51 protein-coding genes and 1 tRNA gene (2 of these 52 cut by a window edge) are annotated in these 57133 nt (G+C 60.2%); 30 read left to right on the top strand and 22 right to left on the bottom strand.

The annotated features are described in order from the left end of the window. From secA to HBO12_RS08100, 3 genes are all read left to right on the top strand, one after another. Positions 1-2386: the 3' portion of a preprotein translocase subunit SecA gene (gene secA, locus HBO12_RS08090; RefSeq protein ID WP_170041891.1), read on the top strand. Its footprint begins 350 nt before the window's first position; 2386 of the gene's 2736 nt are visible here — the last part of the coding sequence; its start codon lies off the left edge, out of view; the stop codon is at positions 2384-2386. Positions 2387-2506: 120 nt separating this feature from the next. Beyond that, positions 2507-3724 (top strand): bifunctional glutamate N-acetyltransferase/amino-acid acetyltransferase ArgJ, encoded by a 1218-nt coding sequence (argJ, locus tag HBO12_RS08095; protein WP_170041892.1) that lies wholly within the window; start codon positions 2507-2509, stop codon positions 3722-3724. A 58-nt stretch (positions 3725-3782) separates the two neighbouring features. Next, positions 3783-4727 (top strand): Nudix family hydrolase, encoded by a 945-nt coding sequence (locus HBO12_RS08100; protein WP_170041893.1) that lies wholly within the window; start codon positions 3783-3785, stop codon positions 4725-4727. A 250-nt stretch (positions 4728-4977) separates the two neighbouring features. On the opposite strand, the gene HBO12_RS08105 is transcribed toward HBO12_RS08100, so the two are convergent. From HBO12_RS08105 to HBO12_RS08115, 3 genes are read right to left on the bottom strand one after another with little or no spacing between them, the layout of a single operon-like run. Then, entirely contained in the window at positions 4978-5556 is a 579-nt protein-coding gene (locus tag HBO12_RS08105) for a cob(I)yrinic acid a,c-diamide adenosyltransferase (RefSeq protein ID WP_170041894.1), read from the bottom strand. A gap of 2 nt (positions 5557-5558) precedes the next feature. After that, complete coding sequence (locus HBO12_RS08110; protein WP_169954703.1) at positions 5559-7595, bottom strand: sensor histidine kinase; 2037 nt, start codon at positions 7593-7595, stop codon at positions 5559-5561. Between the two features lie 46 nt (positions 7596-7641). Beyond that, the gene (locus HBO12_RS08115; protein WP_170041895.1) at positions 7642-8559 is read right to left on the bottom strand and encodes a putative 2-dehydropantoate 2-reductase; all 918 of its coding nucleotides are present in this window, start codon (positions 8557-8559) and stop codon (positions 7642-7644) included. A 137-nt stretch (positions 8560-8696) separates the two neighbouring features. On the opposite strand from HBO12_RS08115, the gene HBO12_RS08120 reads away from it, so the two are divergent. After that, positions 8697-9182 (top strand): YajQ family cyclic di-GMP-binding protein, encoded by a 486-nt coding sequence (locus HBO12_RS08120; protein WP_007933288.1) that lies wholly within the window; start codon positions 8697-8699, stop codon positions 9180-9182. A 127-nt stretch (positions 9183-9309) separates the two neighbouring features. Then, a complete protein-coding gene (locus HBO12_RS08125) occupies positions 9310-10152 on the top strand; it encodes a mechanosensitive ion channel family protein (protein ID WP_170041896.1) in 843 nt (280 codons plus the stop codon). A 176-nt stretch (positions 10153-10328) separates the two neighbouring features. On the opposite strand, the gene HBO12_RS08130 is transcribed toward HBO12_RS08125, so the two are convergent. After that, the gene (locus HBO12_RS08130) at positions 10329-11624 is read right to left on the bottom strand and encodes an OprD family porin (protein WP_169954661.1); all 1296 of its coding nucleotides are present in this window, start codon (positions 11622-11624) and stop codon (positions 10329-10331) included. A 727-nt stretch (positions 11625-12351) separates the two neighbouring features. Between HBO12_RS08130 and HBO12_RS08135 the strand changes: the two genes are divergently transcribed. Next, positions 12352-12777 carry an HIT domain-containing protein gene (locus HBO12_RS08135; RefSeq protein ID WP_170041897.1) on the top strand — a complete coding sequence of 142 codons (426 nt, stop codon included), beginning with the start codon at positions 12352-12354 and terminating at the stop codon, positions 12775-12777. 3 nt (positions 12778-12780) lie between these two features. Next, positions 12781-12987 carry a SlyX family protein gene (locus tag HBO12_RS08140; protein WP_057441383.1) on the top strand — a complete coding sequence of 69 codons (207 nt, stop codon included), beginning with the start codon at positions 12781-12783 and terminating at the stop codon, positions 12985-12987. Positions 12988-13070: 83 nt separating this feature from the next. Here HBO12_RS08140 and HBO12_RS28565 read toward each other — a convergent pair whose 3' ends face one another. Further along, complete coding sequence (locus HBO12_RS28565; RefSeq protein WP_169954663.1) at positions 13071-13673, bottom strand: cold-shock protein; 603 nt, start codon at positions 13671-13673, stop codon at positions 13071-13073. 407 nt (positions 13674-14080) lie between these two features. Here HBO12_RS28565 and HBO12_RS08150 point away from each other — a divergent pair, with 407 nt between their 5' ends. The 18 genes from HBO12_RS08150 (at position 14081) to HBO12_RS08235 (ending at position 27835) form a co-directional block, all read left to right on the top strand. Beyond that, positions 14081-14554 (top strand): Dps family protein, encoded by a 474-nt coding sequence (locus HBO12_RS08150; protein ID WP_029300319.1) that lies wholly within the window; start codon positions 14081-14083, stop codon positions 14552-14554. Positions 14555-14746: 192 nt separating this feature from the next. Continuing rightward, positions 14747-15097, top strand: a complete 351-nt coding sequence (locus HBO12_RS08155) for a ribbon-helix-helix domain-containing protein (protein WP_169954664.1) — start codon at positions 14747-14749, stop codon at positions 15095-15097. 162 nt (positions 15098-15259) lie between these two features. After that, positions 15260-15481 (top strand): FmdB family zinc ribbon protein, encoded by a 222-nt coding sequence (locus HBO12_RS08160; RefSeq protein WP_057441377.1) that lies wholly within the window; start codon positions 15260-15262, stop codon positions 15479-15481. 110 nt (positions 15482-15591) lie between these two features. Further along, positions 15592-17367, top strand: a complete 1776-nt coding sequence (gene aspS, locus HBO12_RS08165) for an aspartate--tRNA ligase (RefSeq protein ID WP_170041898.1) — start codon at positions 15592-15594, stop codon at positions 17365-17367. Between the two features lie 135 nt (positions 17368-17502). Then, a complete protein-coding gene (locus tag HBO12_RS08170; protein WP_038442836.1) occupies positions 17503-18249 on the top strand; it encodes a YebC/PmpR family DNA-binding transcriptional regulator in 747 nt (248 codons plus the stop codon). Positions 18250-18407: 158 nt separating this feature from the next. Further along, positions 18408-18932 carry a crossover junction endodeoxyribonuclease RuvC gene (gene ruvC, locus HBO12_RS08175; RefSeq protein WP_005790910.1) on the top strand — a complete coding sequence of 175 codons (525 nt, stop codon included), beginning with the start codon at positions 18408-18410 and terminating at the stop codon, positions 18930-18932. 63 nt (positions 18933-18995) lie between these two features. Further along, positions 18996-19607, top strand: a complete 612-nt coding sequence (ruvA, locus tag HBO12_RS08180; RefSeq protein WP_003193868.1) for a Holliday junction branch migration protein RuvA — start codon at positions 18996-18998, stop codon at positions 19605-19607. Further along, a complete protein-coding gene (ruvB, locus tag HBO12_RS08185) occupies positions 19608-20666 on the top strand; it encodes a Holliday junction branch migration DNA helicase RuvB (RefSeq protein ID WP_029300308.1) in 1059 nt (352 codons plus the stop codon). A 139-nt stretch (positions 20667-20805) separates the two neighbouring features. Further along, positions 20806-21261 carry a tol-pal system-associated acyl-CoA thioesterase gene (ybgC, locus tag HBO12_RS08190; protein ID WP_169954666.1) on the top strand — a complete coding sequence of 152 codons (456 nt, stop codon included), beginning with the start codon at positions 20806-20808 and terminating at the stop codon, positions 21259-21261. Position 21262: 1 nt separating this feature from the next. Continuing rightward, the gene (tolQ, locus tag HBO12_RS08195) at positions 21263-21958 is read left to right on the top strand and encodes a protein TolQ (RefSeq protein ID WP_029300305.1); all 696 of its coding nucleotides are present in this window, start codon (positions 21263-21265) and stop codon (positions 21956-21958) included. Between the two features lie 23 nt (positions 21959-21981). Further along, positions 21982-22434: a protein TolR gene (gene tolR, locus HBO12_RS08200; protein WP_162473200.1), complete on the top strand. Its 453-nt coding sequence runs from the start codon at positions 21982-21984 to the stop codon at positions 22432-22434. Next, positions 22434-23507 carry a cell envelope integrity protein TolA gene (tolA, locus tag HBO12_RS08205; protein WP_029300302.1) on the top strand — a complete coding sequence of 358 codons (1074 nt, stop codon included), beginning with the start codon at positions 22434-22436 and terminating at the stop codon, positions 23505-23507. The genes tolR and tolA overlap by 1 nt, the downstream gene beginning before the upstream one ends. A gap of 17 nt (positions 23508-23524) precedes the next feature. Next, positions 23525-24805, top strand: coding sequence for a Tol-Pal system beta propeller repeat protein TolB (tolB, locus tag HBO12_RS08210; RefSeq protein WP_169851059.1), 1281 nt, complete (start codon positions 23525-23527; stop codon positions 24803-24805). Between the two features lie 55 nt (positions 24806-24860). Beyond that, positions 24861-25361, top strand: a complete 501-nt coding sequence (gene pal, locus HBO12_RS08215; protein WP_029300299.1) for a peptidoglycan-associated lipoprotein Pal — start codon at positions 24861-24863, stop codon at positions 25359-25361. 6 nt (positions 25362-25367) lie between these two features. Then, a complete protein-coding gene (ybgF, locus tag HBO12_RS08220) occupies positions 25368-26192 on the top strand; it encodes a tol-pal system protein YbgF (RefSeq protein WP_169954667.1) in 825 nt (274 codons plus the stop codon). Between the two features lie 165 nt (positions 26193-26357). After that, positions 26358-27005, top strand: coding sequence for a 7-carboxy-7-deazaguanine synthase QueE (gene queE / locus HBO12_RS08225; RefSeq protein WP_057441364.1), 648 nt, complete (start codon positions 26358-26360; stop codon positions 27003-27005). 1 nt (position 27006) lies between these two features. Next, positions 27007-27696, top strand: coding sequence for a 7-cyano-7-deazaguanine synthase QueC (gene queC / locus HBO12_RS08230; RefSeq protein WP_169954669.1), 690 nt, complete (start codon positions 27007-27009; stop codon positions 27694-27696). Between the two features lie 63 nt (positions 27697-27759). After that, positions 27760-27835: transfer RNA gene (locus tag HBO12_RS08235), tRNA-Lys, on the top strand. Between the two features lie 848 nt (positions 27836-28683). On the opposite strand, the gene HBO12_RS08240 is transcribed toward HBO12_RS08235, so the two are convergent. Next, positions 28684-29505 carry a hypothetical protein gene (locus HBO12_RS08240; protein ID WP_170041899.1) on the bottom strand — a complete coding sequence of 274 codons (822 nt, stop codon included), beginning with the start codon at positions 29503-29505 and terminating at the stop codon, positions 28684-28686. A gap of 186 nt (positions 29506-29691) precedes the next feature. Between HBO12_RS08240 and HBO12_RS08245 the strand changes: the two genes are divergently transcribed. Together HBO12_RS08245 and HBO12_RS08250 are read left to right on the top strand one after the other, a co-directional pair. Then, the gene (locus HBO12_RS08245) at positions 29692-30096 is read left to right on the top strand and encodes an antitoxin Xre-like helix-turn-helix domain-containing protein (protein ID WP_169954672.1); all 405 of its coding nucleotides are present in this window, start codon (positions 29692-29694) and stop codon (positions 30094-30096) included. Then, a complete protein-coding gene (locus HBO12_RS08250; RefSeq protein ID WP_169954673.1) occupies positions 30090-30782 on the top strand; it encodes an RES family NAD+ phosphorylase in 693 nt (230 codons plus the stop codon). Before HBO12_RS08245 ends, HBO12_RS08250 begins: the two co-directional genes overlap by 7 nt. A 10-nt stretch (positions 30783-30792) precedes the next feature. Here HBO12_RS08250 and lldD read toward each other — a convergent pair whose 3' ends face one another. Then, positions 30793-31935, bottom strand: coding sequence for an FMN-dependent L-lactate dehydrogenase LldD (gene lldD / locus HBO12_RS08255; protein ID WP_169954674.1), 1143 nt, complete (start codon positions 31933-31935; stop codon positions 30793-30795). A gap of 108 nt (positions 31936-32043) precedes the next feature. On the opposite strand from lldD, the gene HBO12_RS08260 reads away from it, so the two are divergent. After that, on the top strand, positions 32044-32934 hold the full coding sequence (locus HBO12_RS08260) for a LysR family transcriptional regulator (RefSeq protein WP_169954675.1): 891 nt from the start codon (positions 32044-32046) through the stop codon (positions 32932-32934). 11 nt (positions 32935-32945) lie between these two features. Here the strand turns inward: HBO12_RS08260 and HBO12_RS08265 are convergent, their stop codons facing one another. From HBO12_RS08265 to HBO12_RS08275, 3 genes are all read right to left on the bottom strand, one after another. Continuing rightward, positions 32946-35315, bottom strand: a complete 2370-nt coding sequence (locus HBO12_RS08265; RefSeq protein ID WP_170041900.1) for a TonB-dependent siderophore receptor — start codon at positions 35313-35315, stop codon at positions 32946-32948. Positions 35316-35404: 89 nt separating this feature from the next. After that, a complete protein-coding gene (locus HBO12_RS08270) occupies positions 35405-36373 on the bottom strand; it encodes a FecR domain-containing protein (protein WP_170041901.1) in 969 nt (322 codons plus the stop codon). A gap of 3 nt (positions 36374-36376) precedes the next feature. Continuing rightward, positions 36377-36901, bottom strand: a complete 525-nt coding sequence (locus HBO12_RS08275) for a sigma-70 family RNA polymerase sigma factor (protein ID WP_170041902.1) — start codon at positions 36899-36901, stop codon at positions 36377-36379. A gap of 291 nt (positions 36902-37192) precedes the next feature. On the opposite strand from HBO12_RS08275, the gene nadA reads away from it, so the two are divergent. Next, positions 37193-38251 (top strand): quinolinate synthase NadA, encoded by a 1059-nt coding sequence (nadA, locus tag HBO12_RS08280; RefSeq protein WP_029300280.1) that lies wholly within the window; start codon positions 37193-37195, stop codon positions 38249-38251. Between the two features lie 150 nt (positions 38252-38401). On the opposite strand, the gene HBO12_RS08285 is transcribed toward nadA, so the two are convergent. The 6 genes from HBO12_RS08285 to gcvH form a co-directional block, all read right to left on the bottom strand. Further along, on the bottom strand, positions 38402-38890 hold the full coding sequence (locus tag HBO12_RS08285) for an RDD family protein (protein WP_029300279.1): 489 nt from the start codon (positions 38888-38890) through the stop codon (positions 38402-38404). Positions 38891-38986: 96 nt separating this feature from the next. Continuing rightward, positions 38987-39199, bottom strand: coding sequence for a cold-shock protein (locus HBO12_RS08290; protein ID WP_004887993.1), 213 nt, complete (start codon positions 39197-39199; stop codon positions 38987-38989). Positions 39200-39588: 389 nt separating this feature from the next. Beyond that, positions 39589-40713 (bottom strand): glycine cleavage system aminomethyltransferase GcvT, encoded by a 1125-nt coding sequence (gene gcvT / locus HBO12_RS08295; protein WP_170041903.1) that lies wholly within the window; start codon positions 40711-40713, stop codon positions 39589-39591. 39 nt (positions 40714-40752) lie between these two features. Next, complete coding sequence (locus HBO12_RS08300; RefSeq protein ID WP_170041904.1) at positions 40753-42129, bottom strand: L-serine ammonia-lyase; 1377 nt, start codon at positions 42127-42129, stop codon at positions 40753-40755. A 199-nt stretch (positions 42130-42328) separates the two neighbouring features. Continuing rightward, entirely contained in the window at positions 42329-45178 is a 2850-nt protein-coding gene (gcvP, locus tag HBO12_RS08305) for an aminomethyl-transferring glycine dehydrogenase (RefSeq protein WP_170041905.1), read from the bottom strand. A 10-nt stretch (positions 45179-45188) separates the two neighbouring features. Further along, positions 45189-45572 (bottom strand): glycine cleavage system protein GcvH, encoded by a 384-nt coding sequence (gcvH, locus tag HBO12_RS08310; RefSeq protein ID WP_170041906.1) that lies wholly within the window; start codon positions 45570-45572, stop codon positions 45189-45191. Positions 45573-45927: 355 nt separating this feature from the next. Between gcvH and HBO12_RS08315 the strand changes: the two genes are divergently transcribed. Next, a complete protein-coding gene (locus HBO12_RS08315; RefSeq protein WP_170041907.1) occupies positions 45928-50598 on the top strand; it encodes a hypothetical protein in 4671 nt (1556 codons plus the stop codon). Here the strand turns inward: HBO12_RS08315 and HBO12_RS08320 are convergent, their stop codons facing one another. From HBO12_RS08320 to arcD, 6 genes are all read right to left on the bottom strand, one after another. Further along, on the bottom strand, positions 50599-52107 hold the full coding sequence (locus HBO12_RS08320) for a sigma-54-dependent transcriptional regulator (protein WP_169954684.1): 1509 nt from the start codon (positions 52105-52107) through the stop codon (positions 50599-50601). A gap of 185 nt (positions 52108-52292) precedes the next feature. Continuing rightward, complete coding sequence (locus tag HBO12_RS08325) at positions 52293-52655, bottom strand: DUF5064 family protein (RefSeq protein ID WP_169954685.1); 363 nt, start codon at positions 52653-52655, stop codon at positions 52293-52295. A 60-nt stretch (positions 52656-52715) separates the two neighbouring features. Next, a complete protein-coding gene (arcC, locus tag HBO12_RS08330) occupies positions 52716-53645 on the bottom strand; it encodes a carbamate kinase (RefSeq protein WP_170041908.1) in 930 nt (309 codons plus the stop codon). 200 nt (positions 53646-53845) lie between these two features. Further along, on the bottom strand, positions 53846-54856 hold the full coding sequence (locus tag HBO12_RS08335) for an ornithine carbamoyltransferase (RefSeq protein ID WP_038442811.1): 1011 nt from the start codon (positions 54854-54856) through the stop codon (positions 53846-53848). 69 nt (positions 54857-54925) lie between these two features. Continuing rightward, positions 54926-56182, bottom strand: coding sequence for an arginine deiminase (arcA, locus tag HBO12_RS08340; RefSeq protein ID WP_169954687.1), 1257 nt, complete (start codon positions 56180-56182; stop codon positions 54926-54928). Between the two features lie 34 nt (positions 56183-56216). Further along, positions 56217-57133 carry the 3' portion of an arginine-ornithine antiporter gene (gene arcD, locus HBO12_RS08345; RefSeq protein ID WP_169954688.1) on the bottom strand. The gene runs 511 nt beyond the window's last position, so only the last 917 of its 1428 coding nucleotides appear in the window; its start codon lies off the right edge, out of view; its stop codon occupies positions 56217-56219.

The raw sequence follows: 57133 nt of genomic DNA on the forward strand, positions 1-57133 counted from the left end.
CCTCAACGCACTGTCCGGCAAGGGCGTGCACGTTGTGACGGTGAACGACTACCTGGCCCGCCGGGACGCCAACTGGATGCGCCCGCTGTATGAATTCCTCGGCCTGACCGTCGGCGTGGTAACGCCGTTCCAGCCGCCGGAAGAGAAGCGCGCCGCCTACGCCGCCGACATCACCTACGGCACCAACAACGAATTCGGTTTCGACTACCTGCGCGACAACATGGCGTTCAGCATGGAAGAAAAATTCCAGCGCGAACTCAACTTTGCCGTGATCGACGAAGTCGACTCCATCCTCATCGACGAAGCCCGTACCCCGCTGATCATCTCCGGCCAGGCCGAGGACAGCTCGCGCCTGTACACCGAGATCAACAAGCTGATCCCGCGCCTTGAGCAACATATCGAGGAAGTGGAAGGCGTGGTGACCAAAGAAGGTCATTACTCCATCGACGAGAAGACCCGCCAGGTCGAGCTCAACGAAGCCGGTCACCAGTTCGTCGAAGAGATGCTGACCCAGATCGGCCTGCTGGCGGAAGGCGAAAGCCTGTACTCGGCACACAACCTGGGCCTGCTGACCCACGTGTATGCCGGCCTGCGCGCCCACAAGCTGTTCCACCGCAACGTTGAATACATCGTCCAGGACGGCCAGGTGGTACTGGTCGACGAACACACCGGCCGTACCATGCCCGGTCGTCGTTTGTCCGAAGGCCTGCACCAGGCCATCGAAGCCAAGGAAGTGCTCAATATCCAGGCCGAGAGCCAGACATTGGCCTCGACCACCTTCCAGAACTACTTCCGCCTGTACAACAAGCTGTCCGGCATGACCGGTACCGCTGATACCGAAGCGTTCGAATTCCACCAGATCTACGGTCTGTCGGTGATGGTCATCCCGCCGAACAAACCGCTGGCGCGTAAAGACTACAACGACCTGGTGTTCCTGACCGCTGACGAGAAATACGCGGCCATCGTCGCCGATATCAAGGAGTGCATGACCCACGGCCGTCCGGTCCTGGTGGGTACTGCCACTATCGAAACTTCCGAGCACATGTCGAGCCTGCTCAACAAGGAAGGCATCGAGCACAAGGTCCTCAACGCCAAGTTCCACGAAAAAGAAGCCGAGATCATTGCCCAGGCCGGTCGCCCGGGCGCACTGACCATCGCCACCAACATGGCCGGTCGTGGTACCGACATTCTGTTGGGCGGCAACTGGGAAGTGGAAGTGGCTTCCCTGGACAACCCGACCCCTGAGCAGATCGCCCAGATCAAGGCCGACTGGCAGAAACGCCACCAGGCGGTGCTGGAATCCGGTGGTTTGCAGGTGATCGCGTCCGAGCGCCATGAATCGCGCCGTATCGACAACCAGCTGCGTGGCCGTGCCGGTCGCCAGGGCGACGCCGGTTCCAGCCGCTTCTATCTGTCCCTGGAAGACAGCCTGATGCGTATCTTCGCCTCGGATCGGGTGAAGAACTTCATGAAGGCCCTGGGCATGCAGTCCGGTGAAGCGATCGAGCACCGCATGGTGACCAACGCCATCGAAAAGGCCCAGCGCAAGGTCGAAGGCCGCAACTTCGACATTCGTAAGCAATTGCTGGAGTTCGATGACGTCAACAACGAACAGCGTAAAGTGATTTATCACATGCGTAACACGTTGCTGGCCGCCGACAACATTGGCGAAACCATCGCCGACTTCCGTCAGGACGTGCTCAACGCCACTGTCAGCGCCCATATCCCGCCACAGTCCCTGCCTGAACAGTGGGATGTTGCCGGCCTGGAAGCGGCGTTGAAGAGCGACTTCGGTGTCGATCTGCCGGTCCAGCAATGGCTCGACGAAGACGACCACCTGTACGAAGAAACCCTGCGCGAAAAACTGATGGCCGAACTGCTGGCCGCGTACAACGAGAAAGAAGAGCAAGCCAGCGCCGAAGCACTGCGCACCTTCGAGAAGCAAATCGTTCTGCGCGTGCTGGACGACCTGTGGAAAGACCACTTGTCGACCATGGACCACCTGCGTCACGGCATCCACCTGCGTGGCTACGCGCAGAAGAACCCGAAGCAGGAGTACAAGCGCGAGTCGTTCACGCTGTTCTCCGAGTTGCTGGATTCGATCAAGCGCGATTCGATTCGTGTGCTGTCCCATGTTCAGGTGCGTCGCGAAGACCCGATCGAGGAAGAAGCCCGTCTGCGTCAGGAAGCCGAAGCCCTTGCCGCGCGCATGCAGTTCCAGCATGACGAAGCACCAGGCCTTGAGTCGCCGCAAGTGTTGGGCGAAGAGGTCGATGTGGCCCTGGCCCAGGCGCCGGTACGCAATGAGCAGAAGCTGGGCCGCAACGAGCCGTGCTGGTGCGGTTCGGGCAAGAAGTTCAAACACTGCCACGGCGAAATCAATTAAGATTTTTGCCTGAAGCTGCAATACCCCGCGCCGCGACCGGCATCAGCCGTCGCGGCGTTTTGCCATTTAATCACCGTCGACGACGACGGTGCAGACATCACATCGTTAAGGAGCGCATTCATGGCTGTTGGTCTTGGTCCTTTGCCCACGTTGCACCCGGTTGCCGGTTTTGAACTCGGTATCGCTTCGGCCGGTATCAAGCGCCCCGGGCGCAAAGACGTGGTAGTGATGCGCTGTGCCGAAGGTTCGACCATCGCCGGCGTGTTCACCCTGAACGCGTTTTGCGCGGCGCCCGTGATCCTCGCCAAGCAACGTGTCGAAGGCCCGGTGCGCTACCTGTTGACCAACACCGGCAATGCCAACGCCGGCACCGGCGAGCCTGGCCTGGCTGCGGCTGCGCGCACCTGCGCCAAGCTGGCGGAGTTGACCGGCGTGGACGCCAGCCAGGTACTGCCGTACTCCACCGGGGTGATCGGCGAGCCGTTGCCCGTGGAAAAAATCGAAGGCGCATTGCAAGCCGCGCTGGACGACCTGTCCGTGGATAACTGGGCGGCAGCGGCCACCGGGATCATGACCACCGACACCTTGCCCAAGGGCGCCAGCCGCCAGTTCGTGCATGAGGGCGTGACCGTCACCGTGACCGGCATCAGCAAAGGCGCGGGCATGATTCGCCCGAACATGGCGACCATGCTCGGCTACATCGCCACCGACGCCAACGTCTCCCGGGACGTGCTGCAGAACCTGCTGCTCGATGGCGCCAACAAGTCGTTCAACCGCATCACCATCGACGGCGATACCTCGACCAACGACTGCTGCATGTTGATTGCCACCGGCAAAGCCAACCTGCCGCAAATCACCTCGTCCAACGGTCCGCTGTTCGCGGCGTTGAAGCAGGCAGTATTTGAAGTGTGCATGGACGTGGCCCAGGCCATCGTGCGTGACGGCGAAGGCGCGACCAAGTTCGTCACCGTTGAAGTCAACGGCGGCGGCAACCACCAGGAATGCCTGGACGTCGGCTACACCGTGGCCCACTCGCCGCTGATCAAGACCGCGCTGTTTGCGTCCGACCCGAACTGGGGCCGGATCCTCGCCGCGGTTGGCCGTGCCGGCGTGCCGAACCTGGATGTGAGCAAGATCGACGTGTTCCTCGGCGATGTGTGCATCGCCAGCCGTGGCGCCCGTGCCCAAACCTACACCGAAGCCCAGGGCTCGGCGGTGATGCAACAGGAAGAAATCACCATCCGTATCGAACTGGGGCGCGGTGAGTGCAGCGAAACGATCTGGACCACCGACCTGTCCCACGAGTACGTGAAGATCAACGCCGAATACCGCACCTGATACCTGTTCGGGGCATTGGCAATGCCCCGGCAGGCGCCGGCTTAGAGGACGTAATACCGTGAAACGAGTTCATGTAGCAGCCGCAGTCATTCGCGGTACCGATGGCCGGATTTTGCTCGCGCGTCGTGCAGACACCCAGCACCAGGGCGGCCTATGGGAGTTTCCAGGAGGCAAGGTGGAGGCCGATGAATCGGTTTTTGCCGCACTGGGCCGAGAACTGCAGGAGGAACTGGGTATCCAGGTCACTACCGCACGACCGTTGATCCAGGTTCAGCATGATTACCCGGACAAGCAGGTGCTGCTGGATGTCTGGGAGGTTTCGGCGTTTACCGGCGAGCCCCATGGCGCAGAAGGGCAGCCTCTTGAATGGGTGGCGCCACGGGACTTGCAGAGCTACGAGTTTCCAGCGGCCAACGCACCAATCGTCGCTGCTGCCCGCCTGCCCGCCGACTACCTGATCACCCCAGGCGAACTGGAAACCCCGGTGCTGTTGCGCGGTATCCAGAAAGCCATTGCCGGTGGCACCAAGCTGATTCAGTTGCGCGCGCCCAATGGCTACGACCCCAAGTACCGCGACCTGGCGGTGGATGCAGTGGGGTTGTGTGCCGGCAAGGCGCAGTTGATGCTCAAGGGGCCATTCGAATGGCTCGGCGACTTCCCTGCGGCGGGATGGCACATGACTTCGGCGCAACTGCGCAAATACGCCAGCAAAGGCCGGCCGTTGCCCAAGGACCGCTGGTTGGCGGCGTCTTGCCACAATGCCGAAGAACTGGCATTGGCCGAATTGATGGACGTGGACTTCGTCACTCTGTCACCGGTGCAGCCGACCCAGACTCACCCTGATGCGCAACCTCTGGGTTGGGAGCAGGCGGCGCAGTTGATCAAAGGCTTCAGCAAGCCCGTGTTCCTGTTGGGTGGGGTTGGGCCTGACGAGCGGGAGAAGGCCTGGGAGAGCGGGGCGCAGGGTGTTGCGGGGATTCGGGCGTTCTGGCCTGAGGTGTGAGTCGTCAGTGCTGGCCCCATCGCAGGCAAGCCAGCTCCCACATTGAAATGTATTCACAAATCAAAATGTGGGAGCGGGCTTGCCCGCGATGAGGCCCGCTCAAGCAATACAAAATCCAGCATTAACCTCGGTGCGGCCTAGCCGCTTGCCACAAAATCCCCCACATTGGAGTGTATTCACAAATCAAAATGTGGGAGCGGGCTTGCCCGCGATGAGGCCCGCTCAAGCAACACAAAATCCAGCAATAACCTCAGTGCGGCTTAGCCGCCGCCTGCCACAAAATCTCTGCAACCCCTTGCCGCCTGGCAATCACCCTTGCTGCCACAAACAGCAAATCCGATAGCCGGTTGATGTACGCCAAACCTACCCCCTCCAACGGCTCCAGTGCATTCAATTGCTGGCAGCGCCGCTCGGCGCTGCGGGCCAGGCTACGGCACACATGGGCCTGGGCAATCAGCGCCGAACCACCGGGCAGGATGAAGTTTTCCAACGGCCCCACTTCTTCATTCCAGCGATCAATCGCCGCTTCCAGCCGGTCCACCTCGCCCGCATTGAGCGCCTTATAGACCGGCATTGCCAATTCGCCACCCAGGTCAAACAGTCGATGCTGGCAGGGTGTCAGTACCTCGATCACATCCTTCAACGCCGGATGCTGGCAGCTTTGCTCCTCAAGCCCGGCCAGCAGCAGGCCCAATTGGCTGTTGAGGCTGTCCACCTCTCCGATCGCCTCCACCCGGGGGTGATCCTTGGGCACGCGGCGGCCGTCACCCAGGCCGGTTTCGCCTTTGTCGCCGGTACGGGTGTAAATTTTCGACAGGCGAAAGCCCATGGTCAGTGCTCCAGTTGAGTCAGTTCGTGGGGGGCAAGCTGGCTGCCGGCCAACGGCAGGCGCAAGGTGAAACAGGTGCCCTGGCCCAGGGTGGAGTGAACCTCCATCTGGCCCTTGTGATTGTTGGTGATGATGAAGTACGAGACCGACAGGCCCAGCCCCGTGCCTTGGCCGATTTCCTTGGTGGTGAAGAAGGGCTCGAAGGTGCGCTTGCGCACGTTCTCACTCATGCCGATGCCATTGTCCTCCACCTGGATCTCGGCCCATGGTGGGTTGAGCCGGGTGCGCAGGATGATGCGCCCCGGCTCGCTGTCGTCTTCGCGCAGGTGGATGGCCTGGGCGGCGTTTTTCAGCAGGTTGAGCAGCACCTGCTCCAGCTCGTTGGCGGTGCCAGGCACCGGGCCCAGCAAAGGATCGAACTGGCGGATGATTGCCTGGCCCTTGAAGTCGAAGCCGATGGCCAGGTCGAAATCGTTACCGGCAATTTCTACCGCTTGGTCGATCAACGCCGGCAGGTCGCAAGGTGCCATCTGGCGGTTGCTGCGGCGGCTGAAACTGAGCATATGGGTGACGATTTTTGCCGCACGGGCCCCGGCTTGCTGGATGCCGTCGAGCAGTTGCGGTACTTCGCGGCTTTGCAGGTAGCGGTTGACCGTCTCCAGTTCCACGCCCACCTGTTCGGCGTGCTCCTGGTTTTTCGGGAGGTCCGCCGACAGCCGCCGCCGGATGTTTTGCACGTTATGCAGGATCGCCCCCAGGGGGTTGTTGATCTCGTGGGCCATGCCCGCTGCCAGCCCGCCGACCGACAGCATTTTTTCCGACTGCACCATCATCTCTTCCAGGGACAGACGCTGGGTGATGTCATCGATGCGGATCACCACCCCGCGCCCGGCGCCGCCCATCAGCGGGTAAAAGGTCAGGGCATAGTGCTTGGGCTCGTCGTCCTTGATCCAGGTGACACGCTCGATGCGCTCCACCGTGTGCTGTTCCACCGCGGCCTTGAGCTGCGGCAGGTAGGGCTTGAGCGGCTCGAAGGCAAGGAAGATCGGCTGGTTCAGGGCTTCGCCCAGGCGTGTGCCGGACAGGGCACTGGCTTCCTGGTTCCATTGGGTGACATAGAGCTGCTCGTCCAGGGCGATCAAGGCAGATGGCATGGAGTCGATGATGCTGTTCAGATAATTCTGGAAACCGGTGAGTTTTTTCTCGATTTTGCTGCGAACCTGGACTTCCAGCTCCAGCTTGCGGTTGGTATGCCGTGTTTCCTCGGCCAGGCCCTGGGCCTGGTCATAGGCGGCCTGGGAGTCGTCGCGCGCACGCTTGAGCTGCTGCTCGCGGGCTTCGATGCGTGACAGCATGGTATTGAACGCTTCGGCCAGGCTGCCGATTTCGTCATGGTTTCCGCGCCCGGCCCGCAGGGCGTAGTTCTCCTCGCGGGTGACCTGGCGCGACAATTCTTCCAGCTCATGGATGGGCCGGGTAATCAGGCGCTTGATCTGTCGGGCGATCACCAGCCACAGCAGGATGCTGAAAATCAGGATGCCGAGGCTGGCGGTCAGGGTGCCGGTGTAGAAGGCGACCGGCAGTTCGCTACTGGCCACCAGCAGCAAATGCCCCGAGGGCAAGCCGGGGCGGGGCAGGGTGATGATTTGATTGCTGCGAAATTCGGTGACCCGCCAGGCTTCAATGTCGCGGTAGTGTGCCGGCAGTTGCAGGCGGTCGCCGTGTTGCAGCTGCGCCAGGCGACTGCCTTCACCGTCATACAGGGCCGCCGCCCGCAGTGGCGAATAGCTGGTCAGCTCGTTGAGCAGGGCGTCGGCCTTGGCGGGAGAATCCAGGGCTTGCGCGGCGAGGGCCGGGTTGGAGACCAGCCGGCCAATAGCCTGCAAGGCTTGCGGGGCCATGCTTTCCTGGGAGATCCAGTAGGCGGCGCTGATAAAGGTCAGGTTGGCCACCAGCAGCACGGTGGTCAGCAGTACCAGCAGGGCCGCCAGCAGTTTCTGCCCAACGGGGAGATTTTCGAGACGCTGGCGCAGTGGCATCAGGTTGTTCGCAGGCAAGGATCAAGTCGGCAGGGTAGCGCGTGCCTCAGTCGCGGGGCAATCCGCGTGCGTCCAGGTAACCGGCCAGGCGCACCTGCAGTTGTTGCAGGTGTGGCAAGCTCAGGCGATGGCGCAAGGCCGCCTGGCAGGCATGGCCGAGCAGATAGCTGATCTCGGTGCGCCGCCCGTTGGCCACATCCTGGTACATCGACGAGAAGTTCGCCGCCGTCGCCTGGATCACCCGCTCCACTTCGGTTTGCAAATCCTGGGCTGCCGCCGGCTGGCCGCAGCACTCCAGCAGCTCGGCGAGTTCGGCGCACAAGGTCGATACTTCGCATTGATGCGCCTGTAGTCCGCCATTGCGGCATTGATAGAGCACAGTCAGAGGATTGATCGCACAGTTGAGTGCCAGTTTTCGCCACAGGCGCGTGAGGATATCGGTGCTCCACTGGTGGGGAATGCCGGCAGCGTGCAAATCGTCCAGCCACATCGGCGCCGTGGGATGGGTGGCGTCACCCAGCCAGGTAAAGCCATGGCCGGCGAACACTACGCTGCCATCGTTCTGGCGAAACGCACCCTCGGTGCTGGAGGCGAAGATGCAACGCGCCTGGGGCAGTTGCGCGGCAACCGCGTCCTGGCTGCCCAGGCCGTTCTGCAGCAGGATCACCTCGGCGTTGGGTGTCAGGCGTTGGGCCAACTGAGCGACGGCACCAGGTGCGTCGTAGGCTTTACACGCGACCAGTAGGCGATCAATCGGCTCGGGGCTGTCGGATGTTTGTGCCGTCACCGGATAAGTCTGGGCATGCCCTTGCTCGACCAGGGTCAGCCCCGGCGCTGCCCGGTAGCGGGCCAGGCGCGCCTGGTCTCGCAGGATCAGCGTAACGGGCAGGCCTGCGCGGGCCAGGCGTGTGGCCCATAATGTGCCGAGACTGCCTGCGCCGAGGACATGCCAGGTGGTGGACATCAATTTTGCTCCGTAAGCCGCTGGGTGAGCCAAGCAGCTCAGGGTAAAGAGTCGTTATAATGCCCCGGCATTTTACCCGCAAGCCAGGCGTGCTCCATCTCTACTGAGCCGCGCCCCTTTTTTATTGGAGAAACTACATGCCGTCGTTCGACGTGGTATCTGAACTGGACAAGCACGAAGTCACCAACGCCGTCGAGAACGCCGTCAAGGAGCTGGACCGTCGTTATGACTTGAAAGGCAAGGGCAGCTTCGAGTTCAAGGAAAAGGAACTGACGGTCAACCTGACCGCTGAAGCCGATTTCCAGCTCGAAGCGATGATCGAGATCCTCAAGCTGGCCCTGGTCAAGCGCAAAATCGACGTGCAATGCCTTGAAGTCAAGGATGCCTATGCGTCGGGCAAGTTGATGAAGCAGGAGGCCGTGCTCAAGGAAGGTATCGACAAGGAGCTGGCGAAGAAGATCGTCGCTCACGTCAAGGATGCCAAGCTCAAGGTCCAGGCCGCAATCCAGGGCGAGCAGGTGCGTATCACTGGCAAGAAGCGCGACGACTTGCAGGAGGCGATTGCCGCCCTGCGCGCCAAGACCTTCGATATGCCGCTGCAGTTCAATAACTTCCGCGACTGATCCGGTTTTGGGGAACCCGCGGGGCTTTTCGACGTCCCACGCCCCAGAACCTGCAGAAACGATTGAGCCCTTCGGGGCTCAATTGCTGTGGCGACCTTTATTTGCAGTGCTAGACAGGAGAATCTAGATGGATTTGAACGCTGAAGTGGACCAATTGATCAAGGCTTCCCAAGCCTGGGTCCCGATGATCATGGAATACGGCAGCCGCGTATTGCTGGCGGTATTGACCCTGGCCATTGGCTGGTGGCTGATCAACAAGCTGACCCACAAGGTAGGGCGCCTGCTGGCCCTGCGCAATGCGGACCTGGCGTTGCAGGGCTTTGTGACCAGCCTTGCGAACATCGTGCTCAAGGTGATGCTGATCGTCAGCGTAGCCTCGATGATCGGAGTCGAAACCACCTCGTTTGTCGCCGCGATCGGTGCCGCGACCCTGGCCATTGGCCTGGCGTTGCAAGGTAGCCTGGCCAACTTTGCCGGTGGCGTGCTGATTCTGCTGTTCCGCCCGTTCCGTATCGGTGACTGGATCGAAGCCCAGGGCACGGCGGGTACCGTCGATAGCATCCAGATCTTCCACACGGTGATCCGTACCGGCGATAACAAGACGGTCATTGTGCCTAACGGCATCTTGTCCAACGGCATCATCACCAACACCAATCGCCAGCCAACCCGCAAGGTGGTGTTTGACGTGGGTGTCGACTACGAAGCCGATTTGCAGAAAGCCCGTCAAGTGCTGCTGGAATTGGCCAAGGATCCACGGGTTCTGGCGGATCCCGAGCCTGTCGCAGTGGTTTCGACCCTGGGCGACAGTTCGATCACCGTTTCCCTGCGTGTATGGACCAAGACTGCGGATTATTGGGACGTGATGTTCATGTTCAATGAACTGGCGCGGGACCGTTTGAAAGCGGCCGGAATTGATATCCCGTTCCCGCAGCGCGTTATTCGCGTGATGCAAGAAGCGCCTGCCAAATAAGAACGGGTGCAGGGATTTAACTTGGCTGAAGAGTCAGGTTTTGTCTCGATAATAAACTTGATAGTTAGCTTGCTAGTTATCAAGGTCGCAGAAATAAAAGTGCAATAAAAAAGCCGCTCACTGGTTAAAAGTGAGCGGCTTTTTCATTAAGGGCCGAAGCCCTCGGGCATCTTTGATTACAAGATGTTCAACGGGTATTGCGCAATCAGACGCAGTTCATCGATGGACGAAGAACCGTAGTAAACGCCATCAGACGAACGATAAGTCGCTTGGCGAATACGCAGGCTCAGGTCTTTGGCCGGGCCGCTCTGGATCACGTACTTGGCTTCAAGATCGCGTTCCCATTCTTTGCCGTTCGAGGTCAGGGCGGTGTTGGCGCCGCTACCGGTGACGTACGCAGCCAGGAAGCTCAGGCCAGGTACACCGAAGGTGGCCATGTCGAGGTCGTAACGGGCCTTGAAGGATTTCTCGCCTTCGGCGTTGAAGTCGGAACGTGCAATGGAGTTGGCCAGGAACACTGTGCCGCCGCCGTCGATGCCGTAGCCGTAGTCGCCGTCACCAGTAACCTTCTGGGCCGCCAGGGTGAAGGTGTGTGCACCGATGGTGTAGGCACCCTGCAAGCTGAACGCGCGGTTGTCGAGTTTGGTAACGTCGTCTTTGTAGGCGCGTTGCAGGCCGGCACCGTCGCTCTTGGTGTCGTAGATGTTGAAGTCTACGGCCACCGACTGGTCATCGCTCAGGGCGTGGGTCCAGTTGACGTTGGCGTAGTATTTGCGCCAGTAGTCTTCGACTTTCGAGTAGTAGAGGCTGGTGGTGAACTCAGGCGTCCAACCGTAGGTGCCGCCTACGAAATTGGCTTGCTTGATGCCTCGGGAGGTTTCAGGGAAGTCGAGAATACTGTCCTTGAAGGTCTGCGCCTGGGCCACGCTGGAAGTGAAGTGACCGGCTTCCAGCTTGAGGTCCTTGATCTCGTTACTGACGATCGAGATACCTTGTGGCAGCTCTGGCAGCAAGCGACTGTCGTCGGATGCGAATACCGGTGCGGTGGTGTACTGGTCGCCGACTTTCAGCACGGTATTGGAGAGGCGGAACTTGATGGCGCCGCCGCCCTTGGAGTATTCATCCTCTGAGCGGCCATCCGAACCTTCCGGGAACAAGCCAGTGCCATTACGGCCTCTGCCGCTGTCCAGTTTCACGCCGAGCAGGCCGATAACGTCAACACCCACACCGATGGTGCCCTGGGTGAAGCCCGACTGGTACAAACCGTTGAAGCCCAGGCCGGTTTCCCGGGTGTAGCTTGTGCCCGACTTGTTGTTGCGGTTATCTCGGCTGAAGTACAGGGTGCGGGTATTGATGCTGAAGGTACTGTCTTCGACAAAGCCCTTGGCATCGTCTTGGGCGGACGCCATTGCGAACTGTGAGGTGCCTGCTGAAACAGCGAGGGCGATCATGCTCCACTTCATCACGCGCATCGTGATTTGCTCCTTTGGTTTTAGGAAGAGTACTGCCGTCCCACCTATATTTTTGTCTGGGCGGCTCTTTCTTTTTTGTGACAGCGCAAACTTATAGCACGCTGGCAATAATTGGCGATACTTGCACATCTGTCCTTTCAGCTTCTTTACGAGGCTGTCGTAAATTGCTAGATCCATGTCGCAAATCTACAGTCTGCTTGTAACCAGACTGACAACTTCAATACTGTTTTTAATACCCTGGACAGAGGTGCAAAGTACCCTGTTCAAAGTTTAAAACTTCCTGTTTTTGTATTGACTCACTGTTGTTTTTATCGTGAAGCACTGCCTTCCTGGCAGGTGCCGTTGTCGACGATAGGGGAGTGAATGCAACAAGCGTGCTCAAACCGTCGGGCAGATGTCATTTTTTCGTGAAAAATGTGCTGGGTCTGTGAAAACCGCCTGGGCACGGGGCTTTTGCGTGGTTTTTTTTGGAATTCAGGGCCTCGGCTGTGCGGGATTTCGAACGGATAAAAATGTGTTTCTGTCAGAAATGTTACCGGTTCACCCTACACGGTGAGTAATCGGCGGATAGGCCCTGCCCGATGCGGGGCATAAAAGACTCATTTTGGTGCGTCGGTGCCCGGTCGTGAGATTGCCCATGGCGCGCGCGCGGATTGCCCCGTGAAGCAGCCGCCATTCGCAGGTATGCTGGGCGCCTGAAACTGACTAGCCGAACGGAGTGCCTGCGGTGTTCGCCTTGGATCCACGTCTGCAAAACGACACCTTGCCCATCGGGGAATTCCCCCTGTGCCGGCTGCTGCTGTCCAATGACTCTAACTACCTCTGGCTTATCCTGGTGCCGCGCATTGCCGGTATCAGCGAAGTGTTCCAGCTCGACGCGGGCGACCAGTCCCGCCTGTGGCAAGAAACCACGACGTTGGCGCAGCTGCTCAATGACGGGTTTGGCGCGGATAAAATGAACATTGGCGCCCTGGGTAACGTGGTCAACCAGCTGCATGTGCACGTGATTGTGCGCAAACGCGACGATGCGGCTTGGCCTGCCCCCGTCTGGGGCAGGCACCCGGCGGTGCCTTATACCGACGCTCAGGTCGCGCTGATTCGTACCCGCCTGCGCGAGTTGTTGCCGCCCGAATTCACTTTTGCCCAGGACTGAGCCATGGACCTGCAAGACCGCGTGATGGACCTTGAGAGCCGCCTGGCTTTCCAGGACGACACCATCGAGACCTTGAATGACATCCTGGTTGCCCAGCAACGAGCGGTAGAACGCCTGCAATTGCAGATGACGGCCTTACTCAAGCGTCAGGAAGAAATGGGCGGGCAGTTCGAATCCTCCGAGGAAGAAGCGCCGCCGCCTCATTATTAAGGGGGCGGGTAAACTCCCGGCGATAAAAAAACCGCGATGCAGTATCAACTGCATCGCGGTTTTTTTTCGGGCCTGTTCTGGGATCAGCGACGCGGCAGGGCGGCGATCACGTCTTCAGCTTGCAGGCCTTTGTCACGGTTCATCACGGAGAACTCCACGCGCTGGCCTTCCACCAGGACACGATGGCCTTCGCCGCGAATGGCTCGGAAGTGGACGAAGATATCGTCGCCCGAATCCCGGGAAATAAAACCGAAGCCTTTGGAGGTGTTGAACCACTTGACGGTCCCGGTATCCCGGTTGGTCATATCGTAGTTTTGCGAGGAGGCCGGGGCAGACGAACGGTAGAAGCTGATGGCCAGGTGAAGAACGATAGCGACTACGGCAATGGCCAGGCTGAGCAGGATGGCTGGATGGCCACCGACTTCAGGCATGGGGGCCAGGAGGGTGAGGGTTTGTACGACGACAGTCAGCACCAGCAGTGCGCTGACCAGGTTTTGCAGTTGATGGCGTGTGCCTTTGTTCCAGTAGGGGATCACTGGCGCCAGCGTCAGGTTGAGAAGGCCGAACAGAGCCAGGTACAGCGCGTCGTGTTGTTGCAGGTACGGCAGGCTTTCTGGTTGCAGGCTCGGGATAAAGGACAGCAGCAAAGCTGCAGCGCCCGTTAGCAGGTGGACGATTTTCAACATTTTGATTAACTCACGTTAAGACGGATCACGAAGGAAGAGCTGACTGGCACGGTTCGCTTCTGAACAATGGGAGGCGTTGGACACGTGCGCGATTATTCAGCCTATGCCGCTTGCCGCAGGAAATAGCGGTGGCGACACGCTGCCTATTTAACAGCAAAGCCTGTGCCTTCTCAAATCAAGCGTTTCAAGGCGTTGCGAAGATCATGGCATTTATGCGGCAAACCCTTGTCCTAGACAGGTGCGGGTGTTTTTCACCGTGCCAGGCCTTGCCGTTCGTGGTCGAGCGCGTTGCAAAGGGGCGATTTGCCGCAGGCCGAGTGCGGCGGCAGGGCTGCGCAAGGCGAGCACTCTTGCTAGAGTGGGTAAGCACCTGATCAATGAATATTCATCAATTGAAGGGAATAGACATGGCAATCGATATCGGTATCAGTGAAGAAGATCGTAAATCCATTGTTGACGGACTTTCACGGCTGCTTTCAGATACCTATGTACTGTATTTGAAAACCCATAACTTCCATTGGAACGTTACCGGGCCGCAATTTCGCACATTGCACTTGATGTTTGAAGAGCAATATAACGAACTGGCGCTGGCAGTTGACTCCATTGCCGAACGTATTCGTGCCCTGGGCTTTCCAGCGCCGGGTGCTTACTCTATCTATGCCCGTCTGTCTTCGATTAAGGAAGAAGAAGGCGTACCCAGCGCTGAAAACATGATCAAGCAACTTGTCGATGGGCAGGAAGCGGTTACCCGCACTGCACGCGGGATCTTCCCGTTGCTGGATAAAGTCAGCGACGAGCCGACCGCGGACCTGCTGACCCAGCGCATGCAGATCCACGAAAAAACCGCCTGGATGCTGCGCTCGCTGCTCGAAGGCAAGTAAGCCCTGCAGGCCAGTGGTGCCCGGCAGGCGCCGCTGGCTGCACCTGATTGCTTCCTGATATATGCGTTGGCTTGTCCTACGAGCCGCGACTCTCCGTCTTCTGGCTGCACTTGCCTGCTTGATGTTTTATAGGCTCAACGGCCAATAACAGCCGTGTATTCAAGAGCCGTTTGGCAAGGGAGTGTCAAGTGTATGTCGCGTAGTATGAGTAAAGGTGTGCTGGAAACTTCCGGGGTCTACAAGACAAAGATCGATCCCTTCGTCAAAGGGTTCGATATGGCGTTGGCCCGGCCATTATCACGTTCTGTCCGGTTGAATGGTTTTTCGACATGCCTGCGGCTTGAAGAAGTCTATTGGAACATTCTTGGTGAAATAGCCAGGATCAATACCTGTTCGGTCAGTGCGCTGCTGTCCTATGTGGATCGCGAGGTGCACTTGCGTTATGGCGGGGTCAAGAATTTCAGCGGCCTGGTCAGGGTGGTCTGTGTGGTTCATGCGTTGAAAGGGCAGGTATGCGCCGCAGATCAGGCTGGCGTGATGTAGGCCGGTTGTCCCGTATCAGGGGGGCAGAGGTGTTGGTCTAAGTGGGCTGCACGTTGCCACGGCTGCACAGCCTCGATTTAACGGATATAATCTCGCCCTTTGCTGCGCATACCGGCTGGTACGGAGCGTGGCGCAGCAGTGACGTGATCGCCGAGATATTCCATGCCCATGTACGATTACCAATGCGCTTCCTGTGGTCATCAGTTGGAAGCCATTCAAAAGATCAGCGACGCGCCGTTGGTCGATTGCCCTGCTTGCCAGGCGCCCGAGCTGAAAAAAATGTTGTCGATGCCGGGCTTTCGCCTGAGCGGTAGCGGCTGGTACGAGACGGACTTCAAGACCGGCGCCAAGAAGAATCTGGCGGGCGGCGACAAAGCAGACTGAGTTGAACTCTACGCGCGAGCTCCTGCATTATCCGTGGCCTGACTTAATAGGTGCGGTGTCCGAGCAGGAACTCCACCGAATTTCGAATTACGAGAAGTGAAACCACTACCATGATGCGCAGCCACTATTGCGGCCAACTGAACGAGACCCTGGAAGGTCAGGAAATCACCCTTTGCGGATGGGTTCACCGTCGCCGCGACCATGGCGGGGTGATTTTCCTCGATATCCGTGATCGTGACGGTCTGGCCCAGGTGGTATTCGACCCGGATCGCGCCGAGAGCTTCGCCGCCGCTGACCGCGTGCGCAGCGAATACGTCGTGAAAATCACCGGCAAGGTACGCCTGCGTCCGGCCGGTGCCACCAACGCCAACATGGCGTCGGGCATGATCGAAGTCCTGGGCTACGAGCTGGAAGTGCTTAACGAGTCGGAAACCCCGCCGTTCCCACTCAACGAGTTCTCCGACGTTGGCGAAGAAACCCGCCTGCGTTATCGCTTCCTCGACCTGCGTCGTCCGGAAATGGCCGAGAAGCTGCGCCTGCGCTCGCGCATGACCACCAGCATCCGTCGCTTCCTCGACGAGAACGGCTTCCTCGACGTCGAGACGCCGATCCTGACCCGTGCTACGCCAGAAGGCGCACGTGACTACCTGGTGCCAAGTCGTACCCACGCCGGTAGCTTCTTCGCCTTGCCGCAGTCGCCGCAGCTGTTCAAGCAACTGCTGATGGTCGCTGGCTTCGACCGCTACTACCAGATCGCCAAGTGCTTTCGCGACGAAGACCTGCGCGCCGACCGCCAGCCGGAATTCACCCAGATCGACATCGAGACCAGCTTCCTCGATGAAAAAGAGATCATGGGCCTGACCGAAGAAATGATCCGCAACCTGTTCAAGGAAGTGCTGGACCTGGAATTCGGCGAGTTCCCGCACATGACCTTCGAAGAAGCCATGCGCCGCTACGGTTCCGACAAGCCAGACCTGCGCAACCCGCTGGAGCTGGTCGACGTTGCCGACCAGCTCAAGGAAGTCGACTTCAAGGTATTCAGCGGCCCGGCCAACGACTCGAAATGCCGCATTGCCGCACTGCGTGTGCCAGGCGGGGCGAGCATGCCGCGCAAACAGATCGACGACTACACCAAGTTCGTCGGCATCTACGGCGCCAAGGGCCTGGCTTACATCAAGGTCAACGAGCGCGCCAAGGGTGTTGAAGGCCTGCAGTCGCCAATCGTCAAGAACATCCCGGAAGACAAGCTCAATGTGATCCTCGATCGCGTTGGCGCAGTCGATGGCGATATCGTGTTCTTCGGCGCCGACAAGGCCAAGATCGTCAGCGAAGCCCTGGGCGCGCTGCGGATCAAGCTGGGCCACGACCTCGACCTGCTGACCTGCAAGTGGGCACCGATGTGGGTCGTCGACTTCCCGATGTTCGAAGAGAACGACGACGGCAGCTTCAGCGCCCTGCATCACCCGTTCACCGCACCCAAGTGCACGCCGCAGGAGCTGGAAGCCAACCCGGCTGGCGCCCTGTCCCGTGCCTACGACATGGTGCTCAACGGCACTGAGCTGGGTGGCGGTTCGATCCGTATCCACCGCAAAGAGATGCAGCAGTCGGTGTTCCGCCTGTTGGGCATCAACGAAGCGGAACAGGAAGAGAAGTTCGGCTTCCTGCTCGACGCGCTGAAGTACGGCGCTCCACCCCACGGCGGCCTGGCCTTCGGCCTTGACCGCCTGGTGATGCTGATGACCGGTGCCCAGTCGATCCGTGAAGTGATTGCCTTCCCGAAAACCCAGAGTGCTGCGGACGTCATGACCCAGGCTCCAGGTGTGGTGGATGCCAAGGCACTGCGCGAGCTGCACATCCGTCTGCGCGAGGCGCCGAAGGCTGAGTAAGGCTGCGGCGTGAAAGCGCGATAAGGTTGTACGCAGTCAAAAAGGCGCATCTTCGGATGCGCCTTTGCGTTTAAAAGAGGGAAATCTCGCCTGGGGCGGGATTGAAAGGTTTCTAGAGAATTTCGGAGTTGTGTTATGGCTGGCCATTCCAAGTGGGCGAACATCAAGCACCGCAAAGAGCGTCAGGATGCCAAGAAAGGCAAGATCTTCACCAAGTGGATTCGTGAACTGACTGTCGCTGCCCGCCAGGGCGGCGGTGATCCTGGCTCCAACCCACGCCTGCGCCTGGCGCTGGACAAGGCCCTGGGCGCCAACATGAGCCGCGACATCATCGACCGCGCCGTGGCCCGCGGGGCCGGTGCGGCCGATACCGACGATATGGTCGAACTGACCTATGAAGGCTACGGCCCGGGCGGCGTTGCGGTGATGGTTGAGTGCATGACCGACAACCGCAATCGTACCGCGGCGGCCGTACGCCATGCGTTCAGCAAGTGTGGCGGCAACCTGGGTACGGATGGTTCGGTAGCCTATCTGTTCGAGCGCAAGGGCCAGATTACCTTCGCGCCGGGCACCGATGAAGACGCGCTGATGGAAGCTGCGATGGAGGCGGATGCCGACGATGTGGTGACCAACGAAGACGGCTCCATCGACGTATTCACCTCGTTTGCCGGCTTCTACGCGGTGCGTAACGCCCTGGAAGCGGCGGGTTTCAAAGGCACCGACGCGGAAATTGTCATGCTGCCGACCACCAGCGCCGAACTGGACCTGGACGGCGCGCAGAAGGTGCTCAAGATGCTGGACATGCTTGAAGACCTGGATGATGTGCAGAACGTCTACTCCAACGCCGACATTCCAGAAGACGTGGCCGCACAGCTAGTCTGAAGGCTGGTGTAGACCATAATGTGGGAGCGGGCTTGCTCGCGAAAGCGGTTTGTCAGTCAGTACATGCGTTGACTGAAACACCGCTTTCGCGAGCAAGCCCGCTCCCACATTGGATCTTCGCTGTATCAAAAAATGTGTTTACCCAACCTGCAGGCGTTATGACTTTAATCCTAGGTATCGACCCCGGTTCGCGCATCACCGGCTTTGGCGTGGTGCAGCAGACCCCGCGTGGCTGTATCTACGTGGCGTCGGGATGTATCCGTACCGGCGCCGGGGAGCTGGCCGAGCGTTTGCAGATCGTCTATCGCGGCGTGCGTGAAGTGATCCAGACCTACGGGCCGGTGACCATGGGCATCGAAAAGGTATTCATGGCCAAAAATGCCGACTCGGCCCTCAAGCTGGGCCAGGCCCGCGGCGCCGCCATCGTCGCCGGAGCGGAGGAGGGGATGGAAATCGCCGAATACACCGCGACCCAGGTCAAGCAGGCGGTGGTTGGCACCGGCGCGGCGAATAAAGAGCAGGTGCAGATGATGGTCATGCATATGCTCAAACTCACCTCCAAGCCACAGATCGACGCTTCTGACGCCCTGGCCATCGCCATTTGCCATGCCCACACCCGCTCCAGCCTGCTGCCTCACGGCCTTGGCACGGCACGCAGTCGTGGCGGGCGCCTGCGTCTCTGATAGCATCAGCGCAATCGTTATGGTCGGGCCTCGATCTGACCTCAAGCTTTAAGGATCTGAACCGTGATTGGACGCTTGCGCGGCACCCTGGCTGAGAAACAGCCGCCGCACCTGATTCTGGATGTAAACGGGCTGGGGTATGAGCTGGAAGTGCCCATGACCACCCTGTACCGCCTACCGTCGGTCGGTGAACCGATAACGTTGCACACCCATCTGGTGGTGCGCGAAGACGCGCAACTACTCTATGGTTTCATCGGCAAGCGCGACCGCGACTTCTTCCGCGAGCTGATCCGCCTCAATGGCGTTGGCCCGAAACTGGCCCTGGCCTTGATGTCGAGCCTGGAAGTGGACGAGTTGGTACGTGCTGTTTCGGCCCAGGACACCTCGGCGCTGACCAAGGTGCCGGGTGTCGGCAAAAAAACCGCTGAGCGCCTGCTGGTGGAGCTCAAGGATCGCTTCAAAGCCTGGGAAGTGGTGCCAAGCATGTTTGCGCTGGTGCCAAACCAGCCGGATATGCCGGCGGCCCAAGTCGCCAGCGCCGAAAGTGACGCCGTCAATGCGCTGATCTCCCTTGGCTACAAGCCACAGGAGGCCAGCAAGGCAGTGTCGGCCATCAAGGACAAGAACCTGAGCGCTGAAGACATGATCCGCCGAGCCCTGAAGGGAATGATTTAAGTGATTGAAGCTGATCGTCTGATTGCAGCCACCGGCCCTCGCGACCGTGAAGAGGTCCAGGACCGGGCCATCCGCCCCCTGAGCCTTGCCGATTACATTGGCCAGCCCACCGTGCGCGAGCAGATGGAGCTGTTCATCCAGGCGGCACGTGGGCGTGCCGAGTCCCTGGACCACACGCTGATCTTCGGCCCGCCGGGGCTGGGCAAGACTACCCTGGCCAACATCATCGCCCAGGAAATGGGCGTGTCGATCAAGAGCACCTCCGGCCCGGTGCTGGAGCGCCCGGGCGACCTGGCTGCGTTGCTGACCAACCTTGAACCCCATGACGTGCTGTTCATCGACGAAATCCACCGGTTGTCGCCCATCGTCGAAGAAGTGCTATACCCGGCCATGGAAGATTTCCAGCTGGATATCATGATTGGCGAAGGGCCGGCCGCGCGCTCGATCAAGCTCGACCTGCCGCCGTTCACCCTGGTCGGCGCCACCACCCGTGCCGGCATGTTGACCAACCCGTTGCGAGACCGTTTCGGCATTGTTCAACGTCTAGAGTTCTATAGCACTGCTGACCTTGCGACGATTGTCAGCCGTTCGGCGGGGATTCTCGGCTTACCGCTCGACCCGGAAGGCGCCTTCGAGATTGCCCGCAGGGCACGTGGCACACCGCGGATTGCCAACCGTTTGCTGCGCCGGGTGCGCGATTTTGCCGAGGTGCGGGCCAAGGGCCATATCACCAAGGCCGTGGCCGACCTGGCGTTGAACCTGCTGGACGTCGATGAACATGGCTTCGACCATCAGGACCGGCGCCTGCTGTTGACCATGATCGAGAAGTTCGATGGTGGGCCGGTGGGCGTGGATAGCCTGGCCGCCGCCATCAGTGAGGAGCGCCATACCATTGAGGATGTGCTGGAGCCGTACCTGATTCAACAGGGTTACATCATGCGTACGCCAAGGGGGCGGGTGGTCACGCGCCACGCGTATCTGCACTTTGGGTTAAACATTCCGTCACGATTGGGGGAGATGCCTGTGGTAGACGAATTCCTCGATGCAGTGGACGATTAAAAAAGGCATGGCGGGTCGATTTATTCGGCGTTTGTGCTGTCCTAGTGGCTGGCGTCGTCATTCTTTCGTTAGAAATGCTGCAGAGAATGAAAAACAGTTGCCTGGCCGGATTGGCAACCTGAGGAGTAAGCACTAGAGTATGCGCGCGCAAAACGGGGATCAGTCGTTCGCACATCGCTGTCGCGTTTATTACGAGGACACCGATGCGGGCGGCATCGTGTATTACGTCAATTATCTAAAGTTCATGGAGCGGGCTCGAACCGAGCGGCTACGGGAGCTGGGCTTTGCCCAATCCCAGCTGGCAGGGGAGGACCTGTTATTTGTCGTGCATTCCAGCGAGGCCCGTTACTACGCGCCGGCGCGACTGGACGATGAATTGCTGGTCAGCGCGCAAGTAATCGAATTGAACCGTGCCAGCCTGCGCTTTAAACAGCAGGTCAGGCGGGCAACGGATGCAACGCTGCTCTGTGAGGGGCAGTTCCTGGTGGCGTGTGTGCGCACCAACAGTTTGAAACCCAGGGCCATTCCCGAAACTCTACGTGCGGCCTTTGCCAACGTGAGCGGCGCGGGTCAACAATCAAAGCAGGAGATTTAGCGTGGAACCTACCGTCGTCGACCATTCCTCCATGTGGAGCCTGGTCAGCAATGCCAGTGTCGTGGTTCAACTGGTCATGCTGACCCTGGTAGCCGCATCGGTTACCTCATGGGTCATGATTTTCCAGCGCAGCAACCTGCTGCGCGCCGGTCGACGCGCCCTGGAGAGCTTCGAAGAGCGCTTCTGGTCGGGTATCGACCTGTCCAAGCTGTATCGCCAGGCGGGCAGCAACCCGGACCCGGACTCGGGCGTCGAGCAGATCTTTCGCGCCGGCTTCAAGGAATTTTCCCGCCTGCGCCAGCAGTCCGGCGTCGACCCGGAAGCGGTCATGGAAGGCGTGGCCCGTGCGATGCGCGTAGCGATCTCCCGTGAGGAAGAAAAGCTCGAGCAGAGCCTGCCGTTCCTGGCCACCGTCGGTTCGGTCAGCCCGTATATCGGCCTGTTCGGCACCGTATGGGGCATCATGAACTCCTTCCGTGGCCTGGCAACGGCCCAGCAAGCGACCCTGGCCACCGTGGCCCCGGGTATCGCCGAAGCGCTGATCGCCACTGCCATCGGCTTGTTCGCTGCAATCCCCGCAGTAATTGCCTACAACCGTTTCGCCGCCACCAGCGAAACCCTGATTGGCCGTTACTACACCTTCGCCGATGAATTCCAGGCGATCCTGCACCGTAAAGTGCACACCAGCGAAGAATAAGCAGGTAATTCCCAATGGCTTTAATCGCTCGAGCTCGCAAAAAGCGCAAGCCGGTCGCCGAGATGAACGTAGTGCCTTACATCGACGTGATGCTGGTGCTGCTGGTGATCTTCATGGTGACCGCGCCGATGCTCAATCAGGGGGTGAAGGTTGATCTGCCCAAGGTTTCCAGCGAAGCCTTGCCGCAGGACAACAACACCCAGGTCCTGACCATTTCGATCAAGGCTGACAAGACCTATTACTGGAACCTTGGCAGCGAAGTCGACACCCAGAAGCAACAGGACAAGGCCATGACCTTGCCGCAGATGACCGACGCCGTGACCAAAATCATCCGCGCCGGCAATGAAGGCGGCAAGCACACCCAGGTGTTCATCCGCGGTGACAAGTCGGTCGACTACGGCTCCGTCATGGGCGCCATGGGCGGGCTGCAGAAGGCCGGGGTCGGTAATGTTGGCTTGATTACCGAGGCGCCCTGATGCAGCAACAGCGAGAGCCGTCCGCCTCGGAAAGCTTCTTCTGGCCTAGCGTCTGGGCGATTGCCCTGCACGTTCTGGTGTTTGGCATGCTGTTTGTCAGCTTTGCCATGACCCCGGAGCTGCCGCCAGCCAAGCCGATCGTGCAGGCGACCCTGTATCAGCTGAAATCGAAAAGTCAGGCCACCACCCAGACCAATCAGAAGATTGCCGGTGAGGCCCAGAAGTCGGCTGCGCGCCAGACTGAAGTCGAACAGATGGAACAGAAGAAGGTCGAGCAGGAAGCGGTGAAGGCTGCTGCGGAACAAAAGAAAGACGAGGCGGCTCAAAAGGCCGAAGAATCGAAAAAGGCTGACGAAGCGAAGAAGGCCGACGAGGCGAAAAAGGCTGATGAAGCCAAGAAAGCCGAGAAAGCTGCCGAAGCCAAAAAAGCCGAAGAGAAACAACTGGCTGATATAGCCAAGAAGAAATCTGAAGAAGAAGCCAAGAAAGCGGCTGAAGAAGAGGCCAAGAAAAAGGCCGCTGAAGAAGCCAAGAAAAAGATAGTCGAAGACGCGAAGAAGAAAGCCGCCGAAGACGCCAAGAAAAAAGCTGAAGCAGACGAGGCGAAGAAGAAAATCGCCGATGATGCGAAGAAGAAAGCTGCCGCCGACGCCTCCAAGAAAAAGGCCCAGGAAGCAGCACGTAAATCCGCCGAAGATAAAAAGGCCCAGGCCTTGGCAGATTTGCTTTCCGACACGCCGCAACGTCAGCAGGCCTTGGCCGATGAACGTGGTGACGAAGTCGCGGGCAGTTTCGACGATCTGATTCGCGCTCGCGCAGCAGAAGGCTGGACACGTCCACCTTCGGCACGCAAAGGCATGACAGTCGTGCTGCAGATCGGCATGTTGCCAGACGGTACGGTGACTTCGGTCAGCGTGGCCAAGTCCAGTGGCGACGGTTCGTTCGACAGTTCAGCGGTTGCAGCGGTCAAGAATATTGGCCGGTTGACCGAGATGCAGGGAATGAAACCAAGCGACTTCGCTCCCTATCGTTCATTCAAGATGACATTCACACCTGAGGATCTAGCCTTGTGAGAAACCTTCTTCGAGGAATGCTTGTCGTTATTTGCTGTATGGCAGGGATAGCGGCGGCGGATGAAAAGAACATCCTGGTAACCAGCGGTAGCGATCGGGCCACCCCGATTGCGGTTGTACCGTTTGGCTGGCAGGGCGGCAGCGTTCTGCCGGACGATATGGCGGAAATCATTGGTAATGACCTGCGCAACTCGGGTTACTACGCGCCAATTCCGAAACAGAACATGATCAGCCAGCCGACCCAAGGCAGCGAAGTGATCTACCGTGACTGGAAAGCCCTGGGCGCCCAGTACCTGATGGTAGGTAGCATCGTTCCAGCAGGCGGTCGCTTGCAGGTGCAATACGCTCTGTTCAACGTGGCCACCGAGCAGCAAGTGCTGACCGGTAGCGTGTCGGGCAGCGTTGACCAACTGCGGGACATGGCGCACTACATTGCCGACCAGTCGTTCGAGAAACTGGTGGGTATCAAGGGTGCGTTCTCTACCCGCATGTTGTACGTGACGGCTGAGCGTTTCTCGGTGAACAACACCCGCTACACCCTGCAACGTTCGGACTACGACGGTGCCCGTGCAGTGACCCTGTTGCAATCGCGCGAGCCGATCCTGTCGCCGCGTTTTGCGCCAGATGGCAAGCGTATTGCCTACGTGTCGTTCGAGCAGAAGCGTCCGCGCATCTTCGTCCAGCACATCGACACCGGTCGCCGTGAGCAGATCACCAACTTTGAAGGCCTGAACGGTGCCCCAGCCTGGTCGCCGGATGGCAATCGCCTGGCATTCGTACTGTCCAAGGACGGTAACCCGGATATCTACGTGATGAACCTCGGTTCGCGCCAGATCACCCGTGTCACTTCCGGCCCTGGTATCAACACCGAGCCGTTCTGGGGCAAGGATGGTTCGACCATCTACTTCACGTCAGACCGTGGCGGCAAACCGCAGATCTACAAGAGCAGCGTTGGCGGTGGTGGTGCGGAGCGTGTGACCTTTATTGGTAACTACAACGCCAATCCGAAGCTTTCGGCGGATGAAAAGACCCTGGTAATGATCCATCGCCAGGATGGTTTCACTAATTTCAAGGTGGCGGCCCAGGATTTGCAGCGCGGAAGCGTAAAAATCCTCACAGATAGCACTCTTGATGAGTCGCCTACTGTCGCGCCCAACGGCACCATGGTAATCTACGCCACCCGCCAGCAGGGCCGGGGAGTCTTGATGCTCGTGTCCATTAATGGACGCGTAAGGCTCCCGCTTCCTACCGCACAAGGCGAAGTCAGAGAACCGTCCTGGTCCCCTTACCTGAACTGACGCGGCGCTACAAAAAGAAGTACTTAACACACTGGGGTTCATTAGGAGTTTCACGATGGAAATGCTGAAGTTTGGTAAGTTTGCTGCTCTGGCTCTGGCTCTGTCCGTAGCCGTTGGTTGCTCGTCTAAAGGCGGCGACAATGCCGGTGAAGGCGCAGCTGTTGATCCAAACGCTGGTTACGGCGCCAACACTGGTGCAGTTGACGGCTCCCTGAGCGAAGAAGCTGCTCTGCGCGCGATCACCACTTTCTACTTCGAATACGACAGTTCGGACCTGAAGCCAGAAGCCATGCGCGCTCTGGACGTTCACGCGAAAGACCTGAAAGGTAACGGCGCTCGCGTTGTTCTGGAAGGCAACACCGACGAACGTGGTACTCGTGAGTACAACATGGCACTGGGCGAGCGTCGTGCGAAAGCCGTTCAGCGCTACCTGGTACTGCAAGGTGTTTCCCCAGCTCAGCTGGAACTGGTTTCCTACGGTGAAGAGCGTCCAGTTGCTACCGGCAACGACGAGCAATCCTGGGCTCAAAACCGTCGCGTCGAACTGCGTAAGTAATTCGTCATGCGAACGTGCCGTCGTGTTGTAACCGTATTGGCTCTCAGCCTTGCACCGCTTGCGGTGTGGGCTGCGGTTCCCGTGGAAGATAGCAACTCTGGCTATAACAATAGTGGGAGCAGCTATCCACCGGCAGGTTATGGCACGAACGGCGCCTATGCGGGGGGAGCGGCCACGGCCGCTCCTTCGGCACAGGGCGAACTGTTCAACCAACTGCAACGCATGCAGGATCAATTGGCGCAGCAACAAGGCACCATTGAAGTTCTGCAAAATGAAGTGCGTCAGCTCAAGCAGGAAGGCCTGGAGCGTTACCAGGATCTTGACCGACGTATAGGAGCCGGTGCTACACCAGCCGCTACTCCTGATAATTCTTCTGCCGGTGGCGCCGCAAGCGCCGCCGGTGGTGCAGCCGCAGGCGCCACTCAGGCCCCTGCCGCCAGCAGCGAACCGGCTGATCCGGCGAAGGAAAAGCTGTATTACGACGCAGCCTTCGACCTGATCAAGGCCAAGGATTTCGACAAGGCCAGCAAGGCGTTCACCGCTTTCCTGGGTCGTTATCCAAACAGCCAGTACGCGGGTAATGCCCAGTATTGGTTGGGTGAGGTCAACCTGGCCAAGGGTGATTTGCAGGGTGCAGGCCAGGCGTTTGCCAAGGTCAGCCAGCTTTACCCCAAGCACGCCAAGGTGCCTGATTCGCTGTACAAACTGGCTGATGTAGAGCGCCGCCTGGGTCATACCGACAAGGTCAAAGGCATTCTTCAGCAGGTAGTGGCCCAATATCCGGGTACCTCTGCCGCCCAGTTGGCTCAGCGTGATTTGCAACGCTTGTAAGCATTGCTGTCCCGCTTGGAAGAAACCCGCGCCTGTCGCGGGTTTTTTCGTTAGAATCCACGCCCTTTTATGAAATACGCTTTCTGGGGTTCACGCTTTGCCGGGATCCCATGAAGTGCCTGACGGAGGCGGACAGCCTGTTTAGCTGTTACGCCCGTGGCGACTATGCAAGACACATTACGCATCACCGAAGTTTTTTACTCGTTACAGGGTGAAACGCGCACTGCCGGCCTGCCCACAGTATTTGTGCGCCTCACCGGCTGCCCGTTGCGCTGCCAGTACTGTGACAGCGCCTACGCCTTCAGCGGCGGCACCATTCGTACCCTCGACGACATCCTGGAGCAGGTTGCAGGCTTCCGGCCGCGCTACGTCTGTGTAACAGGCGGCGAGCCGCTGGCCCAGCCCAATGCCATTCCTTTGCTCAAGCAGTTGTGTGACGCCGGTTACGAGGTGTCCCTGGAAACCAGTGGCGCCCTGGATATTTCCGCGGTCGATCCGCGCGTCAGCCGCGTGGTTGACTTGAAGACCCCGGACTCCAAGGAAGCGCATCGCAACCGTTATGAGAATATCGAGCTGCTGACCGCCAACGACCAGGTCAAGTTTGTCATTTGCTCGAGGGACGATTATGACTGGGCCAACTCCAAGCTGATCCAGTACGGCCTGGACCGACGCGCCGGCGAGGTGCTGTTCTCTCCAAGCCACCATGACTTGAACGCTCGCGACCTCGCAGATTGGGTGGTCGCGGACAATCTGCCGGTGCGCCTGCAATTGCAGCTGCATAAATACCTTTGGAACGACGAGCCAGGACGCTGAAATGACTGAACAAACGACTGATCAAAAACGTGCCGTAATCCTGCTATCTGGCGGCCTCGACTCCGCGACCGTGGTGGCGATGGCGCGTGCCGAGGGCTATAGCTGCTACACCATGAGCTTCGACTATGGCCAGCGCTCCCATGCCGAGTTGCACGCCGCCGCCCGTGTCGCCCACGACCTCGGCGTGGTGGAGCACAAGGTGATCGGCTTGAACCTCAATGGCATTGGCGGCTCGGCCCTGACCGACAGCTCCATTGACGTGCCTGAGGCGCCCACTGAGGGCATCCCGGTCACCTACGTGCCGGCCCGTAACACCGTGTTCCTGTCGCTGGCCCTGGGCTGGGCAGAGGTGCTTAACGCCCGTGACATCTTTATCGGCGTCAACGCGGTGGATTACTCCGGCTACCCGGACTGTCGCCCAGAGTTCGTCGAGTCGTTCGAGCGCATGGCCAACCTGGCGACCAAGGCTGGCGTAGAAGGGCATGGCTTCCGTATCCAGGCGCCACTGCAAAACCTGAGCAAGGCGGATATCGTCAAGGCGGGTGTAGGGCTTGGTGTCGACTACTCGCTGACTGTTTCCTGCTACCAGGCGGACAATGACGGTCGTGCTTGTAGGAAATGTGACAGCTGCCGCCTGCGCGCCGAAGGCTTCCAAGCGGCCGGAATTACTGACCCAACGCGTTATTTCTGATTTATTTAAAATAAGGTGTTGAATAATCCTTAGAAATCAGTATTATACGCGCCACCACACAGCGGGTCGTTAGCTCAGTTGGTAGAGCAGTTGGCTTTTAACCAATTGGTCGTAGGTTCGAATCCCACACGACCCACCATTTTTGGCGGTTTAGAAAATCCGGAAGGCCCACGCAAGTGAGGATTTCCGGGTTTTTTTTTGCCTGGGACAAAAGCGCGGGCTCGATGGCTCGCCTGAAGGGTGACACGACATTCGCATCGACTAGCAGCACCGTCTTCGACTGCGGATACAACACCCAAGCCATTATTTGTAGCTGTCGCCAGGTAAACCCAGCCGGGTCCGCTTTTTCAGAACAGTAGAGGTTATGCCAAGTAAGTAAACTGTGCAGTTGTACTTACTTGGCAGGTGTGCAAGATCAGAATTGATGTCGCATTTTAATACCGCGTCACTAGACAACTAGCACGACGACGCCTTTAAAGTTCCATTACAGTTATTTATGGTTTTTACCTCCGCTGCGGGGCCATTGAAGGAGGTTATGAAATCTCCACCGTTGGCCATACGACAGCTTGCGGTAATCCAGCAAGCGCCCTCGGCGTTGAGTCGCACTACTTGAATGACGCCGGCGTTTCCCGCCGGCACAGTGTCTCCCTTGCTGCAGGACTGATAGGCAGGGCTACTCTGCCAGGCATTTTTACATGTGTTGTTGTCTTCAGCACTGGCTGCTTGCATTTGAAGCAGAACTGCAAATGCTAGAAGAAATCCAATGATTGAGCTTTTCATTTTATGATTCCTCTAGATGTGCGTTTCCCCACATGAAACTATGCTCTGGGTTTTTGGGATGTGTCTACTGTCATAGTTGACAGGTTTCATGAGATGTTTGAGGTTTTTTATAATTGTTATGAATAATGTCGGGTGACGTTATAAGTTCGTGGGAGGTGTTTGAGCTTGCTGATGTGAAACCCAGAGAGCCCCGCACCAGCGTTAGCCTCAAGGCTGCTTATGCCCATTCATCCACGGGCTGTAGTCCACCTGCACATACCCCATGGGCAGGCCCTTGGGGTAGTTGGCAAACCCCGGCATCTTTCGCAGGTCCAGCAGTTTGCACTGCGTGACAAGGCGTTGCTGCAACGCGCTATCTACCTTGAAGCCCTGTAAACGGTACGGGCTCTGATTCAGGTTGACCATGCACTCATTCACTTTGCCTTGCGCATCGGCGATGAGGTGGAAGCTGGCGACGCCAATACTCTGGATGTCATGCCCGACAAACAGCTGTTCACGGAAAAAACGTATCTGCCTATACAGGTCGATTCGTGTTTTCTGCAGTTGTTGCTGTTCATCCGAAAGCCCCATCAGAGGGGTGAACACCATGGGCGCGACAATCACCTGGGTGTCCTTGGCGTTGGCGAAGACCTTGGGCGAGACCTCGGGAAAGAGGGTGGTCCAGCACAGTTCAGTCACCAGTTTGGCCAGCTTGGCCTGGCGCAGGTTGTTCTGGCCCTCGTTGGGCAGCAGGGTCCCGCGTTTGGCCGAACAGTCCACGACGTGGTTCTGCGCGTCGACGGTCATGATCATGTTCATCACCCCCGTCAGCTCGTTTTCATTGGCGGCCAGGGCGTAGCTGCGCAGTATCGTGGTGAAGGTATGGATGAATTTTTCGTCTTTTTGTTGCACCTGTGCCGCCGCCGAGGCCGCCGCCTGCTCTGGCGTTTGGCTCTGGCAACCGGCCAGTGACAGCAGGCTCGCACCGAACAAGGCCAGTAGCCAGCGGGAGGGAGAAGGCGCGTTGAATTCCATTTCTTGGGGGCTCATATACAAATAGACACGGGAAGAGGTAGACGGGAACTATTCTCACCCATCAAACGGTAAAGTGCGATTCGAAATAATTCGACTCTGGCACTGTGCTCTTTGGTTGTAACGGCTGACGTTGCACGGATTTGCTCTACAGATTCTATTTGTCTATATTTGAGTCTGTAGATTTATTCTGAGGTGGCAACCATGAGCCTAGCCCTGCAAGCACAGCCGTTTACCCGCCAGCAATGTGTCGCCGGACTCCGGGCGGCCGTGAGCATCCTGGAAAAATGGCAGGCCAGCAGCGACCAGGCCTGCCGCATCCTGCGTATTTCGCGCAGCACTTACACCCGCGCCCGGCAGCGCGAGGCCGCGTGGTCCGTGAGCCTGGATTCCGACCAGATGCAGCGCATCAGCTTTGTGCTGAACATCCATGCCACGCTGCGCATGGTGTTCGATAACCCCGAGAATGTGTACGGCTTCCCTGCAATGGCCAACCACAACAGCTTCTTCAACGGGCGCTCACCCCTGGAGATCATGGCCCAGGGCGACATGATTTCCCTGTACGAAACCTTCCGCCGGATCGATGTGCTGCGCGGTGCGCAATGGTGACGGTGAGCCAGTTGGGCGATTTGCCCAGCGGGCCGTTGCAGGCCTATCGCCTGGTCAATTCCAAATTCCCGCCGATTGCGTTGTTTGACGATGTGGCGGATGCCGACGAATTTGAGGCGCTTTATCAGATCCAGGCCCTGACCAACCCGCGGCTGGGCAATGAGCTCGGTCGTATCGAGCTGATACCCCGTAGGGAAATCCCCTTCGGGATTGTGGGATGCTCCTACGCGATTGCGCCGTTCACCCACGTCAATCCGGCCGGATCGCGTTTCAGCGCTGGGGATTTTGGCGTGCTGTACTTGGCGGCCACCATCGAAACGGCGCTGGCAGAGGTGCGTCATCACCAGAACCAGTATTGGTCCGGGGTCCACGGCCTTAACTATGAGCGCTTTGTCTTTCGCGGGTTGTCGTGCAGCTTTGCTGGTGACTCGATGAAGGATGCGGTGTCGGTGCCGATGAGCGATCCGATCTACGACCCTGACGACTACAGCCACGCCCAGCGCTTGGGCGGCGCGCTGAAGAAGGCCGGTTGTCCCGGCCTGCGTTACCTGTCGGTGCGCTCAGAAGGCGATCACTGCTGGGCGTTGCTGACGCCCAGGCCGGTGTCGTCGATTGTCCAGGCCGCCCATTACGAGATGGTCTGGAATGGGCAGATCACCAGTGTCAGCAAGATCAGCGAAGCCTGACGCTGGCGGGTCAAATCTGCCCGCGCACCAGGATTGACTCATCGATCTGCGCAATCGACGTAACCCCGGTCAGGGTCATGGCCACGCGCATTTCCTTGGCAAAGATCTCCAGCAAATTCTCTACACCACGCTGGCCATCCGCGGCCAAAGCGTAGGCAGGCGCTCGTCCCAGCAATACGCCACGGGCGCCGAGGGCGAGCATGCGCACCACGTCCAGCCCCGAACGCACCCCGGAGTCCACCAGTACCGTAAGGTCGCTGCCGACCGCCTGGGCGATCTCGGGCAGGGCCTTGGCGGTGGACAGCACGCCATCGAGCTGGCGGCCACCGTGGTTGGACACGACGATGCCGTCGGCACCGAAGCTCACCGCATCCTTGGCGTCCTGTGGGTCGAGGATGCCCTTGATGATCATCGGGCCTTTCCAGAATTCGCGGATCCACTCCAGGTCTTTCCAACTGATGGAGGGGTCGAAGTTGGTGGCCAGCCAGCCGATGTAGTCTTCAAGGTGGGTCGGCTTGCCGAGGTATTTGGAGATGTTGCCCAGGTCGTGCGGGCGCCCCATCAGCCCCACATCAAACGCCCAGGCCGGTTTGGTCACTGCCTGCAACATGCGTCGCTGGGCGGCGTACGGGCCGGACATGCCGGAGTGGGCATCGCGGTAGCGGGCGCCGGGGGTGGGCATGTCGACGGTGAACACCAGGGTTTTCACCCCGGCGGCTTGCGCACGCTCCAGGGCGTTTTTCATGAAGCCACGGTCTTTCAGCACATACAGTTGAAACCAGATCGACTGCGCAGTCTGCGACGCTACTTCCTCGATGGGGCACACCGACACGGTCGACAGGCAAAAAGGAATGCCTTTATTGGCCGCCGCGTTGGCCACCTGCACTTCCCCGCGCCGGGCAAACATGCCGGTCAGGCCCACCGGGCTCATGACCACCGGCATCGCCAGCGGTTGGTCGAACAGGGTGGTTTCCAGGCTCAGGCTCTCGACGTTGCGCAGGACGCGCTGGCGCAGGCTGATGTCTGCCAGGTCCGAACTGTTGGCCTTGAGGGTGTGCTCGGCGTACGCGCCACCGTCAATGTAGTCGAACAGGAAACGCGGCAGTTTGCGACGTGCGGCTTCGCGGTAATCCGATGCAGACGAAATGATCATGAACAGTGAGGCCCCGGAATAAAGAAAACGGTGGGTGGAGGATAGTCAAAGGCCTTTCATGGTAAAAACAACTTTTCCAACTTCATTCAAGTCGCAAATGGAATAGTCATGAATCTGCGAACGCTGCGAGCCTTTGTCGAAGTGGTGCGCCAAGGCAGTTTCTCACAAGCGGCCGAGATGGTTTCGCTCACGCAATCGAGTGTCAGCAAAGCGGTCAAGACCCTGGAAGAGGAGTTAGGCACACCGTTGTTCAGCCGCATCGGCCACAAGAACGAACTGACAGCCGCGGGTGAAATTGCCTACCGTCGCGCTCTGGTGTTGCTTGCCGAGCGCAGTGACCTGGTGGCCGAGATCAATGACCTGCTGGGGCTCAAGCGCGGCGTGCTGCGTATTGGCTTGCCGCCGGTGGGCAGTGGTGAACTGTTTGCGGCGATGTTTGCGGTGTACCGCCAGCGTTATCCGCAGATCGAGATCGAGCTGATCGAGCATGGCAGCAAGAAGCTGGCTGAGTGCCTGCAAGCGGGGGAGGTGGATGTAGCCGCGCTACTGGTGCCGGTGGAGGGCGAGTTTGAGTATCAGGACGTGCGCGTCGAGCCATTGATGGTGGTCCTGCCCAGCAGCCATCCATTGGCCGGGCGCGACAGTGTGGATTTTTCCGACTTGTCCGACTCGCCGTTCATACTGTTCGAAGCTGGATTTGCCCTGAACCGCATCATCCTTTCCGCCTGCGAGCGGCGGGGCGTATCGCCGAAGGTTTCGGTGCGCAGTGCCCAGATCGACTTTATCGTCGACCTGGTCGGCGCGGGCCTGGGAGTCGCCTTCCTGCCGCGCATGCTGGCCTACAAGCACCTGCATGCCGGCATTGCCCTGATATCCCTGGATGAGCCCCAGACCGACTGGCATATCGCCCTGACCTGGCGGCGTAATGCTCATTTGCCGCCTGCAGCGCGGGCCTGGCTGGACCTGGCGACCGAGATGGGTAACGTTCCCGCGCGCTAGCACAGCCTGCTTCAGAAGTTGTACTTGAGGCTGGTCATGAAGTTGCGCGGCGCGCCATACACCCCTTCTGAGTACACCCGGGCGTAGTACTCGCGGTCAAAGACGTTGTTGAGGTTGACCGTGGCACTGAGGTTTTTCGAGATATCGTAGCGGGCCATCAGGTTGGCGATGGCATAGCTGCCCTGGTGGTAATAGTGCAAGTCCTCGCCGGTCTTGGTCTGCCAGTTCACGCCACCGCCGACAGTGACTTTGTCGAGCATGCCTGGCAGGCGATAGGAGGTGAAGGTCTTGAGCATATGGCGCGGCAGCGCGGTGACGATGCGCTTGTCATCGGCATCGGTGGTGACGCTGTAGGCATAGCCGGCCGACGCCTGCCAGCCTTCGCCCAGCTCGCCGTTCATTTCCAGTTCGACGCCTTGGGTCTTGGCGCTTTGTTCGATGCGATAGGCCTGGGTGTCGGACTGCCACACCGCCAGGTTGTCTTGCTCAAGCCGAAATAGCGCCAGGCTGGCGTTCAGTTGCTCATCGTAGAAACTGCCCTTGATCCCGACTTCATAACCCTTGCCCTCCAGGGGTGGCAGCGCGCCGCGGTTGATGTCGCGCACGTAGGAGGCTTGCGGGTTGAAGATCTTGGTGTAGCTGGCATACAGCGACCAGTTGTGGTCCAGGTCGTAGACCACCCCGGTGTACGGAATGAACACGCCGGTTTCCCGTTCCTTGACCGAACTGGTTCCGGCGCCATACAGCAGGGTGTTGGTATCGCGCTTCCAGTCGGTCAGCCGCCCGCCGAGGATCAGGCTCAAGTCGTCGGTCAGGTGTAGGCGCGACGTGAGGTAGGCGGCGTATTGTTTCTCGCGGATGCTGCCTTTACCCACCACTGGCGTAGCGGGCTTGGGCGAGTCACCGTTCCAGGTGCGGTAGTCCGGCACCTTGAAGCCGTAGTCCCACAGCCAGTCGTTGTAGTTGGGGGTGTGTTCCTCGTAATCGGTGGCAGTGATGCCGGTGATCAGCTCATGTTCGCGACCGAACGCGGAAAACGGCCCGGTGAAGTAGGCGTCGAGGCTGTCCTGGCGCGGCGTGCCTGACCAGCGCACCGGCAACAACGAGGCGCCGGAGCCGGTGGCCTGGTCGAGACTGCCGATGGTGAACGAAAAGAACTCGTCGAACTTGTTCTCGGTGTGACCGTATTCGATCTTGCCGCTCCAGCCGTTATCGAACTGGTGTTCGATGGAAGTGAAGTAGTTGGTCTGGTCATGGTCGTTATACGACCAGTTCGGCGCACTGTTGAGGGAGCGCTTCATGTGGGTTTTCTGGCCATCGCTGAACAGCGTCTGGTAGCCGCCGCGCAGGGGCGCATCCACCTGGGTCTTCTGGTAGCTGAAGCCGGCAGTCAGCAGGGTGGCGTCGCTGAGGTCGAACTCGGTGATGCCGTAGATCAGTTGTGAATCCTGCTTGAAGCGATCGACCCAGGCCTGCTCGGTCTTGTAGTCCAGCACCAGGCGCCCGCGGATGTTGCCGGTCTCGGTCAGTGGCCCGGAGACATCGACACCGGTGCCATAGCGGTCCCAGCTACCGGCTTCGGCGGTGATGCTTGCCTGGGCTTGGGCCGTGGGGCGTTTGCGAATCAGGTTGATGGTCGCCGAGGGGTTGCCCATGCCGCTGATCAGGCCAGTGGCGCCGCGCACGATTTCCACACGGTCGTACATGGCCGTGCTCTGGGTGTAGTTGTCCATGCGGGTCGAGGTGGGGACGCCGTCGATCTCGAAGTTCTGGATCTGGAAACCACGGGACCAGTAGCTGTCATTCTCGGTCCCCAGGCCGGCGCGGGTCACGGCGATCCCGGGGCTGGCTTCAAGTACATCGGTGAGGTTGTTGAGTTTCTGATCGTCCAGGCGTTGGCGGGTGATCACCGTGACCGACTGTGGGGTTTCTTTCTGGGTCAGGTTGAGCCGCGTAGAACTGCTGGAGGAGTAGGCGGTGTAGGAGCCATTACCTTCACTGGTGGACCCCGGCGCCTTGCCGGAAATGGTGGTACTACTCAACTCCAGGGCGGAGGAGGAGGTTGGGGCCGCCTGTAACTGATAACGACCTTCGCCTACGGGCACGGCGATCAGGCCGGTGTCGGCCAGCAGCAATTGCAATGCCTGGTCGACGGAAAATGTACCGTTGATGGCCTGGCTGGTTTTGCCGTTGGTAAGGGTGGCATCTCCCGCAAGGTAAATCCCGGCCTGGGCCGAGAGCAGGTTCAGTTGGCTGGCCAGTGGCCCGGCGGCAATCTGGTAATGCTGGTCTTCGGCCCAGGCGGCAGGGCTGAGGCTGCTCAGGGTGATAGCCACCGAATAGGCCAATACGTGCAGCGGGGAATGGGGGCGTAGTGACATCTTGGGATCCTTTTGGGGGTGGCATCAAGCCATCGTCACTAGCTAAATCGAATGAGAATGAAAATCAGGAAGTGCCGGTATAAAAATATCTAGCGCGGCTTCACGGTGGTCCAGCCAGGGAACGTTTGCTCCATGCGAATCGGCAATACGCCTTCAAGCATGGCCAGGACCTGATCGGTATCGTGCAACGGGAACGTGCCCATGACTCGCAGGTGTGCGAGGCCAGGGTCGAGTCCCAGGTGCCCGCGACGGTAGTCGGCCAGCTCCTCGATAAACTGTGGCAAGGGCATGTCTTGCGCCAGCAGGATCCCCTTGCTCCATGACTCGCGCCCGGGTTGCGCAGGCTCGGGAGGCGTGGTGCCGTGGCTGTCGAATGACAGCCCTTCGCCGGCCTTGGCCACGCGGGTGTGATGGCTTGCGGCGCAACGAACCTGCACCGCCCCCTCATAGACATTGAGCTGGGTCCGCGCAGCCCGTTCGCGCACACTGAACCTGGTACCCAGGGGGGACAGGCTGCCTTGGGCGGTGTGCACGATAAACGGGCGCGGGTCGCTTCCGGTCGCGATCAGGACTTCACCTTCGTACAAGCGCAGGCTGCGTTGTGAGGTGCTTAGCGCAACATCCAGCGCGGTGGCGCTGTTGAGCCAGATACGCGAGCCGTCGGCCAGGGTCCGTTCGAGGATTTCCCCGGTGCTTGTGCGATAACCTGCCTGCCAGGCCAGGAGCTGTTCGGTCAGTGCCGCGTGGCGCCAGGCAAGCCCACCCAGCAACAGCCCGCCGCTGATGACCGACAGGGTTCGCAGCACCTGGCGTCGCGAAGTGGGGGTGTGATGCAGGGCCTGCAATGTGCGGCTGGCCGTCTCCCTGTCGTCCTGCAACGGGGCGAAGCGCTGGCTGACCCGTTCCACATAGCGCCAGGCCTGGCGATGGCTGTCACTGCGGTCGAGCCATTGCTGCCAGGCGTGCTGCTGCGCCAGGTTGTGCGGCTCGCTGCTCAGACGGGCGAACCAGTCGGCGGCTTCCTGCAGGGTTTGATGGTCAGGTGTGGGGGCCGGCATCGATCAGCTCAATGCCTCGTCCAGTTCCGCTTCCAGCAACAGGCACTGGAACATGGCCTGGGACATGTAATGGGTGACGGTGCGGGCGCTGACGCCCAATTGATCGGCGATGGCCTGGTAACTCAGGCCTTGCAGTTGCGCGAGCATAAAGGCCTGGGCGACGTTGCGCGGCAGGCGCTCGAGCATTGCCTGCACCTGCTGCAGGGCCTCCAGCACCATGGCCCGGTGTTCTTCCGACGGCATGCAGTGTTCGGGGCGGCTGGCCAATACCTCCAGCCAGGCCCGCTCGACCCGCTGGCGCCGCCAGAAGTCTACGCACACATGTCGGGAAATCGCACTCAGGTACGCCCGTGCGTGCCCCTCGCTATTAAAGGCTCTGGGTTTGACCAGCAGCCGCACGAACACATCGTGGGCCAACTCGGCGGCGTCGCTGGTATTGCCCAGTTTCTTGTGCAGCCAGGCGCGCACCCAGCCGTGGTGCTCTTGATAGAGCCAGCCGACATCGGAAGGATCAGGAGATTGAGGCATGCCGCGAGCGCACTCCGTCATCAGGTTCAGCGCCTGGATGAGCTAATGGTAATTATTCTCAATGCTACCCTTTGTCGAGGTTTCTTCACAACTGGCGCAAGTGGGTCTTTTCCATGGCACCGCCAATCCCAGATTAGGCTTTTGAATCCAATCGATATTCTGTAGCCTTGCGCAGCTTCACTTTAACCCGTGCTTGATGAACACAATCACTTCGTCCGGCGGCGCCCGAAGGGCTCCAGAGCCGGTGGTACACTCGACTTTCGCGCAACTGCGCCTGTAGGTCTTGCGAACATGACGCAAATTTCCGAACGCCTTCTGGTCCAAGCCCACCTCGATGCCAAGCAACCCAAGGTGCTCAGTGCCGAGCAAGAGGCAAGCTTACGTTCTGCCATTGCTGCCGAGCTAAAGGCTCAAGACGCGGTGCTGGTGGCGCACTTTTACTGCGACCCGGTGATTCAGGCCCTGGCCGAAGAAACCGGCGGTTGTGTTTCCGACTCCCTGGAAATGGCCCGCTTCGGCGCCGCCCACCCGGCCAAGACCGTGCTGGTCGCCGGCGTGCGCTTCATGGGCGAGACGGCGAAAATCCTCACCCCTGAAAAACGCATCCTGATGCCCACCCTGGAAGCCACATGCTCTCTGGACCTTGGCTGCCCGGTGGAAGAGTTCTCGGCGTTCTGCGACCAGCATCCGGAGCGCACCGTGGTGGTGTATGCCAACACGTCGGCGGCGGTCAAGGCCCGGGCCGACTGGGTGGTAACGTCCAGCTGTGCCCTGGAAATCGTCGAAAGCCTGATGGATAACGGCGAGACCATTATCTGGGGCCCGGACAAGCACCTGGGCACCTATATCCAGCGCCAGACCGGTGCCGACATGCTGCTGTGGGACGGTGCCTGCATCGTCCACGAAGAGTTCAAGTCCAAGCAGTTGGAAGACATGAAGGCGCTGTACCCGGATGCCGCGATCCTGGTGCACCCGGAGTCACCGACCTCGGTCATCGAGTTGGCCGACGCCGTGGGGTCCACCAGCCAGTTGATCGCGGCGGCGCAGCGCTTGCCGAACAAGACGTTTATCGTCGCCACCGACCGTGGCATTTTCTACAAGATGCAGCAGCTGTGCCCGGACAAGGTGTTTGTCGAAGCGCCAACCGCCGGTAACGGCGCGGCGTGCCGCAGTTGCGCGCACTGCCCGTGGATGGCGATGAATACCCTGGAGCGCACGTTGCAATGCCTGCGTGAAGGCAGCAACGAGATCTTTGTCGAACCCTCGTTGATCCCCCATGCCGTGCGCCCGCTCAAGCGCATGCTGGACTTTACCCAGGCGGCACGCCTGAAGCTGGCGGGCAACGCCTGATCCACGGCAGATGCAGTAAAAAATGTGGGAGCGGGCTTGTCGGGTCGCCGCATCGCCGCGATAGCGGTGGATCAGTCTGCACATGTAGTGACTGACACACCGTTATCGCGGGCAAGCCCGCTCCCACATTTGGATCTCATTGGCCTGGGGCTATTTCTTTTTCTTCGGGATCCGCACCAGCTGCGTGTCGGAATAGATGTCATGCCAAGCCCGCTGTTTCTTGTCCACCAGCGACCAGATAAACCCCAACCCTGCGCATAACCACGATGCAATCGACACCACAAAACGCAACAGCGCCTGCCACAGGCTGATGCGCGAGCCGTCCGCGTTCTGCACGCGTACGCCCCACACTTGCATACCCAACGTCTGCCCGGAATGGGTCCAGAACTTGGCAAAGAAACCAAACAGTACAAAAAACAGAATCGTCGACAGCAGCGGATCACCGTCCAGCGCGCCGGATTCCGAGAGCGTGCGCATTTTTGCTTCACCCACAAAGGCGATCCACACCAGCTTATAGAGGAAGGCAGTGACGATCAGCAGGGCGGTACATAACAGGAAGTCATAGAACATCGCTGCCAGACGACGGCCCAGGCCAACGGCGGGGAATTCGCCTTGGGGGCTCAGCAGGTGTTTCGACATGGCTCGGCTCTCTGGAGGAAAAAAGCCATTTTACGGACAAACGCACATAAAAAAGCCTCTGATGTCACCACCAGAGGCTTTTTGTCGCAGTAAGGATCAGCCTTCTGCTTGTACTTCGTCAGCCTGCATGCCTTTTTGGCCCTGCACAGCGATGAAGGTCACTTTCTGGCCTTCTTTCAGGCTCTTGAAGCCGTTGCCTTGGATAGCGCGGAAATGCACGAACAGGTCCGCACCGCTTTCTGGAGTGATAAAACCAAACCCTTTCTCGTCGTTAAACCACTTGACGGTACCGCTCTGACGTTCAGCCATTTTCTTATTTCCTTGACGCTAAAAATTAATGACAGCCCCTTTCACCTGAAAGAGTACTGGGCTGGGTTGCAGGAAAGTAAGAGACGTCGAACGGGTTGTAGCGAACTTTGGCTACTGCCCAGGTCCAGGTTCCAAGCGACCCATGCAAACACAGTGAGCAAACTCTACGACAACTAAGACAGAAAAAACAAGCCCTCTGCAAGCCGCGTATTTACTCGCCTTCATGACACTTCGGTCAACTATTGTCGGGCTGTGTTATTCGATAGCGTGGATCACTTGTTATAGGTTAATCGACATAACATTGACTATCGTCAGTGCACTGTTTTATGGCGGTTGCGTTACAGATTAGTGCAAATGAACACAACCGCGTTACTTATAGGAACAGTCAATCAGCCACGGTAGTAACGTTGTGGCACGAATGGCATTTTACTTACACGAAGTGGCACCTTTTTCCCACGCACCAGCGCTGAGACTTCGCAATCCAGCGCGGTAAAGGCTGTGTCGAGGTAGCCCATGGCGAGCGGGCCGCCGAGGCTGGGGCCAAAGCCGCCGCTGCACACGCTGCCGATTACGGTGCCGTGTTCGTCGACAATTTCTGCACCTTCACGCACCGGCGTACGTTCCTGGGGCAGCAGGCCGACGCGCTTGCGGCTGACGCCGGTCTGCTGCTGAGTGAAGATCCGGTCTGCGCCCGGGAAACCGCCGGCACGCGCGCCGTCGGCACGACGCACCTTGGAAATCGCCCACAGCAGGCTGGCCTCAATCGGCGTGGTCTCGGTGTTCATATCGTGGCCATAGAGGCACAGGCCGGCTTCCAGGCGCAGGGAGTCGCGGGCGCCCAGGCCAATGGCTTCAACTTCGGCTTCGGCCAGCAGGCTGCGGGCCAGGCTCTCGGCGTTGGCCGCAGGTACCGAGATTTCAAAGCCGTCTTCGCCGGTATAGCCGGAACGGCTGACGTAGCACTCCACCCCCAGCAGGCGCAGGGGCGCAAATTGCATAAAGGTCATCTTGGTCACTTCCGGTGCCAGGCGCGCCAGCACCTTGACTGCCGCCGGGCCTTGCAGGGCCAGCAGGGCGCGTTCTTCAAACAGCGGCTCGATCTGGCATTGCTCGCCCAGATGCTGACGCAGGTGCGCCAGGTCCTGATCCTTGCAGGCGGCGTTGACCACCAGAAACAGCTCGTCGTTACCCAGATTGGCGACCATCAGGTCATCGAGGATGCCGCCCTGGTCGTTGGTGAACATGGCGTAGCGCTGCATGCCCACGGGCAGATCGATGATATCCACCGGCACCAGGGTTTCCAGGGCCTTGGCGGCGTTGGCACCGGTCAGGCGGATCTGGCCCATGTGCGACACATCAAACAACCCGGCCTGCTCACGGGTGTGCTGGTGTTCTTTCATCACGCCCAGAGGGTATTGCACCGGCATGTCATAGCCGGCGAACGGCACCATGCGCGCGCCCAGTTCAAGATGCAGGGCGTGCAGCGGGGTTTTCAACAGGGTTTGGGTGGACATATTCAGCTCCTGAAAAACGTGCTGGCGCATTTATAAGCATCAGCACTCGATAATGTTGACGGCCAAACCGCCACGGGCGGTTTCCTTGTATTTGCTTTTCATATCGGCGCCGGTCTGGCGCATGGTGCGGATCACCTTGTCGAGGGACACGAAGTGCTGCCCGTCGCCGCGCAAGGCCATGCGCACCGCATTGATCGCCTTCACCGAGCCCATGGCGTTGCGCTCGATGCAGGGCACCTGCACCAAACCGCCAATCGGGTCGCAGGTCAGGCCGAGGTTGTGCTCCATGCCGATTTCAGCGGCGTTTTCCACCTGGGAAACCGTGCCGCCCAGCACTTCGCACAAGGCCCCGGCGGCCATGGAGCAGGCCACGCCCACTTCACCCTGGCAGCCGACCTCGGCCCCGGAGATCGAGGCGTTTTCTTTGTAGAGGATGCCGATGGCCGCGGCGGTGAGCAGGAAGCGCACCACGCCGTCTTCATTGGCACCGGGAATAAAGCGCATGTAGTAATGCAATACCGCCGGCACGATCCCGGCGGCACCGTTGGTGGGCGCCGTGACCACGCGCCCGCCGTTGGCGTTTTCTTCATTGACCGCCAGGGCATACAGGTTGACCCAATCCAGCACCGACAGCGGGTCGCGCAGCGCCGATTCCGGGTTCTTGCACAGTTGGCGATGCAACGCGGCCGCACGGCGCTTGACCTTCAAGCCGCCAGGTAGGATGCCTTCATTGCGGCAACCGGCGGCCACGCAGTCCTGCATGACCTGCCAGATCTTCAGCAGGCCGCTGCGGGTCTCGGCTTCCGGGCGCCAGGCGCTTTCGTTGGTCAGCATCACCTGGCTGATGGACAGCCCATACGTGGCGCAATGGCCCAGCAAATCCTTGGCGTGCTTGAAGGGGAAGGTCAGGGGCGTGGCATCTTCGACGATCCGGTCGGCGCCGGCGGCGTCTTCATCCACCACAAAACCGCCGCCCACCGAGTAGTACTCGCGGCTGCGAATCTGGATGCCGGCGGCGTCAAACGCACGAAAGATCATGCCGTTGGGGTGATAGGCGAGGGGTTTGCGAATCATCGCCAGGTGTTCTTTCTCGTTGAACGCAATGCTGTGTTCACCGAGCAGGTTCAAGCGACCGTCGCTGCGCATCTGTGCCAGGCGCGCGGCCACGGTTTCAGTGTTCACGGTGTCCGGGTGTTCGCCTTCCAGGCCCAGCAACACGGCCTTGTCGCTGCCGTGGCCTTTGCCGGTGGCACCCAGAGATCCGTAGAGCTCCACCTTGATGCTGGCGGTGGCGTCCAGCAGGTTATCGCGCTTGAGGCCCTCGACGAATCGGGCGGCGGCACGCATCGGGCCGACGGTGTGAGAGCTTGAGGGGCCGATGCCAATCTTGAACAGGTCGAACACGCTTAAAGACATGAGTTGTTCTCCGGTTTCTTATTATTGGGCGCAGATTTTCGGTTGTACCCGATCCCTGTGGGAGCTGGGCTTGTCGGGTCGCCGCATCGCCGCGATAGCGGTGGGTCAGGCAACGTTTCTGTTACTGATACACCACTATCGCGGCGATGCGGCGACCCGACAAGCCAGCTCCCACATTGACCGCGTTCTACCGCTCAGGTTACGCGTAGCTCTCGATCGAGGGGCACGCACACACCAGGTTGCGATCGCCAAACACGTTGTCGACCCGGCCCACCGGCGGCCAGTACTTGCCTTCGATCAGCGACGCTACCGGATACACCGCTTGTTCACGGCTGTACGGATGGCTCCATTCACCGACGATTTCAGCTGCCGTGTGCGGAGCGTTTTTCAGCGGGTTGTCGTCCTTGTCCAAGGTGCCGTTTTCCACTGCGCGGATCTCTTCGCGGATGGCGATCATGGCGTCGCAGAAGCGGTCCAGTTCTTCCTTGGATTCGCTTTCGGTCGGCTCGATCATCAAGGTGCCAGCCACCGGGAACGACATGGTCGGCGCATGGAACCCAAAGTCGATCAGGCGCTTGGCCACGTCATCCACGCTGATGCCGCTGCTGTCCTTGAGTGGGCGCAGGTCCAGGATGCATTCGTGGGCCACCAGGCCGTTGCTGCCGGTGTACAGCACCGGGTAGTGCTCTTCCAGGCGACGGGAAATGTAGTTGGCATTGAGGATCGCCAACTGCGAAGCGCGCTTTAGGCCCGCGCCGCCCATCATGCTGATGTACATCCAGGTGATCGGCAGGATGCTCGCGCTGCCGAACGGTGCTGCACACACCGCACCTTCCTTGCGCTGCATGGCCGCGTGGCCGGGCAGGAATGGCGTGAGGTGCGACTTGACGCCAATCGGGCCCACACCCGGGCCGCCACCGCCATGGGGGATGCAGAAGGTCTTGTGCAGGTTCAGGTGCGACACGTCGCCGCCGAACTTGCCCGGGGCACACAGGCCGACCATGGCGTTCATGTTGGCGCCGTCGATATACACCTGGCCGCCGTTGTCATGGATGATCCCGCAGATTTCGCGGATGCCTTCCTCGAACACGCCGTGGGTCGACGGGTAGGTGATCATCAGCGCGGCGAGGTGCTCGCGGTGCTCGATGGCCTTGGCGCGCAGGTCTTCGATGTCCACGTTGCCCCGGGCGTCGCAGGCGGTGACGACCACACGCATGCCGGCCATGTTGGCGGTGGCCGGGTTGGTGCCGTGGGCCGACGAAGGAATCAGGCAGATATCGCGACGTTCATCGCCACGGCTCTGGTGATAGGCACGGATGGCCAAGAGGCCTGCGTACTCGCCTTGGGAGCCGGCGTTCGGTTGCAAGGAGATCGCGTCGTAACCGGTGGCCGCGCAAAGCATGGCTTCCAGTTCTCTGGTCAGTTGCAGGTAGCCGGCGCTTTGCTCGGCCGGGGCGAACGGGTGCAGGGCGCCGAACTCGGCCCAGGTCACCGGGATCATTTCACTGGCGGCGTTGAGCTTCATGGTGCACGAGCCCAGCGGGATCATGGTGCGATCCAGCGCCAGGTCCTTGTCGGCCAGCTTGCGCAGGTAGCGCATCAGCTCGGTTTCCGAGTGATAACGGTTGAACACCGGATGGCTGAGGATCGGCGACTGGCGCAGCAATGCGGCAGGCAGGGTGCTGTCGACGCTGGCTGCAAGGGCGGCGAAGTCCGGTAGGGCTTTGCCGCCTGCGAACACGCTCCACAGGGTTTCGATGTCGGCCTGGGTGGTGGTTTCGTCCACCGACAGGCCCAGGCGCGCCGCGTCCACGACGCGCAGGTTGATGCGCTGCGCACGGGCCTGGTCGTGCAGGGCAGCAGTGTTGGCGCCGGTGGCCAGGGTCAGGGTGTCGAAGAAGGTCTCTTGTTCAACCTTGAGGCCCAGCGCGGTCAAGCCACTGGCCAGGATCGCGGCCAGGTGATGAATGCGCGTGGCGATCTGCACCAGGCCTTTGGGGCCGTGGTACACCGCGTACATGCTGGCGATGTTGGCCAGCAGTACCTGGGCGGTGCAGATGTTACTGGTAGCCTTCTCGCGGCGGATATGTTGCTCGCGGGTCTGCATGGCCAGGCGCAGGGCCGGCTTGCCGAAACGGTCTACGGACACACCGACCAGACGCCCCGGCATATCGCGCTTGAACGCGTCCTTGGTGGAGAAGTAAGCGGCGTGCGGGCCACCAAAGCCCAGCGGCACGCCGAAGCGTTGCGCACTGCCGATGGCCACGTCGGCGCCGAACTCACCCGGTGGGGTCAGCAGGGTCAGGGCCAGCAGGTCCGCGGCCACGGCCACCAGGGCGTTGGCGGCGTGGAAGCGTTCGGTCAGTTCGCGGTAGTCGAACACGTCACCGTTGCTGGCCGGGTATTGCAGCAGCGCGCCGAAGAACGGGCTGACGTCGGTCAGTTCACGCTCATCGCCCACCACCACGTCGATGCCCAACGGCTCGGCACGGGTGCGCAGCACGTCGAGGGTCTGTGGGTGGCTGTGCACCGACGCGAAGAACGCGTTGCTGCCCTTGTTCTTGCTCAGGCGCTTGCAGAAGGTCATGGCTTCGGCGGCAGCGGTGGCTTCGTCGAGCAGGGAGGCGTTGGCGATCGGCAGGCCGGTGAGGTCGCTGATCAGGGTCTGGAAGTTCAGCAGCGCTTCCAGGCGACCCTGGGAAATTTCCGGCTGGTACGGCGTGTAGGCGGTGTACCAGGCCGGGTTTTCCAGGAGGTTGCGCAGGATCGGCGACGGTGTGTGGCAGTTGTAGTAGCCCTGGCCGATGTAAGTCTTGAACAGTTGGTTCTTGGCGGCGATGGCCTTGATCGAGGCCAGGGCATCGGCTTCGCTCAGGCCATCGCTAAGGCCGAGCACGGCGGTGCCCTTGATGCTTTCCGGGATCACGCTGGCGCTCAGGGCTTCGAGGGAATCAAAGCCCAGGGTCGCGAGCATCTGCTGCTCGTCATCCTGGCGCGGGCCGATATGGCGGGCGATAAACTCGTTGGCGGTGCTCAAATTAACGGTCATGGCGCGCTCCTCAAGCTTGGGCGTTGGCTTTGATCAGGCGGTCGTATGCGTCCTGATCCAACAGCTTAGCTACCGCAGTGGCATCAGCCGGTTTAAAGCGGAAGAACCAGCCTTCGCCCATCGGGTCTTCGTTGACCAAATCCGGGCTGTCGCTGAGCTTGTCGTTCACTTCCAGCACTTCGCCGGTCAGGGGCATGTACACGCCGCTGGCAGCCTTGACCGACTCCACGGTGGAGGCTTCGGCACCCTGGTCGTAGGCCTTCAGCTCAGGCAATTGCACGTACACCACATCGCCCAGGGCGTTTTGCGCGAACGCGGTAATACCCACGGTGACGCTGCCGTCGGCTTCGGCGCGCAGCCATTCGTGATCTTCAGTAAAACGCAATTCGCTCATGGAAACTCCTCAGGGCCAGAATCGTCTGGTGGACGGGATTAGAATGGGAAAGTCCTTAGCAAAAACGCGGCCAATATAATTTTATTGTTATAAATCAGACAGTTGTGATGAATCTAAAAACATTTGCTCAACCGTCATGTAGCGAATTCGCTACAGATCGACGGCGGAAAAAAAGCCTATCTGGATCAAAGCCTTGCATAGCGAAGGCCGATCAGTGGTGTATTGAAAACGTTCCGGTGTAGCGTTTTCGCTACGATAAGTTCCCCCGTGGCTAGACGCCAGGAGACTTATGCAGCGCACAGTGCAGTAGAGAGCGGCGTATTTTTTGCCCTTCCCGACGATCAGGACGCGCAGCATGAGCAATTCAATTGAGGCCAATCAGGGCATTTCACAACTACAGGCTTCCCGCGACTCTCTCGCGCACCTGTTCGCCCAGCGCCCGACATTGGCGCAAGTGGCCGAGTCGATGATCCAGGAATGGATCAACGACCAATTCAGTGACAGCGGTTTGCAGGCCGGCAGCACCTGGATCGGTTCAAGGCAGCCGTCCCAGGCCAATGGCGTCAGCTATGCCCAGCTCAGCACCTTGAGCGACGCCCTGATCCGGCGCTGCATGAGCCGCGACGTGCCAAGTTATGTGCCAGGTCAGCATTGCGTGCTGGTCAGCTCGGTAACCCAGGGCCTTGTCCCGTTCATTGGCGCTGTTTCGGTCAATGATGTCGCGATCATGCTCAACACCCTGGCGCCCGAATTGCCCGATGGTTTTAACGCGAGGCTGTTGGCCTATTGGAACGCCCATGTTCCAGGCGATACAGCTTTGAGTCGTTGGGGGGCGGTCGCCAAGCAACTGCGCGAGTGCCTGCTCAGCGCCCGGCAGAACCCGCCGCTGACGAAGGAGCAAGGCCAAAAGCTCCTGGGCCTGGGCGACGGGCCGCAAGAACTCTGGGGGTACCAGGCGGATCGCCAGGCGCTGGGCGGGGTCCACGTGCTGCGGATTTATCAAGTGTATGCGGGGCAGGATGGGCTGCCGGGCGAATGGCTGCCGCTATTGGTCTTGCAGCGCGAGGTGGCGCAGCACCAGGTCAACCTGGTCTATGTGCCGGCGATGAGCGTGCTCAAGCTCAGTACGTTGGATGAGTTGGGCAACCTGCTGCCACGCTACATGAGCCACTACAGCCCCGGCCTCCTTGTCAGATGGGGGCTCCGGGAGCCCCTGGGAGATGTCTTCGATGCGCAGGCCCAGGCCTTGCTGGAGCGCCAGCTCAGGGCGCTGAAGCGTGTCGACTGGTCGGCATTGCCCGATGTCGACAGCTACAAGCGCCTGCTGCACAAGCTCACTGCGCCCGAGGTCTGGTTCGAGGCCGATTATGTCCAGCCGCCCCACGAAGAGCAGCTGCCAGTGTGGTTGCAGGCGGCCAGCAGCACTGATCGGCACACTTACGGCCAATGGCTGGAGCGCCTGGCGCACCTGCACAAGCGTACAGGTGGCGCGTCGTTCCTCGATGGCCTGGACCCGATTGACGTGTTTGCGCGCAAAGCGCTGCAACGCCAGATGCGCCTGGATTACCCGCAACATGCGGCAATCAACCCGGATGATTACCTGCTGACGTTTGAACGCACCCAGGGTGCAACGGTGGGCTGGACGCAACGCAGCACCAGGACCTTGACCTCCTGGGCCCTGGAAAACCCCTTCGCCACCCCCTACGCCAGTGTGCAGATCAGCCACCAGGCCGGGCCAGGCGTTGTGCCCGCCAGGTGGATGCAGCCGGCGTACCTGAAAAAACTCATCGAAACGGTCGATGTGGGCCTGCACTACCCGGCGCTGCTCAAGCAGGCGTTGCTGGTGGACCCGCTAGAGTCGGCACGGCGCCGGCGCCTGTTTGTCGAGCAGATGGCGCTCCAGTTGCCCCTGCGGGCCCTTGAAAACAGCCTGCGCCGGCGCAACGGGTTTACCCCGGCAGGCGCAGCGGTGGTACTCGCACTGCTGCAGGACGATCCGCTGCAGCGCACAGTCGGCAACCAAGTCATCGTCGCCCGGCCCCTGGCGTTCCTGACCCATGCCGGTGGCGCCGTGCACAAGGCCCGCAACCTGTTTGTGCTCGGTGCGCGGGATAACGGTGAATTGCCCCATATCCTGTATCGGCCCGATCAGGCCGAGGCGGCCCTGCAACAGTTTGCCAGCCGCCAGGCGCTGCTCGACGAGATCGCGCGCCCCGGCAGTGATTTGCAGGCGCTAGTGCTTGAGCGTCTGCCTGACAAGAGCCGGGCGTTGTTCGGCAATGGTGGATTTCTCAGCCCTCATGTGCAGCGTTTTCTACAGGGGGACGAATACGCCGTGCCGGCCCCCTCCAGCCCGGCGTTGCTCAGTGACGAGTGCGTGCCGGGGGTGTTCCTGGAGGCGGTTTTCGATGACAACGCCAAGAGCCTGTGGCAGGCCGCCGAACAGCGCGCAACCTCGATCGAGGCGCTGCGCTGGACGCTGTTCAAGAACAACCTATGGCAGATATTCAATGCCCTGCTGCCAATGCTCAGAGGGTCGGTGGCGGTGGCGGGGTGGTTGGCCCAGGTGTATGGCAGTTTTCGTGCGGTGTTGGCGTTGCCGGCCGGGGCCAGCCAGGAAGAATCGGCCACTACCCTGGCCGAATTGCTCGGCAGCCTCGCAGGTTTGCTACTGAGCCCGGTCGTCAGCCTTGATCAACGCTTACGGCTGAGCGAGTTCCGGTCGGCGCCCATCCAGACCTCCACGGCCCATGTTCAGCAAACGCTGTCGGCCTCTGCCTGGCAGGGTTCGCGGGCGGATGTGACGGGTATGGATTTGTCCTGGGCCAACTCGCGGCTGCGTCTCGACGCGGCGCAGCAGGCACAACTGGCGACCTTTCGCTGGTCGCCCGGGCGCCGCGAGCAGTGGCCGGCGACCCCTGCGATCAATTCGCCGGACAGTCCCGTACGGGGCCGAGTCGCGGTGCTGCGCGCCGACGCAACCGTCAGCCATGAAGACTACATGCTGCTGGACAGCAAGCTGTATGGGGTCAGGCAGGTTGAGGGGCGCTGGCGCATCATCGACCTACGAGCCCCCCAGCGCGTCGGCCCCTGGCTGCGCAAGGATGCACACGGGGTGTGGAACGTCGACCTGGGCCTGCAATTGCTCGGCGGCCATCCAAAGCTGTCGGCGGCCGCCCGACGCGCCAATATCCAGCGCCAGAACCAGATGTTTGAGCACCATTATCAGGAGACCACGGCGCGCCTGCTTGAGGCTGAAAGTGCCGTGGCAGCCAGCGAAGAGCACTTTAAAGAGGCACACGAGGGCAGCCCGGAAAAACTCTTTGATCAGTCCCTGCAGGACCTGCGCAACCATTACCTGAGCGACCTGGAGAAACTCAGCCGGGCGCAGTTCGACAAGCTGGACGCGTTACTTGCAAAAAACGCCAACAAACCCGTAGAGCGCTTCGAACCGGAGAGGATCCTGCAACTGGAAGACCTGGTCGAAAACCTGCGGGTGCGCATGGCGGTGCTGGTCACCAACCGCGCCACCGAGGTGCTGCCTGCCGAGCGCCGTAGCCAGTTGCATGAGCAACTGGACCATGAAGATGTGGCCGTGGTTCAGGCAGCCCACCACTCGCTCGTTCAGGCTACGCAGACGATCATTGGCTACAACGAAAAGCTGATCGATTTGAGCATCCTGGAACGCAACAACTATGCCCGGCTGACCGAGGTGCCAGGGTATGAATCACGCGCTGATGCGTTGCAGCCCTCGACGCTGGGCACGCCGCTGGACTGGAAGTCCGTACAACTGAAGGCATTGGGTGGGGTGATCCTGCGCCGGCCGCCGCTGCCGGAGGAGTATGACGATTTCATCCGCATCGGGACCCTGATCGACGAGACGATCCAATCGGTGCAGTCGCAAAAAACCTTGCAAGACGCCAGCTCACTGAGTGTGCAGCAACGCATCGACGGGTATGAGGCGATTCTGTTCGAGTACGACACCACCCAGGCCTCCCTGCGCGACTTTGGTGATATGGCTTCTGACTTGTTGTATGAGGGCAGCGTCGAACGTTTGCACAAAATGCTCAACGCCATGGAACACGAAGCCCGCGGCTCCCTGGCGACGTTGCTGCGCGAGCGCGAACAGGCCCCCGCGTCCAGGCCCAGGCCTGCGGTGGGCAGCGGCAAGCGCCTGATCCGTGACCGCAAGAGCCGGTACCTGGTGGGCCAGGTGCGTGCGCGTACGCCGGAGTTGAACGAGGACATTGTCGATGTTATCAACCCGGTTGACCAAAGCGTCGTGGCGAGCTTTCGCCAGACCCCTGGCCTGGATGAGTTTGAGTCGATCACCGAGGCCAGCGCCCCGCCTGCGCGCGCGGTGCGCTCCCTGGAGCGGCTCAAGGACGATGGGCGCAAACTGCTGGACAGGCAGGCGACCGTGCTGGAGCAGGCCCGCAACGAGGCGCGTATTTCCAGCCTGCCCGCCAGCGTCGAGGCCCGGCTGTTGCGGCATGCCGGCAAAATCAGCACGGTGGCCGACAAGATCCGCAAAGCCCTGGAGCAAGAGAAAACCGCTGCTGCCGCACAGCCTCTGCTCAAGGAACTGGGGCAGGCTGCCAGCCGCCTGGTGGAGCATGGCCGGTTGATCCGGATCGAAATGGTCAAGCGCCTGGCGCCGGATGAAGAGGGGATTGCCTACCTCAAGAGTCAGAATGAGGTGCAGATCCTACCGATAGAGGGGCGCATTGCGCTCAAGCGCGAGCATGACTTTTTGCAGGAGTATGTGGTCAAGGACAAGGCGGGCAGGGTGTTGGCTTACGCCCATTTTCACTACCGCACTCCCGGGGCGGCCAATGCGGATTTCACTGCCGGCCATCTCAAGCGCCCGGAACAACGCTTTATGAGTTTTAGAGGCCTGGCCGACAAGACCGACAGCGACGTGATCGCCATCTACTATTCACGCCTGAGCGCGGCCATGGCCCAGCAGCTGTTTTTCAGCGCGACCGGGGCGGTGATCCAGCGTGGGCGCCGGGTTTTTTGGTGATCATGGCTTACCGGGGATGCCGTACTTGCGCAATCGATGGGCGATAGCGGTGTGAGACGTCTGTAGGCGGTTGGCCAACTGGCGTGTCGAGGGATAGGTGGTATAGAGCTTTTCCAGGAGGCTGCGCTCAAAGTCCTCCACTGCCTGCTCCAGGCTGTCCACTTCGCCGTCGCTCTGGCGGGCGACCGAGGTGCCGGCGATATCCAGGTCGCCAATGTCCACCAGGTTGCTTTCGCAAATGGCGGCGGCGCGGAAGATCACGTTCTGCAACTGGCGCACGTTACCCGGCCAGCGGTTGCCCAGCAGCGCCGGGTAAGTGCCCGGCGCCAGGCGGCAGACCGGGCGCTGGATCTGCGCGCAGGCCTGCTGCATGAAGTAGCGGGCCAGCAGCAGGATGTCCTGGCCGCGTTCGCGCAGGGGCGGCACTTCCACATTCAGCACATTGAGGCGGTAGAACAGGTCTTCGCGGAAGGTGCCTTCGCTGACCATTTTCTCCAGGTCGCGGTGGGTGGCGCTGAGGATGCGCACATTGACCTTGACCTCGCGGTCGCCGCCGACCCGGCGAAAGCTGCCGTCATTGAGAAAACGCAGGAGCTTGGCCTGCAAGTACGGCGACATTTCGCCAATCTCGTCGAGAAATACCGTGCCCTGGTTGGCCAGCTCCATCAGCCCCGGCTTGCCGCCGCGCTGGGCGCCGGTAAAGGCGCCGGGGGCGTAGCCGAACAGCTCGCTCTCGGCGAGGTTTTCCGGGAGTGCCGCGCAGTTCAGCGCCAGGAACGGCGAGCTGTGGCGCGCACTGATGGCATGGCAGGCGCGGGCCACCAGCTCTTTGCCGGTGCCGGTCTCGCCCTGGATCAACAGCGGGGCGTCGAGGGCCGCCACTCGTTGCGCACGGGTCTTGAGGGTGCGGATCGCCGGCGACTCGCCCAAAAGTGCGTCGAAACCTTCGGCATGGTCATGGTGCAGCGCCGAAAGTCGCTCGCCGATACGGTTGGGTTGGTACAACGTCAGCAGCGCGCCGGCATCGGTGATCGGTGTGGCGTCCAGCAATAAGGTCTGGCCGTTGACGCTGATCTCGCGCAGGGGCAGGCGAAAGCCATGTTCGAGCAAGGCTTCCAGCAGCGCCGGATCCTCAAACAGCTCGGCGATGCTTTCGCCAGCCGGCTCGCGACCATAGAGCGCGATCAGCGCCGGGTTGGCCAGCAGCACCTTGCCCGCACTGTCCAGGGCCAGGACCGGGTCGGTCATGGCCGCCAGCAGGGCGTCGAGTTGCAGGTGACGGCGCTGGCCGGGGAGGATATCCACCACCGTCACCGCCTGCACGCCCTGCACGCTGAACAGCGCATCGCGCAACTCTTCCAGCACCTCCACGCTCAGGGTCGGCGCGTCGATGTAGACGTTGGGCGGGATCATCTCCACCGCATCCAGGTTGAGATTGCGCCCACCGAGCAAGGCCAGGACTTCCTGGGTGATGCCGACGCGGTCGATGAAGCTGACGTGGATACGCATGGGGTGGATGTTGATTCTGCAATGCGGAGGGTGGCCAGTATGCCTGAGCGGGGGTGGAGATCAAAAATGTGGGAGCTGGCTTGCCTGCGATAGCATCATCGAGGGGTGACTGACACACCGAGGTGCCTGCATCGCAGGCAAGCCAGCTCCCACACAAGCCAGCTCCCACATTTGAGCTGTTTTGGTTATTCCAGGTGTTCAGGCTTGATCGGGTCGCCCGGTTTTACATCCAGTTGGTGGCGCACATCCTCGAACATCAGGTCGTACTGTTTATGCATGCCACCGTTGAGCACCGCGGTTTTCGGCATGCCGTATTTCTGCGCGATGTTCATGGCATGGCGGGCAAAGTCGTAGGCCTGATCCTTGGGCAGGAAGAATTCTTCCTTGAGGTCCTTGCCCTGCACGGAGCCGTGCATTTTGAAGAGCATTCCCTTGCCTTCCTTCGGGTCCTGGCTGACTTCATAGTCGATGCACAGGTCGTAGCTGTGATCCTGGGCATTCAACGCGTGGCGTTCGATATGCAAGTGACCGGGTTCAAAGATGGCCATAGGCGTCTCTCCTTAACAAGGCATTGGAGAAGGGCGGCTGCAACAACCGCCCTGGTGTAGTTATAGGTAGGTGATGCCAGGTTTTGCCGTGCTAATACGGGTGCCGGCGGTGCCCTGGACGATGGCTTCGATGTCCGAGAGTGAACCGATCACTGCGGTTTTGCCAGTGTTGCGGGCGAACTCGCAGGCGGCCTGGACCTTGGGCCCCATGGAGCCGGCGGCGAAGCCAAGTTTTTCCATGTCGTCGGGGTGCGCCTGGCCGATGGCCTTTTGCGTCGGCTTGCCGAAGTCGATAAACGCCGCGTTGACGTCGGTGGCGATCACCAGCAGGTCGGCTTCCAGTTGCTGGGCCAGCAGCGAGGAGCACAGGTCTTTATCGATCACAGCTTCGATACCCTTGAGCTTGCCGTTCTCGTCATACATGGTCGGGATGCCGCCGCCACCTGCGCAGATCACGATGCTGCTTTTTTCCAGCAGCCACTTGATCGGGCGGATCTCAAAGATGCGTTTGGGCCGTGGGCTGGCCACCACCCGGCGATATTTATCGCCATCGGGGGCAATCGCCCAGCCTTTTTCGGCGGCCAGTTTTTCCGCTTCGGCCTTGGAGTAGACCGGGCCGATCGGCTTGGTCGGGTTCTGGAAAGCCGGGTCGTTGGCGTCCACTTCAACCTGGGTCAGCAGGGTGGCGAAAGGCACTTCGAAGTCCAGCAGGTTGCCCAGTTCCTGTTCGATGATGTAGCCGATCATGCCTTCGGTTTCGGCACCCAGCACGTCCAGCGGGTAGGGCGAAACCTGGGTGTAGGCGGCGGCTTGCAGCGACAGCAGGCCGACTTGTGGCCCATTGCCGTGGGCGATCACCAGCTCATTGCCCGGATGGATCTTGGCAATCTGCTCGGTGGCGATCCGGATATTGGCGCGTTGGTTGTCCGCTGTCATGGGTTCACCACGGCGGAGCAGGGCGTTACCGCCCAGTGCAACGACGATACGCATAATGCAATCCTTCTAAAATTCGGCCTTGTGAACACCGGAGCAAGTGTGGGAGCGGGCTTTATGTGGGAGCTGGCTTGCCTGCGATGGCCTCACCTCGCTATGTCTGGCAGACCGAGGTGACTGCATCGCGGGCAAGCCCGGCTCCCACATAAAACCCGCTCCCACATTGCCCGTGCTACATCAGTGGGAGCGGTGTTGGGTTACAGGTCCGCCAGCGTCGAAACCAGGATCGCCTTGATGGTGTGCATGCGGTTTTCCGCTTGCTCGAAGGCGATGCAGGCCGGGGACTCGAACACGTCGTCGGTCACTTCGATGCCGTTGGCCAGGTGCGGATACTGTTCGGCAATCTGTTTGCCGACCTTGGTATCGCTGTTATGGAACGCCGGCAGGCAGTGCATGAACTTGGTGCGTGGGTTGCCGGTGGCTTTCATCAATTGGGCATTGACCTGGTACGGCAGCAGTTGCTCGATACGCTCGGCCCAGGCTTCCACAGGCTCGCCCATGGAGACCCAGACGTCGGTGTGGATAAAGTCCACGCCCTTGACCGCGGCTTTCGGGTCTTCGGTGAGGGTGATGCGTGCACCGCTTTCTTCTGCGTATTTTTTGCAGCGACCCACCAGGTCATCGTGGGGCCACAGGGCCTTTGGTGCGCAGATGCGTACGTCCATGCCCAGCTTGGCGCCGACCAGCAGCAGCGAGTTGCCCATGTTGTTGCGGGCGTCGCCCAGGTAGGCGTAGCTGATGTCGTGGATCGGCTTGTCAGCGTGTTCACGCATGGTCAACACGTCGGCGATCATCTGGGTTGGGTGGTACTCATCGGTCAGGCCGTTGAACACCGGGACCCCGGCGAACTTCGCCAGTTCTTCGACGATTTCCTGCTTGAAGCCACGGTATTCAATGGCGTCGTACATGCGCCCGAGTACGCGGGCGGTGTCTTTCATGCTTTCTTTGTGGCCGATCTGCGACGAGTTCGGGTCGATGTAGGTAACGTTGGCGCCCTGGTCATAGGCCGCGACTTCGAAGGCACATCGGGTGCGGGTCGAGGTTTTCTCGAAGATCAGCGCGATGTTGTTGCCCTTGAGGTGCTGCTGCTCGGTGCCGGTGTACTTGGCGCGCTTGAGGTCGCGGGACAGGTCCAGCAGGTACCGCAGTTCGCGCGGGGTGTGGTGTTCCAGGCTCAGCAGGTTACGGTTGTGGATGTTGAACGCCATGATGATTCTCCTTGGATTCGGTAATCGGCCCGTGCGGCATCGGGTGGATGCCGCCGGGGAGATGGTCGTTTAGTAGTCGATAGGGTCGCGAATGATCGGGCAGGTCATGCAGTGGCCGCCGCCACGGCCCCGGCCCAGTTCGCCGGCGCTGATGGTGATGACTTCCACACCGGCCTTGCGCAGCAGGGTGTTGGTGTAGGTGTTGCGGTCGTAACCGATCACCACGCCAGGTTCCACGGCCACCACGTTGTTGCCGTCGTCCCACTGTTCGCGTTCGGCGGCGAAGCTGTTGCCGCCGGTTTCCACCACACGCAGGGCCTTGAGGCCAAGGGCTGCGGCCACGGTGTCGAGGAAGTTGGTTTTCTCGCGGTGGATATCGATGCCGTGGGGCTTGCTCTCGTCAGGGCGCAGGGTGAAGGCGACGATCTGGTTCACTACTTCGGGGAAGATGGTTACCAGGTCGCGGTCGCAGAAGCTGAACACGGTGTCCAGGTGCATCGCGGCGCGGGACTTGGGCAGGCCGGCAACGATGACTTTTTCCACGGCCTTGTTCTTGAACAGGTTGCGCGCCAGTTGGCCGATGGCCTGGTGGGAGGAGCGTTCGCCCATGCCGATCAACACCACGCCGTTGCCAATTGGCATCACGTCGCCGCCTTCCAGGGTGGCTGCACCGTGCTCCTGGTCAGGGTCGCCGTACCAGATCTGGAAGTCGGCGTTGGTGAACTCTGGGTGGAACTTGTAGATGGCGGTGGTCAGCAGGGTTTCCTGGCGTCGCGCCGGCCAGTACATCGGGTTGAGCGTCACGCCACCGTAGATCCAGCAGGTGGTGTCGCGGGTGAACTGGGTGTTGGGCAGCGGTGGCAGGATAAAGCTTGAGTGGCCGAGGAAGTCGCGGAACATCTCGATGGTCTTGCCACCGAAGCTGCTTGGCAGGTCATCGGCGGATACACCACCGATCAGGAACTCGGCGATCTTGCGCGGCTCCAGGCTTTTGAGCCACGAGCCGACTTCATCGACCAGGCCCAGGCCAACCGTGTTGGCGGTGATCTTGCGCTCCAGGATCCAGTCCAGCGCTTCGGGGATGGCGACAATCTCGGTCAACAGGTTGTGCATTTCCAGCACATCGATATCGCGCTCGCGCATCTTGGTAACGAAGTCGAAATGGTCGCGCTTGGCCTGGGCCACCCAGAGCACGTCATCGAAGAGCAGTTCGTCGCAATTGTTGGGGGTCAGCCGCTGATGGGCCAGACCTGGGGAACACACCATGACTTTGCGCAGTTTGCCGGCTTCGGAATGTACGCCGTACTTAACTTTTTCCGTGGTCATTACAGATCCTCCAGTGAACAAAAAGATTCAGGTGTTACAGGGTCAGGAAGCCGTCGTAGAGCCCATAGGCCGCCACCAGGGCGCCAATGACCACTGCGGCGAAAATCAGCTTCTCGACGTTGGTGAAAATCGGTTTGCCCAGTTCACGCTTGGCCTTGGCGAACAGGATCGCGCCGGGGGCGTAGAGCAGGGCGGAGAGCAGCAGGTATTTGGTGCCACCGGCATACAGCAGCCAGACCGCGTAGATCAGGGCAATGGAGCCGATGAACAGGTCTTTCTTGCGCTCGGCCAGGGCCGCCTCGTAGGTCTCGCCGCGTACCGCCAGCAACAGCGCGTAGGCTGCCGACCACAGGTAGGGCACCAGGATCATCGAGGTGGCGAGGTAGATCAGCGACAGGTAGGTACTGGCGGAAAACAGCGTGATCACCAGGAAGATCTGGACCATGGCGTTGGTCAGCCACAGGGCGTTGACCGGCACATGGTTGGCGTTTTCCTTACGCAGGAACTCCGGCATGGTGTGGTCTTTGGCGGCGGCGAACATGATCTCTGCACACAGCAGCACCCACGACAGCAGCGCGCCCAGCAACGAGATGATCAAGCCGACGCTGATCAACACCGCGCCCCAATGGCCGACCACATGCTCCAGCACGGCCGCCATGGACGGGTTCTGCAGCTTGGCCAGTTCCGGTTGGGTCATGATCCCCAGGGACAGCACGTTCACCAGCATCAGGAACAGCAGCACGGTGATAAAGCCGATGACGGTGGCCTTGCCCACGTCCGAACGTTTTTCGGCACGGGACGAGAAGATGCTCGCGCCTTCGATACCGATAAACACCCAGACGGTGACCAGCATCATGTTGCGCACCTGGTTCATCACACTGCCCAGGTCGGGGTTTTTCACGCCCCAGATATCAGCGGTGAAGATGTCCAGCTTGAACGCGAACAGGGCGA

Origin of the sequence: Pseudomonas sp. WS 5059, assembly GCF_012985525.1 — a bacterium.
Taxonomy (GTDB): Bacteria; Pseudomonadota; Gammaproteobacteria; order Pseudomonadales; family Pseudomonadaceae; genus Aquipseudomonas.

What these genes read in the sequence shown, in the direction of transcription:
- argJ (WP_170041892.1), top strand. Translation starts at nt 2,507, where the DNA reads ATGGCTGTTGGTCTTGGTCCTTTGCCCACGTTGCACCCGGTTGCCGGT.
- HBO12_RS08105 (WP_170041894.1), bottom strand. Translation starts at nt 5,556, where the DNA reads ATGGGCTTTCGCCTGTCGAAAATTTACACCCGTACCGGCGACAAAGGC.
- HBO12_RS08110 (WP_169954703.1), bottom strand. Translation starts at nt 7,595, where the DNA reads ATGCCACTGCGCCAGCGTCTCGAAAATCTCCCCGTTGGGCAGAAACTG.
- HBO12_RS08115 (WP_170041895.1), bottom strand. Translation starts at nt 8,559, where the DNA reads ATGTCCACCACCTGGCATGTCCTCGGCGCAGGCAGTCTCGGCACATTA.
- HBO12_RS08120 (WP_007933288.1), top strand. Translation starts at nt 8,697, where the DNA reads ATGCCGTCGTTCGACGTGGTATCTGAACTGGACAAGCACGAAGTCACC.
- HBO12_RS08125 (WP_170041896.1), top strand. Translation starts at nt 9,310, where the DNA reads ATGGATTTGAACGCTGAAGTGGACCAATTGATCAAGGCTTCCCAAGCC.
- HBO12_RS08130 (WP_169954661.1), bottom strand. Translation starts at nt 11,624, where the DNA reads ATGCGCGTGATGAAGTGGAGCATGATCGCCCTCGCTGTTTCAGCAGGC.
- HBO12_RS08140 (WP_057441383.1), top strand. Translation starts at nt 12,781, where the DNA reads ATGGACCTGCAAGACCGCGTGATGGACCTTGAGAGCCGCCTGGCTTTC.
- HBO12_RS28565 (WP_169954663.1), bottom strand. Translation starts at nt 13,673, where the DNA reads ATGTTGAAAATCGTCCACCTGCTAACGGGCGCTGCAGCTTTGCTGCTG.
- HBO12_RS08150 (WP_029300319.1), top strand. Translation starts at nt 14,081, where the DNA reads ATGGCAATCGATATCGGTATCAGTGAAGAAGATCGTAAATCCATTGTT.
- HBO12_RS08155 (WP_169954664.1), top strand. Translation starts at nt 14,747, where the DNA reads ATGTCGCGTAGTATGAGTAAAGGTGTGCTGGAAACTTCCGGGGTCTAC.
- HBO12_RS08160 (WP_057441377.1), top strand. Translation starts at nt 15,260, where the DNA reads ATGCCCATGTACGATTACCAATGCGCTTCCTGTGGTCATCAGTTGGAA.
- aspS (WP_170041898.1), top strand. Translation starts at nt 15,592, where the DNA reads ATGATGCGCAGCCACTATTGCGGCCAACTGAACGAGACCCTGGAAGGT.
- HBO12_RS08170 (WP_038442836.1), top strand. Translation starts at nt 17,503, where the DNA reads ATGGCTGGCCATTCCAAGTGGGCGAACATCAAGCACCGCAAAGAGCGT.
- ruvC (WP_005790910.1), top strand. Translation starts at nt 18,408, where the DNA reads ATGACTTTAATCCTAGGTATCGACCCCGGTTCGCGCATCACCGGCTTT.
- ybgC (WP_169954666.1), top strand. Translation starts at nt 20,806, where the DNA reads ATGCGCGCGCAAAACGGGGATCAGTCGTTCGCACATCGCTGTCGCGTT.
- tolA (WP_029300302.1), top strand. Translation starts at nt 22,434, where the DNA reads ATGCAGCAACAGCGAGAGCCGTCCGCCTCGGAAAGCTTCTTCTGGCCT.
- tolB (WP_169851059.1), top strand. Translation starts at nt 23,525, where the DNA reads ATGCTTGTCGTTATTTGCTGTATGGCAGGGATAGCGGCGGCGGATGAA.
- pal (WP_029300299.1), top strand. Translation starts at nt 24,861, where the DNA reads ATGGAAATGCTGAAGTTTGGTAAGTTTGCTGCTCTGGCTCTGGCTCTG.
- ybgF (WP_169954667.1), top strand. Translation starts at nt 25,368, where the DNA reads ATGCGAACGTGCCGTCGTGTTGTAACCGTATTGGCTCTCAGCCTTGCA.
- queE (WP_057441364.1), top strand. Translation starts at nt 26,358, where the DNA reads ATGCAAGACACATTACGCATCACCGAAGTTTTTTACTCGTTACAGGGT.
- queC (WP_169954669.1), top strand. Translation starts at nt 27,007, where the DNA reads ATGACTGAACAAACGACTGATCAAAAACGTGCCGTAATCCTGCTATCT.
- HBO12_RS08240 (WP_170041899.1), bottom strand. Translation starts at nt 29,505, where the DNA reads ATGAGCCCCCAAGAAATGGAATTCAACGCGCCTTCTCCCTCCCGCTGG.
- HBO12_RS08245 (WP_169954672.1), top strand. Translation starts at nt 29,692, where the DNA reads ATGAGCCTAGCCCTGCAAGCACAGCCGTTTACCCGCCAGCAATGTGTC.
- HBO12_RS08250 (WP_169954673.1), top strand. Translation starts at nt 30,090, where the DNA reads ATGGTGACGGTGAGCCAGTTGGGCGATTTGCCCAGCGGGCCGTTGCAG.
- lldD (WP_169954674.1), bottom strand. Translation starts at nt 31,935, where the DNA reads ATGATCATTTCGTCTGCATCGGATTACCGCGAAGCCGCACGTCGCAAA.
- HBO12_RS08260 (WP_169954675.1), top strand. Translation starts at nt 32,044, where the DNA reads ATGAATCTGCGAACGCTGCGAGCCTTTGTCGAAGTGGTGCGCCAAGGC.
- HBO12_RS08265 (WP_170041900.1), bottom strand. Translation starts at nt 35,315, where the DNA reads ATGTCACTACGCCCCCATTCCCCGCTGCACGTATTGGCCTATTCGGTG.
- HBO12_RS08270 (WP_170041901.1), bottom strand. Translation starts at nt 36,373, where the DNA reads ATGCCGGCCCCCACACCTGACCATCAAACCCTGCAGGAAGCCGCCGAC.
- HBO12_RS08275 (WP_170041902.1), bottom strand. Translation starts at nt 36,901, where the DNA reads ATGCCTCAATCTCCTGATCCTTCCGATGTCGGCTGGCTCTATCAAGAG.
- nadA (WP_029300280.1), top strand. Translation starts at nt 37,193, where the DNA reads ATGACGCAAATTTCCGAACGCCTTCTGGTCCAAGCCCACCTCGATGCC.
- HBO12_RS08285 (WP_029300279.1), bottom strand. Translation starts at nt 38,890, where the DNA reads ATGTCGAAACACCTGCTGAGCCCCCAAGGCGAATTCCCCGCCGTTGGC.
- HBO12_RS08290 (WP_004887993.1), bottom strand. Translation starts at nt 39,199, where the DNA reads ATGGCTGAACGTCAGAGCGGTACCGTCAAGTGGTTTAACGACGAGAAA.
- gcvT (WP_170041903.1), bottom strand. Translation starts at nt 40,713, where the DNA reads ATGTCCACCCAAACCCTGTTGAAAACCCCGCTGCACGCCCTGCATCTT.
- HBO12_RS08300 (WP_170041904.1), bottom strand. Translation starts at nt 42,129, where the DNA reads ATGTCTTTAAGCGTGTTCGACCTGTTCAAGATTGGCATCGGCCCCTCA.
- gcvP (WP_170041905.1), bottom strand. Translation starts at nt 45,178, where the DNA reads ATGACCGTTAATTTGAGCACCGCCAACGAGTTTATCGCCCGCCATATC.
- gcvH (WP_170041906.1), bottom strand. Translation starts at nt 45,572, where the DNA reads ATGAGCGAATTGCGTTTTACTGAAGATCACGAATGGCTGCGCGCCGAA.
- HBO12_RS08315 (WP_170041907.1), top strand. Translation starts at nt 45,928, where the DNA reads ATGAGCAATTCAATTGAGGCCAATCAGGGCATTTCACAACTACAGGCT.
- HBO12_RS08320 (WP_169954684.1), bottom strand. Translation starts at nt 52,107, where the DNA reads ATGCGTATCCACGTCAGCTTCATCGACCGCGTCGGCATCACCCAGGAA.
- HBO12_RS08325 (WP_169954685.1), bottom strand. Translation starts at nt 52,655, where the DNA reads ATGGCCATCTTTGAACCCGGTCACTTGCATATCGAACGCCACGCGTTG.
- arcC (WP_170041908.1), bottom strand. Translation starts at nt 53,645, where the DNA reads ATGCGTATCGTCGTTGCACTGGGCGGTAACGCCCTGCTCCGCCGTGGT.
- HBO12_RS08335 (WP_038442811.1), bottom strand. Translation starts at nt 54,856, where the DNA reads ATGGCGTTCAACATCCACAACCGTAACCTGCTGAGCCTGGAACACCAC.
- arcA (WP_169954687.1), bottom strand. Translation starts at nt 56,182, where the DNA reads ATGACCACGGAAAAAGTTAAGTACGGCGTACATTCCGAAGCCGGCAAA.